Source organism: Roseateles sp. P5_E4, from assembly GCF_054049255.1.
In genome coordinates this window covers 274,548-331,117 of sequence record NZ_JBFUMS010000006.1, presented here as the reverse complement: position 1 = coordinate 331,117, position 56,570 = coordinate 274,548, and the positions used below count along the sequence as shown (strand labels likewise).

Here is a 56,570-nt window from a genome sequence, read left to right as displayed (position 1 = left end):
CGAGCGCGGCGCCGAGGCCATGGCCGAGCCGGCCGCAGAACCCATCGTCGCCGCACTGCCGGCGGAGATGGAGGAGACGCCGCCGCTGGTGCCCGACTTCGTTCTCGAGCTTGGCGCACCGGCCAACGAGGCCCCCATCGAGGCTGACCTCGACCTCGCCCTGCCCGAGGTCACGCTGGATCTCGACCCGACCGAACTACCCGCCGAGCTGGTCAGCGAGTTCGACGCCCACGCACCGACCGAACCCCTGCCGCTGCCACCCACGCCTGATGAAGAGCCGACCTTGGCCAACTTCGGCGTCGTGCTGGATCTGGACGAGCCTGAGCCTGTCATTGCCGCCGAACCCCTGGCCGAGCCCCCGGTCCGGCCGGAGGAGTCCACGCTGGCCCTGCACAAGCTGCTCGAGGAGGACGAGGAGCCGGCCGCGCCGGTTCTCACGCTGGTCAGCCCTGCCGAGCCGGAGCTGGAACCTGAACCCGAGTCGGCCGACCCCGACGAAGGCTTCAAGGTCATCGGCTCGCTGCGCATCAGCATCGCGCTGTTCAACATCTTCCTGAACGAGGCCGACGAGCTGTCGCGCAAGCTGTCCATCGGCCTGGCCGAGTGGGCCGTCGAGCTCAGCCACCCGGTGCCGCAGAGCTGCGAAGTGCAGGCTCACGCCCTGGCCGGCAATGCGGCCACGGTGGGCTACGAGGATCTCTCCATCCTGGCCCGGGAACTCGAGCACACCCTGGGTCGCGCCCATCGCGCCGTGCGCTACGAGCAGGTCGACGCCGAACTGTTCGTGCGCGCCGCCGACGACATCCGCCGCCTGCTGCACCAGTTCGCAGCCGGTTTCCTGAAGCCCAACGATCCCGAGGTCGTCGCGCAGCTGCATGCCTACGAGCCGCAGGAAGAGTCCTTCACGGCATCCGCGCCCCTGGACGCGCTGCCTGTGCCAGCCCTGCACGACACCCTCGCCGGCGACCTGGATGACCAGGTCACCGTGGCTGCTGATCTGCCGGAGTCCGTCGTTGATCTCGCCGATCTTGTCGACCTGGCCGAACCCCTCGTCGAGCCCGTTGCCGAGCCGGCCACAGAGACGGTTGCCGAGGCTGCGCCGCAAACCGAGCCTGCCCCGCTGCTGGCGGCCGACGACGAGCCCGAGCCGGGCCTGCCCGACCACATCGAGCCCGACCTCTATCCCATCTTCGAGGAGGAAGGGCGCGACCTGCTGGAACAACTGCACGGTGCGCTGCGCGACTGGTTGGCCCATCCGGGCGAGCTGGGTCGCTCCGACGCCTGCATGCGTGCCCTGCACACCTTCAAGGGTGGCGCCCGCCTGGCCGGCGCCATGCGCCTGGGTGAGCAGGCCCACAACCTCGAATCCGCCATCGAGAACCTGCTGAGGGCCGGCAGCGCCAACCACGGCCAGGTCCAGGCGCTGCAGCATGAGGGTGATGCCCTCGAGCACGCCTTCGAGGAACTCGGTCGCCGGCTCGCATCTGCCGCCGTGCCAGCCGCGCCGGCCATCGTCGCCCCGCCGCCGCCCGCACCCGCTGCCAAGCCGCCGGTCGTTGTCGAGGCGGCTGCGCCGGCGCCTGAACCTGAGCGCCTGCTGGCCGAGATTGCCCAAGCCGATGTGCGGCCGGTCGCATCCACGTTCGTCGAGAAGCCCGCCGAACCAGCGCGCGAGATCGACTGGAGCCGCTTCACCGACACCGCCGAGGTCGCTGCCGGCAGCGACAACCTCGCCATCGGCCAGGCCTTGGTGCGTGTGCGCGGCAGCCTGCTGGAGCGCATGGCCACGCAGGCCGGCGAGGTCAGCATCCGCCGTGCGCGGATGGAGTCCGAGCTGGTCCAGATGAAGGGCGCACTGCTTGACCTGGACGACAACCTGGAGCGCCTGCGCGCCCAGCTGCGCGAGCTGGATCTGCAGGCCGAGGCCCAGATGCACGCCCAGCAAGAGGCGGCGCAGCAGGGCGGCCGCGAGTTCGACCCGCTGGAGTTCGACCGCTACACGCGCTTCCAGGAACTGACCCGCATGCTGACCGAGTCGGTCGGTGACGTGGCCACGCTGCAGCGCACACTGGGCCGCAACGTCCAGACCGGCGAAGACGAGCTGGCCGCGCAGTCCCGGCTGACGCGCGAGCTGCAGGACGACCTGCTGCGCACCCGCCTCGTCGACTTCGACAGCATCGGCGAGCGCATGCACCGCGTCGTGCGGCAGGCTGCCCGCGATGCCGGCAAGCAGGTCAAGCTGGAGATCACCGGCGGCCAGACCGAGCTGGACCGCTCGGTGCTGGAACGTACCGCTGGGGCCTTCGAGCATCTGCTGCGCAACAGCGTCGCTCACGGCATCGAGTCGCCCGAGGTGCGCGCGGCTTCGGCCAAGGACCCGGTCGGCACGTTGCGCATCGAGGTCAGCCAGCACGGCAACGAAGTGCTGCTGAATTTCTCCGACAACGGCGCCGGCCTCAACCTCGGACGCATCCGCGAGCGCGGCCTGCAGCTCGGGTTGATCTCGCCCGACGCCGAGCCTGACGACGCGCAGCTCAAGCGCCTGATCTTCGCGCCGGGCTTCTCCACGGCCAGCCAGGTGACCGAGTTGAGCGGCCGCGGCATCGGCATGGACGTCGTGCGTGCCGAGGTCGGCACGCTGGGCGGCACCATCGAAACCACGTCGACCACCGGCCAGGGCACCAGCTTCCTGCTGCGCCTGCCGCTCACCACGGCGCTGACGCAGGTCGTGCTGCTGAAGAGCTCCGACCAGGTCATCGCCGTCCCCGCGGCGCTGATGCAGTCAGTGCAGCGCGTGCCCGTCGATGCAGTCGAGGCGGCCTATGCCACCGGCAAGCTGCAGCATGGCGGTGTCGAGATGCCCTTCTACTGGCTGGGCGGCCTGCTCGGCCACGCGGGCCGTGGCCATGTCCATGGCCGCCACACCCATGTGGTGCTGGTGCGCAGCGCCCAGGGCGCGCTGGCCCTGCACGTGGATGAGGTCGTCGGCAACCAGGAAGTTGTCGTCAAGAACCTCGGCGCCCAGCTCAACCGCGTACCGGGCCTGGCGGGGATCAGCCTGCTGGCTTCGGGCGAGGTGGCGCTGATCTACAACGTCGTGGCACTCGCCGACTGGTACGGCCTCGACGCCCAGGCCCGGCTGGCGGCGGCCCATGCCATGTCGCTGGGCGAAACGCCGCAGCAGGCCGCACCGGTCGTCGAGACGGTGACGCAGGCGCCGCTCGTCCTCGTCGTCGACGACTCGCTGACGGTGCGTCGCGTGACCCAGCGCTTCCTGGAGCGCGTCGGCCTGCGCGTCATGCTGGCCAAGGACGGCCTGGATGCGATGGAGAAGCTGTCGGGTGACGAGTTGCCTTCGGTGGTACTGTCCGACATTGAAATGCCCCGTATGGACGGTTTCGACCTGGTGCGCAATATGCGCGCCGACTCGCGGCTGGCTGCTCTGCCCGTCATCATGATCACCTCGCGTATTGCCCAGAAGCACCGCGACTACGCGGCTCAGCTGGGTGTCGACCACTACCTGGGCAAGCCTTACGATGAGGAGTATCTGCTCGGGTTGATCCGGCAGTTCACCCAGCAGGCCGTGCCGGCCTGAGCACCCTTCCATGTCCCAGGTTGTCGACCATCTTGCCGAACTGACCGGTTTTCGTGACCGGGATGTCATGGACGTCACCCTGGTCATGGCGTTGCGTGACCTGCTGGAACCCGAGTCCGTCGCGATCTACCGCAGCGTCGGCGAGCCGGGCGACGAACGTTGGCTGACCCGTGCCCATCTGCGCGCGGGTGATGCGGTCGCGTCGGCCGACCCGCTGTGGGCCAAGCCTGGTGCGCTGCCGAAGGCGACCGACCATCCGCTGCGCCTGGAGGCCATGCGCAGCCGCAGCGTCACCCAGGTGGCCCAGGGCGGCCAGTGGCTCTACCTCTTCCCGATTGCGACCGACCGCGACGTCATCGGCGTCATCGAGATCCTGTCCACGCGGCGCCTGGGCACGGGCGCGCAGCGCATGGTCAGCAGCGTGCTGCGGATCTATCACAACTTCCAGGGCCTGCTCGACTACTCCGAGCGTGACACGCTGACGGGGTTGCTGAACCGCAAGACCTTCGACGAGAGCTTCCTGAAGGTGCTGTCGGACATCCCGACGCGTGCCGACGTGACGCACGAGGCCGAGGACCGCCGCCACGAGACGGCCATCCAACACTATGTGCTCGGCGTGATCGACATTGATCACTTCAAGACCGTCAATGACCGCTTCGGGCACCTGATCGGCGACGAAGTGCTGTTGTTGCTGTCGCGCCTGATGCGCGGCTCTTTCCGCTTTCACGACATGCTCTATCGCTTCGGCGGCGAGGAGTTCGTCGTGCTGATGCGCTGCGATGAAGAGATCCACGCGGGCGAGGCCTTCGAGCGCCTGCGCCTGAACACCGAACGCTACGCCTTCCCGCAGGTGGGCCGCATCACCGTCAGCATCGGCTTCACCGAGGTGCGCCCTGGCGACGGGCCGGCCGATGCGTTCGAGCGCGCCGACAAGGCGGTCTATCACGCCAAGGGCCATGGTCGCAACCAGGTCCACAACTACGCGGCCCTGGTGGCCAGCGGCGTGATCCAGGAATCGGCACAGCTCAGCGACGTCGAGCTGTTCTGAAGCCGCCGCGCTGAAGCATTCGTCACCCGCGCAAGACCGCAGGTTGACCTTTTCGCTCCCCGTTCATCGCCTGACGACGGCGTAGCGAGCCAGCGTGCGCTCCCGTGCGATGGCGTGGTCGACGATGGGGCGCGGGTAGACGCTGCCCTGCATCTGCAGCGGCGCGCGCGCCCAGGGCTCGTGGATGGTCTTGGCCGGCAGCTCCGCCAGTTCGGGGCAGTAGCGGCGGATGAAGCGGCCCTGCGCGTCGAACTTCTCGCTCTGGCTCACCGGGTTGAAGATGCGGAAATAGGGCTGGGCGTCGCAGCCGCTGCTGCTGGCCCACTGCCAGCCGCCGTTGTTGGCGGCGAGGTCGAAGTCCAGCAGTTGCTGCGCGAAATATGCCTCGCCGCGTTGCCAGGCGATGCCGAGATCCTTGGTCAAGAAGCTGGCCGTCACCATGCGCAGGCGGTTGTGCATATAGCCCGTCTGGTTGAGCTGGCGCATGGCGGCGTCCACCAGCGGGTAGCCGGTGCGGCCCTCGCACCAGGCGGCGAACACCGCGTCGGCTTCCGCGCCGGTCTCCCAGCGGATGGCGTCGTACTCGGGCTTGAAGGCCGTCGTCATCGCACGCGGGTGGTGGTGCATGACCTGGTGATAGAAGTCGCGCCAGATCAGCTCCGACAGCCAGATCTCGGCGCCGTGGTCGCCGCCTTGCATCAACTGGTGGGCGATGCGCGCGAGGCGCCGGATCGACACGGTGCCGAAGCGCAGATGCACGCTGAGATAGCTTGGGCCCTTGACCGCCGGGAAGTCGCGCTTGCTGTCGTACTGGTCGACGCGGTCCAGGAAGTCGTCCAGCAGCGCCTCGGCACCGCGGCTGCCCTGGCCGACATGCCCGGTCAGCCCGGCGAGTTTGAAGCCGATGTCTTCGAGCGTGGGAACGCCCTTGGCGAACTCGGTTCTCGCCAGTGCCCGCGCATGGCGCTCGACCGGATAGCTGCTCAGGTAGAACTCGTCCACCTTGCGCAGCCAGGCGTTCTTGTAGGGCGTGAACACGCTGTAGGGCCCGCCAGCGGCCGTCATCACCTCGCCGCGCTCGAAGATGACATGGTCCTTGAAGGTGCGCAGCTCGGTATTGAAGGGTTTCAGCAGGTCGGCCACCAGCGCGTCGCGCATCAGCGCCTGCGGTTCGTCGTCGTGGTTGGTGAACACGGCCTGCGCGCCCAGCTCGGCCACCAGGCGCGGGATCTGGTCCGCCGCAAAGCCATGCCGCACGATCAGCGCCCCGCCGAGCTTGCGCAGGTCCTCGTCCAGCACCTGCAGCGCGCCCAGGATGAACTCGACGCGTCGGTCTGCGCGTGGCAGGGCGTCGAGGATGTCGCGGTCCAGGACGAAAGCGCAGAAGACCTGTTTCGCGCTGCGCAGCGCGTGATACAGCGCGGCCTGGTCGTCCGCGCGCAGGTCGCGGCGAAACCAGACAAGAGCGCGGTCAAGGTGAGCAGGCATGGGCGCAGATTAAGGTCTTTGCACGCCTGCCCAGGCTGGGCGACCTCGGCAAGCACCAGCCTCCCGGCGATAAAGCGCTGAAGCGCAAAGCGGCCAGAATAAAATGCCGCCATGCCCGCCGACCGGATCGTCCTGACCAACCAATTCCTCATCGCCATGCCCGGCATGGCCGACGAGGCCTTCGCAGGCACCGTGGTCTACCTCTGCGAGCACAACGACAACGGCGCCCTGGGCCTCGTCATCAACAAACCCATCTCTCTGACGCTGGGCAATCTGTTCGAGAAGGTCGAGCTCAGCCCACCGGCCGAACCGCTGGCCGACAGCCCCGTCTTCTATGGCGGCCCGGTGCAGACCGACCGCGGTTTCGTGCTGCACGAGCCGCTGGACGAAGAGGGCGGCCACTACAACGCGACGCTGGCCGTGCCTGGCGGCCTGGAGATGACGACCAGCCGCGACGTGCTTGAAGCGCTATCCAACGGCGCCGGCCCCAGGAAGATCTTTGTCACGCTCGGCTACAGCGGTTGGGCCGCGGGCCAGCTCGAAGAGGAAATCGGCCGCAACGGCTGGCTGACGGTGGACGCGGCGCCCGAGATCATCTTCGACACGCCGGTGGAGCAGCGCTACGAGCGCGCACTGGCCCTGCTGGGCGTGGACCCGCGCATGCTCAGCTCGGACGCGGGGCACGCATGATGGCGGCCTTGGCGCCGTCGCATCAGATCTTTCTTGCTTTTGACTTTGGCACCCGACGCATCGGCGTCGCCTCGGGCACGCGCTTGCTCGGTTCGGCCGAGCCGCGTGCCACGGTCAGGAGTGGCGATTTCGACGCGATTGCCGCCCTCGTCAAGACGTGGCAGCCCGACGCCCTCGTCATCGGCGTGCCGCGCCACCCCGACGGCGCGCCCCACGAGATGACGGCCAAGGCACAGAATTTCGGTCGCCGGCTGGCCGGGCGCCATCACCTGCCGGTCTTCGAAGTGGACGAGCGCTACACCAGCGTCGAAGCCGAGGCTGAAGGCGCGCACGACGTGGACGCCGCAGCGGCCGCCCTCATCCTTGAACAATTTTTCCGGGAACATCCATGAGTGACCTCAAGCTGGACGCTGAAGGCCTTTACCTCGAGCTCAGGCGCGGCGTGCAGCGACTGCTGACCGCCGACACCGCCCTCGTGGGCATCTGGAGCGGCGGCGCCTGGCTGGCCGAGCGCCTGGCCGTCGACCTGGGCCTGGCCGACGCCGGCACCATCTCCAGCGTGCTGCACCGCGACGACTTCGGCTCGCGGGGCCTGGCCAAGGCCGACCACACCTCGCTGCCCTTCGACGTCAACGGCCGCGACATCCTGCTCATCGACGACGTGCTCTACACCGGCCGCACGACGCGGGCCGTGCTCAACGAGCTGTTCGACTTCGGCCGCCCGGCGAGCGTGCAGCTGGCGGTGCTGGTGGACCGCGGCGGGCGGCAGCTGCCGATCGAGCCGGCGTTCTCTGCGGCCCGCGTCACGCTCGCCGCAGACCAGAGCCTGCGCCTCGCGCGCGCCGACGGGGGGCGATTTGCCTTTGAGGTGAAGTGATGCTTTCCAAACGCAACCCCCAGCTCAACAAGCACGGCGAGCTGATCCACCTGCTGTCCACCGAAGGCCTGCCGCGTGCGGTCATGGAGCAGATCCTGGACACCGCGGGCAGCTTCCTCTCGGTCAACGACCGTGAGGTCAAGAAGGTGCCGCTGCTGCGCGGCAAGTCGGTGTTCAACCTGTTCTTCGAGAACAGCACCCGCACCCGCACCACCTTCGAGATCGCCGCCAAGCGCCTGTCGGCCGACGTCATCAACCTGGACATCGCGCGCAGCTCCACGGCCAAGGGCGAGACGCTGCTGGACACGGTGGCCAACCTCAGCGCCATGCACGCCGACATGTTCGTCGTGCGCCACAGCGAGAGCGGCGCGCCCCACCTGATCGCCCAGCATTGCGCGCCGCACGTGCACGTTGTCAACGCCGGCGACGGCCGCCACGCCCACCCGACTCAAGGGCTGCTGGACATGTACACGATCCGGCACTTCAAGAAAGACTTCCGCAACCTGACCGTATCCATAGTCGGCGACATCGTTCACTCGCGCGTCGCTCGCAGCGACATCCACGCGCTCAACATCCTGGGCGTGCCGGAGATCCGCGCGGTGGGCCCCAAGACCCTGGTCCCCGGCGACCTGCGCGACATGGGCGTGCGCGTCTGCTACGACATGGCCGAAGGCGTGAAGGACGCCGACGTCATCATCATGCTGCGCCTGCAGAACGAGCGCATGAACGGCGGCATGCTGCCCAGCAGCGGCGAGTTCTTCAAGCACTTCGGCCTGACGCCCGACAAGTTGCGCCTGGCCAAGCCCGACGCCATCGTCATGCACCCGGGGCCCATCAACCGGGGTGTCGAGATCGCGTCCGAAGTGGCCGACGGCAAGAGCAGCGTCATCCTGCCGCAGGTCACATTCGGCATCGCGGTGCGCATGGCGGTGATGGCCATCCTGGCTGGGAACGAAGCATGAAGATTTTGATCAAAGGCGGCCGGCTGATCGACCCGGCATCCAGTCTCGACCGCATCGGCGACGTCGCCATCGCCAATGGCCGTATCGTGCACCTGGGGGATGTGGGCGACTTCGTTGCCGACCGCACCGTGGACGCGAGCGGCCTCATCGTCGCGCCCGGCCTCGTCGACCTGTGCGCCCGGCTGCGCGAGCCCGGGCACGAGCATGAAGGCCTGCTCGAAAGCGAACTCGCCGCAGCGGCCGCTGGTGGCGTGACCAGCCTTGTCTGCCCGCCCGACACCGACCCGGTGCTCGACGAGCCCGGTCTCGTCGAGATGCTGAAGTTCCGCGCCCGCAAGCTGAGCCGCTGCCGCCTGTTCCCGCTCGGCGCGCTGACGCGCCAGTTGAACGGCACGGCACTCACCGAGATGGCCGAACTGACCGAAGCCGGTTGCATCGGCTTCTCGCAGGCCGAGGTGCCGATCAAGGACACGCTGGTGCTGAGCCGGGCGCTTCAATACGCCGCCACCTATGGCTACACGGTCTGGCTGCGCCCGCAGGACGCGTATCTCGGCGGTGGCGTCGCGGCCAGCGGTTCGGTCGCGACGCGGCTGGGGCTGTCCGGCGTGCCCGTCAGCGCCGAGACAGTGGCGCTGCACACCACTTTTGAATTGGTACGCGCCACGGGCGCCCGGGTGCATGTGTGCCGCCTGTCCAGCGCCGCCGGCGTCGAGCTGGTGCGCGCGGCCAAGCGCGAGGGCCTGCCCGTCACGGCGGACGTGTCCATCAATTCGCTGCACCTCAGTGACGTCGACATCGGCTACTTCGATTCGGCCATGCGCCTGACGCCGCCGCTGCGCCAGGGCCGTGATCGCGATGCGCTGCGCGCGGGCCTCGCCGATGGAACTATTGACGCGCTGGTGTCCGACCACATGCCCGTGACGACCGACGAGAAGGCTGTGCCCTTTGCCGAGGCCACGCCGGGCGCGACGGGCCTGGAGCTGCTGCTGAGCCTGGCGCTGCGCTGGGCCCAGGATTCCAAGCTGCCGCTGCAGCGCGCGCTGGCCGTCGTGACGGCCGAACCGGTGCGGGTGCTGGGCAGCGCCCTCGGCTCTTTGTCCGCCAGCGCCGGTCGCCTGGTGGAAGGTGGCGTCGCCGATGTCTGCGTGTTCGACGCGGCGGCGAGCTGGTCCGTCACGCCCGACGCCCTGGCCAGCCAGGGCAAGCACACGCCGTTTGCCTTCGCCTCCAGCGGTTTCGAGCTGCCCGCGCGCGTGCGTTGCACCCTTGTCGCCGGCCACGTCGCCTACGAAGGATGACGGCCCCCACGCGCGCTTCGCACGCTGCCCCCCGAGGGGGTGCAGCCTCCCTGGGGGCGGCCCGGCGGGAGGCTGAATGAGATCCCTGATCGCCACCTGGCGCCTCACGCGCCTTGTGCCGCATGTGCTGCACGGCCTGTGGATCGTCAAGCGCCGCTTCGAGCTGCTGACGGCGTCCGAGCGGCATGGGCTGATCCAGTGGTGGTCGCTCAAGACGCTGCGCATCCTCGGCATCGCGCTGAAGTCTCAGGGCCAGGCCTTGCCGACGGGTCATCTCATGGTGGCCAACCACATCTCCTGGCTGGACATCGCCGGCGTCCACGCGGTGCTGCCGCAGGCGCGCTTCGTGTCCAAGGCGGACGTGAGGCACTGGCCGGTGGTCGGCGCCCTCGTCGAAGGCGCCGGCACGCTCTTCATCGAGCGCGCCAGCAAGCGCGATGCGCTGCGTGTCGTGCACCAGACGGCCGCAGCCCTGCAGGCGGGCGACTGTATCGCCGTCTTCCCGGAAGGCACCACGGGCGCCGGGCCCGAGATGCTGCCCTTCCACGCCAACCTGCTGCAGGCGGCGGTGTCGGTCGATGCACCGGTGCTGCCCGTCGTGCTGCGGTGGCACGAGCCCGGCGAGCGCTTCAGCTCGTCGGCGCGCTTCATCGGCGACACGACGTTGGTTGAGAGCCTGTGGCGCATTGCTTCGGCCAAGGGGCTGGGCATTGATGTGCAGATCCTGCCCAGCGTGATGGCGACCGGCCAGGACCGTCGCGCCCTGGGCGCGATGCTGCGCGGCGTGATCAGCGCGAAGCTGGGCTGAGCCAGGCCAGGCCGGCCGACGTATTGCCACGGGGCCGGTATTCCAGGCCGACAACGCCTTGCCAGCCACGCGCGTCCAGCAGGGCCAGCTCCGCCGCGAATTCACTGGCCTCGGGCTCATGCCGCCCGGCAACGCCGGCGACCTGCACATGGCCCAGCACGCCGAGGTCCAGCGCGCGCGCCAGATGCGTCAGTGATTCACCTTCAGCGACGCGGCAATGGTAGAGGTCGAGTTGCAGTTGCACGCGTGGCGTGTCCAGCGCAGCCAGCAGCTCCAGCGCCTGGGCCTGGCGATGCAGGAAATAGCCGGGCATGTCACGGCGGTTGATGGGCTCGACGACCAGGGGCAGGGGGGACTGCTCGGCGGCCCAGCCGAGGTTGGCCAGCCAGGTCGAGCGGTGCTCGGGCGTGTCCTCGGCCAAGCCTGACAGCAGATGCACGCGGGCCGCGCCAAGGCGGTCGGCCAAGTCCAGGCCGCGCAGCGTCGCGTCGCGAAACTCGGCCTCGCGGCCGGGCAGGGCGGTGAAGCCGCGCTCGCCGACGGCCCAGTCGCCGGCAGGGGCGTTGATGAGGACGACCTTCAGCCCCGCCAGCGCGGCCGTCAGCGGTGGGCGGTCATGCAGATGCGGCTGCTGCAGCTCAACGGCGGCAAAGCCGTCGGCCCGTGCCACCGCCGGCCGGTCGAGATAGGCGTGCTCGGTATAGAGCCAATCGAGATTGGCTGCGAAGCGTGGCGGGATCACTGCGACTCCGCTACCAGGGCGGCGTCATGGATGGCGATCACTTTGGCTGAGGAGGGCAGGGTGATCTCGGGCATGGAGAACGGGCCTGCGCAGGGAGAATCCCGCGTCACTTGTAAAGAATTGCTGATGATAGAAGCCCGACCGTTGATCGTCCGTCTGCGCAACTTCGTTGGCGACACGGTTTTGAGCATTCCGGCGCTGCGGCTGCTGCAAAGCCACGGCTATCGCCTTGAACTGGTCGGCAAGAGCTGGGCACGCGGGTTGTTGGAGACGGAAGGCTGGCGCGTCCATGTGCGGCCCGAGAGGCTCGGCGAGCGCGTGGCGCAGTTGCGCGCGCTGCGGCGGCAGCTGCGTGCGCAAGACCCCGGATTCGACCGGCGCTCCAATACGCTGCTCTTTCCCTACGCGTTTTCAGCGGCGCTGGACGCGCGACTGGCCGGCCTGCGCGCCGAGGGCCATGCGGTGGAGGGACGCACTTGGCTGATGCGCCGTGGTCACCCGCGGCGCCCGGGGCGGCACACGCTGGTCGAATACTGGGAACTGGCCTGCGACTTCCTCGGCATCGACGAGCCGCCGCCGCCGGCCATCGGCCTGCAGGTCAGCGAGCCCCAGCGGGAGCGGGCCGCGGCTCTGCTGGCGGCGCAAGGCATCGCGCCGGGGCGCTACGTGATGATCTGCCCGTTCGCCAACGGGAAAACCGAGTTCCTGGACCGCACCTGGCCGGCCTTCCCGGAATTCGTGCGCCGCCTGGATGCGGCGGGGCGCCGCATCGTGATGGTGCCGGGACCGACCGAACTGGAGGGGGCCCGCCAGCTCTACCCCGACGTGGTGCGGTTCGAAGGCGTGGGCCTGGGCATCTACGCCGCGTTGCTGCAGATGGCCGGCATCGTCGTCTCCAACGACACCGGGCCGGGCCACATCGCCGCCGGCGTCGGCGCACGGCTGCTCACCCCCTGGGGGCCGGCCGATCCCGCGGTCTGGGCGCCGTGGGGGCCGACGGTCAAACTGCTTCAGTACTGGCCCGGCTGGGCCAGCGTGGAGGAGGTGCTGACCGAGGTGGATCAGGCCTTGCCCTGATTGGCCACGGCGGCAGCCGCCTTGGCGGCGGCTTCGGCGTCGCCCAGGTAGTAGCTCTTGATCGGCTTCAGGTTCTCGTCCAGCTCATAGACCAGCGGGATGCCGTTGGGGATGTTGACGCCAACGATGGCGTCGTCGGCGATGTTGTCGAGGTACTTCACCAACGCGCGGATGCTGTTGCCATGGGCGGCGATGAGCACGCGCTGGCCGCCCTTGATGGCGGGCGCGACGGTCTCGTTCCAGAACGGCAGCACGCGGGCGACCGTGTCCTTCAGGCATTCCGTCAGCGGAATGTCCTCGGCGTCCAGGCCGCGGTAGCGAGGGTCGCTGCGTTCGCTGCGTGGGTCGGTCGCTTCCAGCGCCGGCGGCGGTGTGTCGTAGCTGCGGCGCCAGATCAGCACCTGCTCGTCGCCGTACTGCTTGGCCATGTCGGCCTTGTTCAGGCCCTGCAGGCCACCGTAATGGCGCTCGTTGAGGCGCCAGGCGTGGCGCACCGGCAGCCAGGTGCGGTCCATCTGGTCCAGGGCGTGCCACAGCGTCCACACGGCGCGTTTGAGCACCGAGGTGTAGGCGATGTCGAAGTCATAGCCCGCTTCCTTCAGCAGCCGGCCGGCCGTCTTGGCCTGCTCGACACCGGTGGGCGTCAGGTCCACGTCGGTCCAGCCGGTGAAGCGGTTTTCCAGGTTCCAGGTCGATTCGCCGTGGCGGATGAGGACGAGCTTGTACATGGGGCAAGGCGCGCTGAGGTGGTGGGAGGCGGCGGATTATCGGACCCAGCGATAATCGCCGGCTTCGTTGAATTACACGGGATGCTTGCTTGAACTTCCTGATCGAGAACTGGTTTCTGCTCGTCGCCGCACTTGTGTCCGGTGGCCTGTTGCTCTGGCCCATGCTGATGTCGGGTGCACAGGGCGGCGGCCTCGCCCCCGCCCAGGCGGTGCAACTGATCAACCGCGAGAAGGGCGTGCTGATCGATGTCAGCGAGCCCGAAGAGTTTGCCAAGGGCCATGCCGTCGGCGCGCGCAACATCCCCTTTGGCCAGATTGAGGGCCACAAGTCCTTGCCGTCCAACAAGGCCCTGCCGCTGGTGTTGGTGTGCCCGACCGGCGCGCGCGCCGGCCGCGCCGCGGGCATGCTGCGCAAGCTGGGCTATGACAAGGCCCAGGTGCTGGCGGGTGGCCTCAAGGCCTGGCGGGAGGCGAATTTGCCGGTGGAAAAAAGCGCGTGAGCGGTTTTTCGCCCAACCGACTTTTTCTGCCTTTCATTGGGCAGAAATCTGCGTAGGCAGATTTGCGGCTGAAGGAGATTGAGATGGCTGCCGTCAAGATGTACACCACCCTGGTCTGTCCGTTCTGCGTGCGCGCCAAGATGCTGCTCAAGCAACGCGGCGTCGAGCAGATCGACGAGATCCGCGTCGACCTCAACCCGGGCGAACGCCAGGAGATGATGGCCAGGACGGGCCGCCGCACCGTGCCGCAGATCTTCATCGGCGACACCCATGTCGGGGGGTGCGATGACCTCATCGCCCTCGACCAGAAGGGCGGCTTGCTGCCCTTGCTCCAAGCGGCCTGAAGGGTCGCTTTGGGCGTTCTTGCCTGATTTCAACACCGGGCAAGCCCGATCGGCTTGTCACGAGGCATCGCCCATAATCCAGTGACTGCCCGCAGCACGCCGCCTGCGGGCTTTTGTTTGACGCTTCGCTAGAAAGAATCCCATGGCCGACGAGATCCAAGCCGCCCCCGAAGGCACCCCCGTGTTCCAGATCCAGCGCATGTACCTGAAGGATCTGTCGCTGGAGCAGCCCAACGCGCCGCACATCCTGCTGGAGCAGCAGCAGCCCCAGGTCGACATCAACCTGACGCTGTCGGCCGAGAACGTCACCGACGGTATCTTCGAGGTCTGCGTGACGGCCACGGTCAACACCAAGGTCGGCGACAAGACGCTGTTCCTGGTCGAAGCCAAGCAGGCCGGCATCTTCGAGATCCGCAATGTGCCGCAGGACCAGCTCGAAGGCATTCTGGGCATCGTCTGCCCGCAGATGGTCTACCCCTATCTGCGCGCCATCGTGTCCGACGTCTGCACCCGCGCCGGCTTCCCGCCGGTGCTGCTGACGGAAGTGAACTTCCAGGCCATGTTCGAGGCCCAGCAGGCGCAGCGCGAAGCCCAGGGCGGCCAGGCCGTCAACTGAGCATCGAGGCTCGCCTCGTGATGACGCCCCGCTCCGTGCGGGGCGTTTTACTTGGGTGACACTTCTGCGCATGACGACGATGAAGATCAGCGTTCTCGGCGCCGGTGCCTGGGGCACGGCCCTGGCCATCCAGGCGGCCAACGCCGGCCATGACGTGAGCCTGTGGGGCCGTGACGCCACTGCCATCGGGCAAATGCGGGCCAGCCGCCGCAACGCTGCCTATCTGCCCGACGGCGAACTGCCCGCCGCGCTCGGCCTGACCGGCGACCGTGCCGCAGCCATTGCGCACGCCGCCGACGGGCTGACCATCGTCGCGACGCCGATGTCCGGCCTGCGCGAAACCCTCGCCGCCCTGCCGCCAACGCAGCGCGTGCTGTGGTTGTGCAAGGGTTTCGAGGCAGTCACCGGGCGGCTCGGCCACGAGATCGCACGCGAGTTGCAGCCGGCCATGCGCGTCGGTATGTTGTCCGGCCCCAGCTTTGCGCAGGAAGTGGCCGCTGGCCGGCCCACGGCCCTGGTCGCGGCGAGCGAGGACGCGGCGCTCGCACAGGCCGCCGTCGATGCTTTTCATGGTGACAGGCTGCGCGTCTACACGTCCAACGATCCGGTTGGCGTCGAAGTCGGCGGCGCAGTCAAGAACGTCATGGCCATAGCGGTGGGCGTCTGCGATGGCCTCTCCGGCGCCGCACCTGATGCGCCGGGGTTGAACGCCCGCGCCGCCGTCATCACGCGCGGCTTGGCCGAGATGCTGCGCCTGGGCCTGGCCCTGGGCGCCAAGGCCGAGACCTTCATGGGTCTGTCGGGTCTGGGCGACCTGGTGCTGACGGCGACGGGCGACCTGTCGCGCAATCGCCGCGTCGGCCTGATGCTGGCGCAGGGGCTCGCGTTGCGGGACATCCTGGCCAAACTCGGCCATGTGGCCGAAGGCGTCTACAGCGCGCCGACGGTGCTGGCGCGTGCGCGCGAGGCCGGCGTCGAGATGCCGATCACCGAGGCCATGGTGGCCTTGCTGGACGGGCGGCTGCGTGTCGGCGAGGCGGTCGAGCACCTGATGGGCCGCGAGGCCCGCGCCGAATAATTCAGGCGCCGCCTGCGTAGCCGTTCTGCCGCCAGGCTTCGAACACGGCGACCGCGACGCTGTTGCTCAGGTTGAGGCTGCGCTGGCCCTCGCGCATCGGCAGGCGCACACGCTGATCGAGCGGGAAGCTCTCACGCAGTTCGGGCGCCAGGCCGGCCGTCTCGCTGCCAAACACGAAGTAGTCGCCCGGCTGCCAGGCCACCTCGCCAAAGGACCGGCTGCCGCGCGTGGTGAAGGCGAACATGCGTGCGGCGTCGGGCGACTGGGCCGCCAGGAAGGCCGCCCAATCGGCATGGCGCTGCACGCGGGCGTACTCGTGATAGTCCAGGCCGGCGCGTTGTAGCAGCTTGTCTTCCATCGAGAAGCCCAAGGGCTCGATCAGGTGCAGGCTGCAGCCGGTGTTGGCTGCGAGCCGGATCACATTGCCCGTGTTGGGCGGAATCTCCGGCTGGACAAGGACGATATGGAACATGGACGCGAGTATCTTCGCCGGATCGCGGCGATCAACGTGTTGCATTCGGGCCGAGCGCCGGGCCGCTCCCAAGCCGGCCCGTCATGGCGATGTGCTTGCCGGTCGATCCGGCAAGCATCGCCGCCCCCTCGGGGGGCCGGCCAGGCTTGCCGGCGTCCAGCGAGGCAGGACTGGACGAGGGGCGTCATTCGCCCGGCTCCGGCGTGCGCGCAATGACCCAGGCCTGCACGCTCATCGCGCCGGCCTGCAGCAGCACATGGGCCAGCTCGAACAGCGTCGCGCCGCTGGTCATCACGTCGTCGAGCAGCGCGACGCAGGTGCCGCGCAACTGCGCCGCGCGCAGCGGCTCGACGGCGAAGACGCCGCGCACATTGGCTGCGCGCGCCTCCAGCTTCAGGCTGGCTTGGGCAGCGTTGTGGCGTACCCGCAGCAGCATCTCCGGCTCGCAGCGCAGGCCGCGCCGGCGCGCCAGCGCCTTGGCCAGCTCGTGTGCCTGGTTGTAGCCGCGCTCGCGCAGGCGGTCGTTCGACAGCGGCACGGGCAGCAGCCAGTCTGGCGCGTCGACCTCGGCCGCGGTCAGCGCCGTGTTCAGGCGCTCCAGCAGGCTCTCGCGCAGTTCCAGGGCCTGGTGGTATTTGAAGTGCTGCAGCAAGCCGTCCCAGGGGAAGCGGTAGTCCAGCGCAGCCACGGCGCGGTCCAGCGGTGGTGCCGCGTGCAGGCAGCGCCCGCATTGGGGGCGGGGCCTGCCGGTCAATTCGATGGGCAGCCTGGCCGCGCAGGTCCAGCAGCGCGGCTGCGGGCGTGCGTAGAGGGCCAGGCAGGCTTCGCAGATGGTCTGGTGGCTCCAGGCGCGGCAGACGGCGCACTGGCCGGCGCAGCGCAGCAGGACTTTCTCGATCAGAGCAGGCTTCGTTGCCGACAGGGAGCGCTCGGGCATCGGCTCAATATACTGACCGCTCCATGAGTGAACCGGCTTCGACCCCTACTTCAAACAAGGGGCCGCGGCCCCAGGACCTCGACGCCGCCGCCGTTCGCCACCAGGCGCGCCGCCTCGCGGCCGCTGCGCAGCCGCCGTGGTTGCACGACGAGGTCGCCGGGCGCATGGCCGAACGCCTGACCTATATCAAGCTGCAGCCGAACCGCGTGCTGGACGCATCGCCGGCCCTGGGCGCCAGTGGCGAGCTGCTGCGCCTGGCTTACCCGAGCGCGGAGTTGCTGTGGCATGAAGCCGACACGGCGCTGGCGGCTCGCGCGGCCGAGAAGCGCCAGCGCAACTGGTGGCAGAAGCTGCGTGGCGCCTCCTCCGGTCATGTCGATTCGCTGCCAGCGTTGCCCCAGGTCGACCTGCTGTGGTCCAACATGGCCCTGCATGCCTGCGCCGACCTGCCGGAGCTGCTCGACACCTGGCAGGCCAGCGTCGCGGTCGGCGGCTTTGTGATGTTTTCCTGCCTGGGCCCGGACAGCTTCGTCGAACTGCGGCCGTTGTATGCGCGCGCCGGCTGGGGCCGGCCGGCGCCTGACTGGTGGGACATGCATGACATCGGCGACCTGGTGCTCAAGGCCGGCTTTGCCGACCCCGTCATGGACCAGCAGCGGCTGCGCCTGACCTGGGCCACGCCCGAAAGCCTGCTGGCCGACCTGCGGGCGCTGGGCGGCAACCTGGCGCCCGCGCGCTTCGCCGGCTTGCGCGGTCGCAAGTGGAAGGCGGCACTGCTGGCGCAGCTGGAAACGCTGCGCGACGGCGAGGGCCGGCTTGCGCTGACGGTAGAGCTCGTCTTCGGCCACGCCTTCAAGGCGGCGCCGCGGCTGACGATGGCGGCCGAGACCCATGTGTCCGTCGACGCCATGCGCGCAACGCTGCGCAAGGGCCGTGAAACCGGGTGAAGGGGGATGAAGGGGGTGAATCCCCGGGGGCGGCATGGGCCGTCCCTCTCGGAGCCTGGGCTAAAATCCCGCGCCGCATAGAGGGCTTTGGGGCAACACCCGGCTCAACCCACGGAACTTGCCTCCCAAATCCAGCTGTCGGGCTGGACAAGCAAGCCCCGCTCTTCAAAGAACCAAGTGACAACCATGACGATGATGAACGCACGAGTGCATAGCGCCTCACGCGCTTGGGGCCGTTGGGCCACGGCGGCGATGGCGGCCCTGGCGGCCGGCCCAGCCCTGGCGGTCAACGACCTGAAGGGCGGCCCCGGCGTCAATCAGCTCAATCTGCACGAGCCGGTCACGCGCATCGCGGCCGACCAGATGTGGCTGCACAACTTCGTGATGATCGTCTGCCTGGTCATCTTCTTCGCGGTGTTCGGGGTGATGTTCTATTCCATCTTCAAGCACCGCAAGTCCAAGGGCGCGGTGTCGGCCAACTTCCACGAGAGCGTGGCCGTCGAGATCGCCTGGACGGTGGTGCCCTTCCTCATCGTCATCGGCATGGCCCTGCCGGCGACCAAGGTCGTCGTCGCGATGAAGGACACCACCAACGCCGACGTGACCATCAAGGCCACCGGCTACCAGTGGAAATGGGGCTATGACTACCTGAAGGGTGAAGGCGAAGGCATCGGCTTCCTGGCCACGTTGGACACCGCTCAACGCGAGTCATCCAACACCGGCAAGCCCGAGCCGGTCGACAACTACCTGCTCAAGGTGGACAACCCGCTGGTCGTGCCGGTGGACAAGAAGGTCCGCATCATCACGACGGCCAACGACGTCATCCACGCCTGGATGGTGCCGGCATTCGGCGTCAAGCAGGACGCCATCCCCGGGTTCGTGCGCGACACCTGGTTCAAGGCCGAGAAGATCGGTGACTACTACGGCCAATGCGCCGAGCTGTGCGGCAAGGAACACGCCTACATGCCCATCCACGTGAAGGTCGTGTCCGCCGAGGACTACACCAAGTGGGTGGATGGCAAGAAGAAGGAAATCGCCGCCAAGGCCGATGACCCGAACAAGGTCTGGGAGCAAGTCGCCCTGGTCGCCCGCGGCGAGAAGGTCTATGGCGCCAACTGCGCCGTCTGCCACAAGGCCGACGGCTCGGGCGCCGGCCCGATCAAGCCGCTGGACAAGTCGCCGGTCGTGCTCGCCGAAGACAAACTGCAGCAGGTTCAGGTCGTGCTGAACGGCCGCATGGACAAGGGCATGCCCGCCTGGAAGCAGCTCAGCGATACCGACATCGCCGCCGTGATCACGTACACGAAGAACAGCTGGTCCAACAAGACGGGCCAGACGGTGCAACCGGCCGAAGTGCTGGCCGCCCGCAAGTAATCGACCGAACGCCGAATCAGAGGAAATCACATGAGTGCAGTGCTCCCCCCCCACGGCGCGGTCGGTGGCCATGACGGCCACGCCCACGATCACGATCACGACCACCACGATGATCACCACGCACCCCACGGCTGGCGCCGCTGGGTGTTCGCGACCAACCACAAGGACATCGGCACCCTCTACCTGCTGTTCTCCTTCACGATGCTGATGGTCGGCGGCATCCTGGCCCTGTGCATCCGCGCCGAGCTGTTCCAGCCGGGCCTGCAGTTCTTCAACCCCGAACTCTTCAACCAGTTCACGACCATGCACGGTCTGATCATGGTGTTCGGCGCCATCATGCCGGCCTTCGTCGGCTTCGCGAACTGGATGATCCCGCTGCAGATCGGCGCGGCCGACATGGCCTTCGCGCGGATGAACAACTTCAGCTTCTGGCTGTTGATCCCGGCGGCCATCATGCTGGTGGGCAGCTTCTTCATGCCCGGTGGCGCCCCCGCCGCGGGCTGGACGCTGTACGCGCCCCTGACGCTGCAGATGGGCCCGTCGATGGACGCCGGCATCTTCGCGATGCACATCATGGGCGCCTCGTCCATCATGGGCTCGATCAACATCATCGTCACCATCCTCAACATGCGCGCCCCCGGCATGACGCTGATGAAGATGCCGATGTTCGCCTGGACCTGGCTGATCACGGCCTATCTGCTGATCGCCGTCATGCCCGTGCTGGCCGGCGCCATCACGATGACGCTGACCGACCGCCACTTCGGCACCGCCTTCTTCAACCCGGCCGGCGGCGGCGACCCGGTCATGTACCAGCACATCTTCTGGTTCTTCGGCCACCCCGAGGTCTACATCATGATCTTGCCGGCCTTCGGCATCGTCAGCCAGATCGTGCCGGCCTTCGCCCGCAAGCGCCTGTTCGGCTACGCCTCCATGGTGTACGCGACGGCGTCGATCGCCATCCTGTCCTTCATCGTCTGGGCTCACCACATGTTCGCCACCGGCATGCCGGTGACGGGCCAGCTGTTCTTCATGTACGCGACCATGCTGATCGCCGTGCCCACGGGCGTGAAGATCTTCAACTGGCTGGCGACGATGTGGCGCGGCTCGATGACCTTCGAGACGCCGATGCTGTTCGCCGTCGGCTTCATCTTCGTGTTCACGATGGGCGGCTTCACCGGCCTGATCCTGGCGATGGCACCGGTCGACATCCAGCTGCAGGACACCTACTACGTCGTGGCCCACTTCCACTATGTGCTGGTGGCCGGCTCGCTGTACGGCATGTTCGCCGGCTACTACTACTGGTCGCCGAAGTGGACCGGCGTGATGTATTCGGAGACCCGCGGCAAGATCCACTTCTGGGGTTCGCTGATCTTCTTCAACATCACCTTCTTCCCGATGCACTTCCTGGGTCTGGCCGGCATGCCGCGTCGCTATGCCGACTACCCGATGCAGTTCGCCGACTTCAACGCGATTGCATCCATCGGCGCCTTCGGCTTCGGCCTGATGCAGGTCTACTTCTTCCTGTTCGTCGTCGTGCCGGCCATGCGCGGCAAGGGTGAGAAGGCGGCGCAGAAGCCCTGGGAAGCCGCCGAAGGCCTGGAGTGGGAAGTGCCGTCGCCGGCGCCCTTCCACACCTTCGAAGAGCCGCCCAAGCTGAACGCTTCGGCCACCAAGATCGTCGCCTGATGGCCATGACGCCCGAACAGCGCAAAGCCAACCGACGGCTGGGATTGATCCTGCTGTCGATTGCCTTGATTTTCGGCATCGGCTTCGTCACGAAGATGGTGCTGCTGGCTCACTGACATGATGAAGCCCCCACGCGCACTTCGTTTGCTGCCCCCCGAGGGGGCGCGTCAGCGCCTTCGGGCGGCCGGGCGGCACTGACATGCGCTTCCTGGCCGCTCTGCATCGCGACAACCGGCAGCTCGTCATGAAGCTGGCGGTGGTGGTCGCGTTGATGTTCGGCTTCGGTTACGCGCTGGTGCCGCTGTACAAGGCCATCTGCAATGCGCTGGGCATCAACGTGCTGTCGCTGGCCGAGCGCCAGACGGCGCTTTCGGCCAAAGGCATCGCCGACGGCAACGGCCAGATCGACTTCAGCCGTGAAATCACGGTCGAGTTCGACACCAATGCCCGCGGCCCCTGGGACTTCAAGCCGGCGGTGCGCCATCTGACGGTGCACCCGGGCGAACTGACCCAGGTCATGTACGAGTTCCGAAACGTGCAGGACCGCACCATGGCGGCCCAGGCCATCCCGAGCTATGCGCCGATGCAGGCGAGTGCGCATTTCAACAAGCTGGAATGCTTCTGCTTCAACGAATACACGTTGAAGCCGGGCGAGAGCAAGCAGTGGCCGGTCGTGTTCGTCATCGACCCCAAGCTGCCCAAGGATGTGAAGACCATCACCCTGTCGTACACCTTCTTCGAGGTGGCGGGCAAGGGTGGCGTCAAGCTCGGCCAGGCACCTGGATCGCGTTCCGGTGCGGGAGCCGCGCTGTGAGCGAAGCGGGCAAGGATCTGAAGGACGCCGTGGGCCGCAAGGCCTCGCTGGCCCAGACGATCTCGGCCGTGGCCTGGAGTTTTTTCGGTGTGCGCCGGGGCAAGGATCATGAGAACGACATGGCCAAGCTCAACCCGGTGCATGTATTGATCGCGGGCGTGCTTGGCGCCGCCCTGTTTGTATTGGTGCTGGTGCTGCTTGTCCGTTGGGTCATCAGCAGTGGCGTGGCCGGGGCCTGAGGGCCCGAGCCGCAACAGAGTTCAGAACGAGCGAGTACTAGGAGAACAACATGTCGGCAGCGACTACCCCGGGCAAGACCCCGTACTACTTCGTCCCGGCGCCTTCACGGCATCCGGTGATGGCCGCGATCGGCCTGTTCTTCGTCATCCTCGGCGCGGGCCAGTGGGTCAACGGCCATGGCTGGGGCATGTACTCGCTGTTCGGCGGCCTGGCCTTCTGGGCCTTCGTGCTGCAGCAATGGTTCCGCCAGGCCATCGGCGAGAGCGAGGGCGGCCTGTACAGCGACCGTATCGATGTCTCGTTCCGCTGGAGCATGGGCTGGTTCATCTTCTCGGAGGTGATGTTCTTCGCCGCCTTCTTCGGCGCGCTGTTCTGGTCCCGCCTGTACTCGGTGCCGGTGCTTGGCAGCCTGGAAAACGCCTTGCTGTGGCCCGACTTCAAGGCCATCTGGCCCAGCACGGCGCCCGGCTTTACCGCTGCGCCGGCGGGCACCGTCGAGGCCTTCAGCACCATGGGCCCCTGGCCCATCCCGACGATCAACACGGCACTGCTGCTGACCTCCGGTGTCACGCTGACGATTGCCCATCACGCGCTGATCGCCGGCAACCGCGGCAAGACCATCCTGTGGATGTGGATCACCGTGCTGCTGGGTGCGACCTTCGTCGGCTTCCAGGCCTATGAATACCACCATGCCTACACCGAGCTCAACCTGAAGCTGACCTCCGGCATCTACGGCTCGACCTTCTTCATGCTGACCGGCTTCCACGGCTTTCACGTCTGCGTGGGTGCACTGATGCTGCTGTTCATCACCATCCGCCTGATGAAGGGCCACTTCACGCCGGAGCGCCACTTCGGCTTCGAAGGCGCCGCTTGGTACTGGCACTTCGTGGACGTGGTGTGGCTGGGCCTGTACGTCATCGTCTACTGGATGTGACTTCCCGGTCTCGCAATGAGAAAGCGCCGCAGCAGCGGCGCTTTTTTGTTGTTGAAGCTCAGGATTTCACCGGCAGTCCGGTCGGCTGTATCCAGCCCATCTTCCAGCTCAGCAGGATGACCAGGAACAGCGTCACCGACACGGCGACCCGCACCGCCAGCGCACGGGCCATGTTGGGGCTTTTCTTGTTGCCGCCCTTGCGCAGCATGAAGAAGCCGGCCGCGCCGAGCGCGCCGAGGATGCCGATGAAGGCGATCAGGATCACGAATTTCATGGTGTCGAATTATCCGCTCGGGGTCTTGCATGAGCGGTAGGCGCTGGCTGGTGCTGTTGGCGGGCCTGGTGGGCGCCGCGCTGACGGCGCGGCTCGGCGTCTGGCAGCTTGACCGTGCCGCGCAGAAGATCGCGTTGCAAGCAGCCATCGAGGCCGAAGCCGGCAAGCCGGCGCTCACCCAGACCGAGTTGGGCGGTGAAGGGCAGCTGCACCGCCGCGCCGCGCTGCGCGGCACCTGGGTGGCCGAACGCACGATCTGGCTGGACAACCGGCCCATGGACGGCCGCACGGGCTTCTTCGTCGTCACGCCGCTGCGCTTGGCGGGCCGCGACGACGCCGTCCTGGTACAGCGCGGCTGGGCGCCGCGCAATCAACTCGAGCGCCAGCAATTGCCCCCCTTGCTCACGCCGCCCGGCGAGGTTGCCGTCGAAGGGCGGCTGGCGACGTCGCCCTCCCGGCTTTACGAGCTGGGCGAAGGGTCGGCCGGCCCGATCCGGCAAAATCTCGACCCTGCGGCCTTCGCCGTCGAGTCCGGCCTGAAGCTCTTGCCGCTGACCGTCGTGCAGACCGCCGCGGATACGCCCGACGACACGTTGCTGCGCCATTGGCCAGCGCCCGACCTCGGCTTGCAAAAACACTATGGGTATGCCTTTCAATGGTTTGCGCTCTGCGCGCTGATCGTCGGTCTCTATGTCTGGTTCCAACTCATCCGTCCCCGGCTCCGCCGTCAGCAGTCCTGAACCGCTGAGCTTCGCGGTGCACAGCCTGCCCGATCCCCGCACGACGGGGCAGCAGCGCGTCGGCCGCTGGAAGATGCTGCTGGTGCTGGCCATGTGCGCGGCGCCGGTCGTCGCCTCCTACTTCACCTTCTACGTCGTCAGGCCCAGCGGCTCGGCCTATGGCGAACTGATCGCGCCTGCCGTCGACATGCCTGCCGACCTGTCACTCACCGACCTGCAGGGCAGGGCGGTCGCGCCGGCTTCCTTGCGGGGTCAATGGCTGCTGGCCGTCGTGCACGGTTCCGACTGCCCGGCCGCCTGCGAACAGCAGCTCTTCGTGCAGCGCCAACTGCGCGAGATGCTGGGCAAGGAGCGGGCGCGCGTGGACAAGCTCTGGCTCATTCCCGATACCGGCACGCCGCGCCCTGAAGTGATGGCTGCCGTCAGTCAGAAGGGCGCCGAAGTGACCGTGCTGCGCGTGCCCAGGGACCGGTTGGATGCCTGGCTCAAACCCGCCTCGGGCAAGGCGCTGGCCGACCATTTCTATATCGTCGACCCCATGGGCAACTGGATGGAGCGCGCCCCTGCCGAGCCCGAGCCCAAGAAGCTCAAAGCCGATCTCGACAGGCTGCTGCGCGCCAGCGCCAGCTGGGATACGGCAGGCCGATGAACGACCTGCTGGTCCCTCTTGGCCAGGTCGCCGCCATCGGCGGCGCGGTCGCCATCGGCCCACTGCTCTGGTGGCGCCAGCGCTCGCGAAGCGCGACGCCGGCAGGGCGGCTGCGCGCGCTGACCCTGCTGACGCTGTTCCTGACCTTCGACCTCATCGTCTTCGGCGCCTTCACGCGCCTGACCGATTCGGGCCTGGGCTGCCCGGACTGGCCGGGTTGCTACAGCGCTGCCAGCCCGGCGGGCGCCCACGCACACATCGAGGCCGCCCAGACCGCGATGCCCACCGGCCCGGTCACGCACGGCAAAGCCTGGATCGAGATGGTTCACCGCTATCTGGCCAGCGGCGTGGGCCTGCTCATCCTCGTCATGGCTGCGCTGAGTTGGCGGCTGAAGCGGCGGGGCGCAGAGACCGCACCATCGCCCTGGCTGCCGACGCTGACGCTGGCCTGGGTCTGCGTGCAGGGGGCCTTCGGCGCGCTGACGGTCACGATGAAGCTCTTCCCGGCCATCGTCACGCTGCACCTGCTGCTCGGCATCGGCCTCTTGATGCTGCTGGCCTGGCAGCACGAGGCCTACGAGCCGCGGCCGATCATCGCGCCGTCGGCGTTGCGCCGTGCGGTCGCCGTCGTCCTTGTGCTTGCACTTGTCCAGGTCGCCCTTGGCGGCTGGGTCAGCACGAATTACGCCGTGCTGGCCTGCGACGAATTCCCCACCTGCCACGGCGGCCAGTGGTGGCCGCAACTGGACTTCGCGCAGGGCTTTCAGCTCTGGCGCGCACTGGGCCAGCGCGCCGACGGCGGCTGGCTCGGGTTCGAGGCGCTGGCCGCCATCCACACGGCCCATCGCATCGGCGCGGGCGTCGTCTTTGCGGCCATCCTGGCACTGGCCTGGCGGCTGCGTCGGCATGCGGCGAACTGGTCCAACTGGCTGCTCGCCGCGGCTGGCTGGCAGCTCGCCTCCGGCCTGTCCAATGTCGTGCTCGACTGGCCTATCGTGGCTGCCCTCGCCCACACCGCTGGCGCCGCTCTGCTGCTCGCCCTGCTCACCATCTTGCTCGCGCGCCTGAGGGCGCAAACTTGACCATGGCTTCCACGTCCACCGCCAGCGCCTTCGTGCACAGCCCGCGCTGGCAGCAGTTCTACCAGCTGACCAAGCCGCGCGTCGTCCAGCTCATCGTCTTCTGCGCGGCCATCGGCATGGCCCTGGCCGTGCCCGGCCTGCCGTCGCTGGAACAGGCCCTCACCATGCTTGCCGCCGTCGCAGGCATCTGGCTGGTCGCCGGCGCCGCGGCCGCCTTCAACTGCCTCATTGAGGACGGCATCGACGCGCGCATGAAGCGCACCGCCTGGCGCGCTACGGCCAAGGGCGAGCTCAGCCGCCCGCACACACTGGCCTTCTCGGCCCTGCTGTGTGCAGCCGGCATGGCGCTGCTGGGCTTGTACGTCAACGTGCTGACGATGTGGCTGACCTTCGCCACCTTCATCGGCTATGCCGTCATCTACACCGTCATCCTGAAGCCGATGACGCCGCAGAACATCGTCATCGGCGGCGCCTCGGGCGCCATGCCGCCGGTGCTGGGCTGGGCCGCGCTGCGTGGCGACCTCGGCCCCGAGCCCTGGCTGCTGTGCTTGATCATCTTCCTGTGGACGCCGCCGCACTTCTGGGCGCTGGCCCTGTACCGCGCTGAAGATTACGCGCGCGCCGGCCTGCCCATGCTGCCCGTCACGCACGGCAACGACTACACGCGGCTGCAGATCCTGCTCTACACCTGGGTGCTGTTCGCGGCCACGCTGCTGCCCTTCCTGACCGGCATGAGCGGCTGGTTCTACCTCGCCAGCGCCGTCGCACTCGGCCTGGGCTTCTGCGGCTATGCCTTCCGGCTGTGGCGCTCGTATTCGGAGATGCTGGCGCGGCGGACCTTCTGGTTCTCCATCTGGCATTTGTCGCTGCTCTTTGCGGCGCTGTTGATCGACCACTACATCGCATGAACACCCGTCGTTTCGCGCTGGCCGCGCTGGCCGCACTGTCGTTGGCCGCCTGCCAGAAGGCGAGCCCCGACAAGCCCGCCTTCAAGGGCATCGACCTGACCGGCGCCGAGTACGCCCGCACGCTGAACCTGACCGACCAGGACGGCCGCGCCCGCTCGCTGGCCGACTTCAAGGGCAAGGTGCTGGTGGTCTTCTTCGGCTACACCCAATGCCCCGACGTCTGCCCGACGACGATGGCGGAAGTGGCCGAAGTCAAGCGCAGCCTGGGCGCGGACGGCGACAAGGTGCAGGGCATCTTCGTCACCGTCGACCCGGAGCGCGATACGGCGCAGCTGCTCAAGGCCTATCTGGCCAGCTTCGATCCCAGCTTTGTCGGCCTGCGCGGCAGCGAGGAGCAGACGAAGGCCGCGGCCAAGGAGTTCAAGGTCTTCTACGCCAAGGCGCCGGGCAAGACACCCGAGACCTACACGATGGACCACACGGCGGCGAGCTTCATCTTCGACACCGAAGGCCGCGTGCGCGTTTACGCGCGCTACGGCTCGGGCGCCCAGCCGCTGGCGGACGACATCAAGCTGCTGCTGGCCGAAGCCAAAAAGTAGAAAAGGCCCCGAGGGGCCTTTTACCTGGAGCGGAAGAGGGTCAATCAGGCCGCTTCGGTCAGCGCCTTCTTCATCTTCTTCATCGCCGCCACCTCGATCTGGCGGATGCGCTCGGCCGACACGCCGTATTCGGCAGCCAGCTCGTGCAGCGTCATGCCGCCCGACGAGTCGTCGTTCACCTTCAGCCAACGCTCCTCGACGATGCGGCGGCTGCGCGCGTCCAGCACGTCCAGAGCGCGATGGATGCCGTCGCCGGCCAGTTCGTCGCGCGAACGCGCCTCGATGACGCGGGTCGGCTCATGGCTGTCGTCGGCCAGGTAGGCGATGGGCGCGAAGCTCTCGCCATCGTCGTCGGTCTGCGGCTCCAGCGCCACGTCGCCGCCCGACATGCGGGTCTCCATCTCCAGCACTTCCTCGCGCTTGACGTTCAGCGTGCTGGCGACATGGGCCAGTTCGGCCTCGGTGAGCGTGTTGCGATGCGTCTGGCCGTCGGCCTGGTCGGCCTTCATCTGGTGCTTCATCGAGCGCAGATTGAAGAACAGCTTGCGTTGGGCCTTGGTCGTCGCGACCTTGACCATGCGCCAGTTCTTCAGGATGTACTCGTGGATCTCGGCCTTGATCCAGTGCATGGCATAGCTCACCAGGCGCACACCCTGGTCCGGGTCGAAGCGCTTGACGGCCTTCATCAGGCCGACATTGCCTTCCTGGATCAGGTCGCCCTGGGGCAGGCCATAGCCCATGTACTGGCGGGAGATGGCCACCACCAGGCGCAGATGCGACAGCACCATGCGGCCAGCGGCTTCCAGGTCGCCCTTGTCGCGCAGGCTGCGCGCGGCGGAACCTTCTTCCTCGGCCGTCAGCAGCGGCAGGCGGTTGACGGCGGAGATGTATGCGTCCAGATTGCCCAGCGAAGGCACCATGGCCCAGGGGTCGCGGACGGCAATGGCAGAAGAGGCGGACATCGTCATGAATCCTTGCTAAACCGCGGCGCGGAATGCCGCGGTGAGCAGGATATTAGCACTCTGGTTTGGCGAGTGCTAAGTCAGTTCGTGACGCTGCTGGAATGCAATGTTTCCAACGGTGAAACAGTCAGCRATCGCTAACTTTCCTTCAGTCGACCAGACCGAAATCCGGGCTTTTGATCATGGCCTCGATATCCAGCAGGATCAGCATGCGCTCGCCGAGCTTGCCTAGGCCGGTGATGAAGCGGGCGTCCAGGGCGGCGGCCACTTCCGGGCGCGGCTTGATCTCGTCGGCGCTCAGTTCCAGCACGTCGGACACCGAATCCACGACGACACCGACGACGCGGCCGGCCACATTGAGCACGATGACGACGGTGAAAGCGTTGTATTCACCGGCCTGGCCCAGGCGGATGCGCAGGTCCACGATGGGCACGATGACGCCGCGCAGGTTGACGACGCCCTTGACGAAGGCCGGTGCATTGGCAACGCGGGTGGGCGGCTCGTAAGAGCGGATTTCCTGCACGCGCAGGATGTTGAGGCCGTATTCCTCTGCGCCGATGCGAAAGGTCAGGAACTGGCGGCCATCGGTGCGTGCCAGGGCCTGCACGGCCTGGGCACCGGTGCTGGGAACGAGATCGGTGGAACTCATCGGGCGCTGACGCGTGTTGGGGACTGGGCCCTCATTCTGCCCCCGCTACGACGGAGCCCGGCGCCAACAATTCATCGACCAGGGCGAGCAATTCACGCACGTCCAGCGGCTTGGTCAGATAGTGCTGGGCGCCCGCCACCTCGGCGGCGGCGATCTGCTCGGGCTGGGCATTGGCCGACACGACGACGACCGGGGGAAGCGGCTGGCCCAGCTCGCGCATGCGGCTCAGCAGCGTCAGGCCGTCGCCATCGGGCAGCTGCCAGTCGAGCAGCAGCAGGGCCGGCGGGCGCTCGCGCAAGGCGCGCAGGCCGGCTTCCACGGTCGGCGCCACTTCCAGCTCGATGCCGGGCCGCTGCTCCAGGATGCCGCGCATGACTTCGGCGTTGAGCGGGTTGTCCTCCACGTAGAGCACGCTCCGCTGGGGGCTGGGGCGCGGGCTGGTCGGTTCGTCCGGGGCTGTCTCCTGGGACAGTGCAGCGGCAGCGCCGCTGGCCGGCAGCCTCAGCACGAAGCAGGCGCCGGGGCCGTCCTGCTCTTCGGCGCGCAGGCTGCCGCCCATCATCTCGGCCAGGCGCTGGCTGATGACCAGGCCGATACCCGTGCCCGGCAGGCCGCTGCGCTCGCGGCCCAGGCGGTTGAAAGGTTGGAAGAGGGCGGCGCGCTGCTCTTCGGTAAGGCCCAGCCCGGTGTCGCGCACGGCGATTTCGACCCACCCCAGCTCAGGTCGAGCCACCTCGACGCTGACGCTGCCGCCTGGGCGGTTGTACTTGACCGCGTTGCTGAGCAGGTTGGTCAGGATTTGGGTAACCCGCGTGGGGTCGCCGACGAGGCGCACGGCGGCCGGGTCGATACGCTGGCTGATGGCCAGGCCGCGCTCTGCGGCTTGACCTTGCACCAGCGCCAAGGCCCGGGCCAGCAGCGGCGGCAGCTCCAGCAGCACAGGCTCCAGGCGCAGCGAGCCTGCCTCGATGCGCGACAGGTCCAGCGTGTCGTTGATCATTTCCAGCAGATGCCAGCCGGCCTGGGCGATCTGCTGGGCGCGTGCGCGCTGGCCCGGTGCCAGCGGTTCACCGGCGTCCATCTGCATCAGCTGCGTGAAGCCGAGGATGGCGTTCATCGGTGTGCGCAGCTCATGGCTCATGCGCGACAGGAACTCGCTCTTGGCCTGGTTGGCCGCCTCGGCGGCCTCGCGGGCGCGGTCCAGCTCCTCGATGCGCAGCTGGTCGGTGATGTCCTCGATGATGCCCACCAGCCGGTGCGGCCGGCCGTCCGCGCCGCGCAGCAGGCTGACCAGCACGCGCGCATGGGCGGTGCTGCCGTCGGGACGGATATAGCGCTTCAAGCGGCGGTAGAACGGGATCTCACCGCGCATCAGCCGGCGTGCCAGGCGGATGTCCTCACGACGGTCATCGGCATGGGTCACGTCGATGGAGCGCTTGTTCGCGAGCGCCTCGGCCGTGTAGCCGACCAGATGGCAGAAATGGGCATTGACCTCCTGGAAGCCGCCGTTGAGGTCGGTGAAGGCGATGCCGATGGGCGCAGTCTCGAAGATGCTGTGAAAGCGCTGCTCGCTCTGGCTCAGCGCGCGTTCGCCCTGGGCGCGGTTGGCAACCTCGCGCTCCAGCGCGGCCGTGCGTTCCTGCACCAGCGCCTCGACATGCTGGGTGCGGCCCGACATCAGCAGCAGCAGCGCGCCCACCATGGCCGTGGCCAGCAGGCCGACGAGGGCGAAGGCCCAGCTGCGCCCCGGCGCCTGCACCAAGCCGGGCAGGTCATAGATGCGAATCTCCCATGACCGGCCGCCGAACTCCAGCGGCATCTTGACCAGGGGCAGGTCGGCACCCCCACGTTGCACGGCCTCGCAGCCCAGGCGCCCGCCCAGTCGCGGATAGAGCGCGCCGCGCTCCAGGTCGACGAGACAGGCGCCGAGATGCTCGGGCCAGTTGGCCGCCAGGCGCGACAGCAGCAGGTCGGGCCTCAGCGTGGCGAAGACGACGCCGTCCAGGGCCTGCTCGCTGGGCGCCGCCTGACCCCGGTAGAGGGGCTGGTAGACCACGACGCCGACCGCGGCCTCCTTGTCCTGCGACAGCTGGAAGCCCGCCGACGCCACCGGTTTCCCCAGTGAAGCGGCGCGCTCGATGGCCGCCCGCGCGCCGGGGATGGTGCGCACGTTCACGCCGAGCGCGCCGGCATTGCGCGACAGCGGTTCGATGAGGCGGATGGCCAGCATGTCCTCGTCCGCCGGTGGGCGCAGGTCGCCCGCACGCAGGCGGTCGCGCGCCTGGTAGCCACCGGGAAAGGCATCGGCCGCGGCGGCCGCGTTGAAACGGTCGACGTCGGCGCGCGCAACACGCAGCGTCAGGCCCAGCGCGATCAACGGGCTCTCCTCGGTCAGGAAGCCGCTCGTCGCTTGGGCGAACTCCGCGCGCGTCGGCCTTGGCTTGACCTTGACGAGGCCGTGCACGCCCTCCAGTGCCAGCAGCGGCTCGCGCAGCCGGCCGGCCAGGTCCTGGGCGGCGCTGGTCGCGTCGCGCGTGAAGTCGGCGCGGTTGCGCTGGCGGTCCCATTCCATCGTGACGGCCACGCCCAGGCCCACGAGCAGCGTGGTCAGCAGCATCGGCAGGCCGACGCTGAAGCGCCGCGTTGCCCAGGCCGAACGCGGCTGGCCGATCAGGGCCAGGGTGATCGGCGTGGCGATGAGCACGCCCATCAGGTCGCCGGTCCACCAGATCGTCCAGACCAAGCCCATCTGCGCGGTGGCGATGACGCCGAAGGCCTTCAGCACCAAGCTCGCGCAAGTTGGGCTGACGACGCCCGCCAGCGCCGCCGCGAACAGATAGCCGGCGATCTCGCGCGGCGAGGCCAGCACCAGCGGCCGGCCGCACCAGCGCCGCATCAGCAGCGTGCCGGCCACTGCCTGGGCGGCGGCACCCAGGCCGATGCCCAGGGCCAGCGGCAGCACGCCGCTCAGTTCGTTCATCGTCGTGGCCTGCACGATGAAGGATCCCAAAGCCACCGCCGGCGTGTAGCGCAGGCCCCAGACCAGCAGCACGGCCAGGCCCCAGCCGGCGGCGGGGTAGATGGGCGCGACCTGGTAGGGCGGCAGCACCATCAGCAGGCCCAGCCGCGCCAGCACGTAGTAGACGGCGACGATGGCCGCCGACAGCGCCAGGTAGCGGCCCACGTCGTGGGCGCTCAGCGGCCGCATGGCCTTCATTCGGCCTGGGCCTCCCTCAGCGTCTGCACGACGGGCCGCTGCAGCACGCCGCGCAGGCTCCACCAGCCGGCGCTCCAGGCCAGCAGTGCGCCGCAGGCCGCGCCAACCAGCGGCACCCAGGGCTTGATGTGCCAGTCAAACTCGAAGACGAAGCGCGCCAGCAGGGCCGCCAGCACCAGCGCCACAGTGCCGGCCAGGAAGCCGGCCAGGGCGCCGACACCCAGCAGCTCGGCGCGCTGCACCTGGGCCAGCAGCGACGACGGCGCGCCCAGGGCCCGCATCAGCGCGAACTCACGCGTGCGCGCCTCGCGCGTGCTGCCCACGGCCGCCAGCAGCACGACCAGGCCGGTGGCCAGCGTGAAGCTGAACAGGAACTGCACCGCCTGGATGACCTGGTCCAGCACGCCCTGCACCTGATTGAGCTGGGCCGACACGTCGATGACGGTGAGATTGGGGAACTGGCGCGCCAGCTCGCGGTCCAGCTTGGTGGCCGGCGGGCTGCGGTAGGCGGCGATCTGCGTGGACGGCAGTTCGGGCAGTTCTGCCTTCTCGAACAGCACGAAGAAGTTGACGCGCATGGACGACCAATCGACCTTGCGCAGATTGGTGATGCGACCCTGCACGGGCTGGCCGGCGATGTCGAAGGCCAGCGTGTCGCCGAGCTTCAGGCCGAGCGTCTGGGCCAGGCCTTCTTCGACGCTCAGGCCGGTCTCGTCGGGCTTGGCATCACCCCAGCGGCCGCTGGTGATCTGGTTGTGGGCCGGCTTGTCGGCCGTGTGGCTGAGGTTGAACTCGCGCTCGGCCAGGCGCTGGGCGCGTTCCTCGGCAAAGCGCTTGGCCTGCACCGGCTCGCCGTTGATCGCCGTCAGGCGGCCGCGGATCATCGGGTACCAGTCGTAGTCCTTCACGCCGGCGTCGGTCAGCGTCTTGCGAAAGGCTGTTGCCTGGTCGGGCTGGATGTTGATGACGAAGCGGTCCGGTGCGGCCGCCGGCGTCGCGCGGCGCCAGCTGTCGATCAGGTCGGTGCGCAGCAGCACCAGCAGCGCCAGCGCCAGCAGGCCAACGGCCAACGAGGACACCTGCATGACTGCAAAGCCCGGCCGTGCCGCGACCTGGCGCGTGGCCAGCAGCAGCCAGCGCGGCACACCGGCGCCACTGACATTGACCGGCACCAGGCGACGCAGCAGCCAGACCGCGGCCCAGGCCAGCAGCGCGAACAGCAGCACCGCGGCGGCAAAGCCTGCGGCGGCGATGGCGCCGAGCTTCACGTCGCCTGCCAGCACGACGAGGATGGCCGCGAGGCCCGCCACACCCGCGCCGAGCACCAGCAGTGAGCCGGCCTTGGGCGCGCCGAGGTCGCGGCGGATGACGCGCAGCGGCGGCACGGCGGCGAGCTGCAGCACCGGCGGCAGGCCGAAGCCCAGCAGCAGCGACAAGCCCAGGCCCAGGCCCAGCAGCGCCGGCCAGATGCTGGGCGGTGGCAGGTCGACGTCGATCAGCCCGGCCAGTAGCGACACGAAAACCTGGTGCAGGGCCAGGCCGCCCAGCACGCCGACCGCGCTGGCGCTCAGGCCTGCGAGCAGGAACTCCAGCCCGTACGCCCAGGCGATGCGGCGCTGCGGCTGGCCGAGCACGCGCAGCATGGCGCAGTCGTCCAGATGGCGGGCTGCAAAGTCGCGTGCCGCCAGCGCCACGGCCACGGCTGCGAGCAGGGCTGACAGCATGGCCACCAAGCGCAGGAAGCGGGCCGCGCGGTCCAGCGTCTGGCGCATCTCGGGGCGGCCGGACTCCAACGACTCCAGGCGCACGCCGCGCAGCTTGTCCTTCTCGACGAGTTGCTCGGCGCCGGCCACGAAGCGGCCGACGGCACCCGGTGCTGCGCCCGGGCCGGGCACGACTGCCATGCGGTAGGTGAGGCGGCTGGCGGGCTGCACGAGACGGGTGGCGGCGAGGTCGGCCTCGGCCAGCATGACGCGCGGCGCGAAGCTCATGAACCCAGCGCCGCGGTCCGGCTCGGTCTCGATCAGCGCGGCGAGCTTCAGCTTCGCGTCGCCGAGCAGCAGCGAGTCACCGAGCTTCAGCCCCAGGCCATCGGCTACGGCCGGATCGACCCAGACCTCGCCGGCGGCTGGCGCACCGCTGCGGCCGGGCAGGGCCTCGCGCAGCTTGATGCTGCCGCGCAGCGGATAACCCGCACCAACGGCCTTCACGGCCACCAGCCGGCTCTCGCCGCCATGGGCTTCGTCGCTGCGCGCCATGCTGGGGAAGGTGGCCGTGCGCACGGTGGTCAGGTTCTGGGCGGCGGCCAGGTCGACGAGGGCAGGGGCCGTGGGCTGGTCACTGGCAACGACGGCATCGCCGCCAAGCAGCTTGGCTGCGTCGCGGCGCAGGCCCTGGTCGAGGCGGTCGGACAGGAAGGCCACAGCGCACAGCGCCGCGACGGCCAGGGCCACGGCCAGCATCAGCAAGCGCAACTCGCCGGCCCGCCAGTCCCGCAGCAGCTGGCGCCAGGCGATCAGCAAAGTGGCAGGCGGACGCTGGGCGGGCGAGGCGGAGGACGTCATGCGCGCGACTGTAGCCGTGGGAATCGCATTCAGCCCTGTAAACTCGCGGCCCATTGCGGGTGTAGTTCAATGGTAGAACTTCAGCTTCCCAAGCTGACTACGTGGGTTCGCTCAATGACAGCCAGCGGCTGTCATTGGACGGCGCTCAGCGCCGGGCCGAGTACAAGCGAGGCCGAGGAATCGGTCCAGCCGATTCCGAGCATTCCCATCGCCTCATGGCGTGCTGCTCAACATGACCTCGACCTTCCTGGTCTGAGCCTCTGGGTCACGTAAACTCGCGGCCCATTGCGGGTGTAGTTCAATGGTAGAACTTCAGCTTCCCAAGCTGACTACGTGGGTTCGATTCCCATCACCCGCTCCAAATGCCAACGGCCCCACTCGGGGCCGTTCGCATTTGGACAGGGCCTTGGGATGAGAACCCACCCGGGTTCGCTCAAGGACAGCCAGTGGCTGTTCTTGGACGGCGCCGTGCGCCGGGCCGAGTACCAGCGAGGCCGAGGGATCGGTCCGACCGATCCATCGCATTCCGAGCATTCCTTCCCGCCGCCCGTCACCCCTCCACCCAACTCACCCGCCCCCTCCCCGCCGCCTTCGCCAAATACAGCGCCTTGTCCGCCGCCTCCACCAGCCCCTGGGCCTGCGACCCCGCCGACACCCCCAGGCTGATCGTCACGCAGCCTTCCACCCCCGGATGCGGCAAGGACAAGGCCCTCACCGTGTCCTCCATCAACTGCGCCACCCCGATCGCTCCTGCCAGATCGGTGTCCGGCAGCAGGCAGACGAACTCCTCTCCGCCGTAGCGCGCCAGCAGGTCGGTCGGCCGCCGCAGGCAAGCCCGCAATGCCGCCGCCACGCGCCGCAGGCAGTCGTCCCCCGCCAAGTGCCCCAGCGCATCGTTGTAGCGCTTGAAGTGGTCGACATCGGCGAGCACGATGGCCAGTGGCGAGCGCGAGCGCTGCGCGCGCCGGGCTTCGGCGATGAAGCGCTCGTCGAAATGCCGGCGGTTGTGCACGCCGGTCAGCCCGTCGATGAAGGCGAGCTCGCGCAAAAGGTCCGACTGGGCTTTCAAGGTCAGCTGGGTCCGCACCCGCGCCCGCACGACGGTGGGGTTGAAGGGCTTGGTGATGAAGTCGGCCGCGCCGGCGTCCAGCGCGCGGGTCTCGTCCTCGGGCTGGTCCTGCGCGGTCACGAAGATGACGGCGATGCTGCGCAGCAGCGGGTCGGCCTTCAATTCGGCGCAGAGCTGGTGGCCGTCCATGCCGGGCATCTGCACGTCCAGCAGCACGAGGTCGGGCTGGCGGTCGCGGCACAGCTGCAGGGCGCGGCTGCCGTCGGTGGCCATCAGCACCTGGCAATCGCTCGCGAAGACGCGGTGCAGGGCCTGGATGTTGACCGGCTGGTCGTCGACGATGAGCAGGCGCGGGCGGCGGCCGGCCGGCGCGTGGCCGGGCGTCAGCGGTGCGCGGTCAGGCAGGGAGAGCTGCATCATGTCGGGGCCTCCAGCGTCGTGCGCAGGCGGCGGCACAGCGTCAGCGCGGTGCCGAAGTCGAGGGCTTCCATGGCCGAATCGAGGGCAGTCACCGTGCCTTCATCGCCCTTCTGCCGCAGCCGCTCGCGCAGGCCCTGGTGGAAGTCGAGCGCCGCGAGGTCGGCGCCGTCGAGCAGTTCGGCGAGGGCGTCCACGCGCTGGGCGAGGCTGCCGGGCGCTGCGGGCCGCTGCTGTTCGGCGAGATCGTCGTGCAGGGCCTGGCGGGCGTGCAGGTCGGCGGCGAGCCGGTCCAGCGCGGCGAGGTCGGCCTGGCGGCGCTCGAGAAAACGGCGGCGCCAGTCTTCATCGGGCGCGCCGGCATGTTCACCTTCGGCGGCCAGGGCAGCCAGTTCCCCTGCGCCGAGCATGGCGGCCAGCCCGCGGTAGCCATGCAGGCCGCGCGTGGCGGTACGGCCACCCTCGGCCAGGGCCCGGGCGAGCTTGCGGTCCTGTTCGTGCAGGGCGGCCAGCGTGCGTTCGAACAGCTCAATGCGGCCGGACATGCGCGCGAGCGCCTCGGCCAGCGCGATGCCGGCACGGCCCGCGTCGGCCAGCAGGGTGGGGGGCAGCTCGGCGGCCACGGTCCTGGGCGCCGTGGGCGCAGCGCCGCAGCGCCGGCTGATCACGGCGACCAGTACATCGGGGTCGAAGGGCTTGCCGATGTGCTCGTCCATGCCGGCCTCAAGGCAGGCCTGGCGTTCGGCATCCAGCGCGCCCGCCGTCATCGCAATGATGGGCAGGGTCAGGCCCAGCTGGCGTCGGATCAGCCGCGTGGCTGTCGTTCCATCCATGACGGGCATCTGCACGTCCATCAGCACGGCGTCAAAGCCGCGCCGGCCACGGGTCTGGGCGAGCAGGGTCAGGGCCTGCTGGCCGTCGCCGGCCAGGCTGACCTGGGCACCTTCGAGTTCAAGCAGTTCGCGCGTGACCTGCTGGTTGCCGGGGTTGTCCTCGACGACGAGCAGGTGCAGGCCGGCCAGGCGCTGCGGTGCCGGTTCGGGCGGTTCGCCGTCACTGCAGCGCGCCTGGATGGCCGCGCTGACGGCCTGGCTCAGCAGGGTGGCAGTGATGGGCTTGACGAGGAAGCCGTCGAGCAGGGCCTGCTCGGCCGCGCTGCGCTGGGCCAGGCGTTCGCGGTCGTAGCTGGTGACCATCAGGATCAGCGGCTCGGGGCCGAGGCGCTGGCGCAGGTGCACGGCGGTCTGCCAGCCATCCATGCCGGGCATGACCCAGTCGAGCAGCACGACCTCCGGCGTGCCGCTGGCGATCAGCTCCAGCGCCTCGGCACCGCTGGCCGCCAGGCGTGCCGTCCAGCCCAGGGATTGGGCCAGTGTGCCGATGACCCGGCGTGCCTCGGCATGGTCGTCGATGACGAGGGCCTGCAGGGCCTGGCGCGGCGCCGGCGCGCACTCCTCGGCGGGCAAGGGGAAGCTCAGAGTGAAGCTGAAGCGGCTGCCCTTGCCGGGCGTGCTTTCGATGTGGATGTCGCCGCCCATCAGGCGCACCAGGCGGCGGCTGATGGCCAGGCCCAGGCCGGTGCCGCCGAAGCGCCGGGCCGTTGACGCCTCGGCCTGGGCAAAGCCCGAGAAGATGCGCTGCTGCTGCTCGGGCGCGATGCCGATGCCGGTGTCGCGCACCGAGAAGGCGAGCACGACGCTGCTGGCGTTCTGCGACACGAGCGAGATGCCGAGCACGACCTCGCCGGCCTGCGTGAACTTGATGGCGTTGCCGGCCAGGTTGATGAGCACCTGCTGCAGGCGCAGTGCATCGGCGACCACGACCGGCGGCAGGGCGGGGTCGAGGTCGAACAGCAGCTCGAGCTCGCGCTTGTCGACGTTGGCGGCCAGGATGACGGAGAGGTCGCGCAGCAGCTCGTCCAGGCGTGTCGGGTGCGGGTCCAGGCCGAGGTGGCCGGCTTCGATCTTGGAGAAGTCGAGGATGTCGTTGAGCAGGCCGAGCAGGCCACGCGCGGCGCCTTCGCTCTTGACGGCGTAGTCACGCTGGCGGGCGTCCAGTGGCGTCTTCTGCAGCAGGCGCAGCATGCCCAGCACGGCATTCATCGGCGTGCGGATCTCGTGGCTCATATTGGCCAGGAAGCGCGTCTTGGCTTGTGACGCGCGCTCGGCGGCGAGACGGGCCTGGGCCTGGGGCGTCAGGTCGAGGACTGTCAGCACGAGGCCACCATCGGGAAGGGGCGCCGTGCGGGCCTCGATGAGGCGCTCGCCGGTGCGGTAGGTCTCGAGGCGGTTGGCGCGCTGGTCGCGGCCCAGGGCCAGGGCCGCGTCGACCGCGGCGCGGGCCTGTTCGCCTTCGCCATAGTCGCCGCGGGCGGCGAAGAAGAGGATCAGGTCGTCGAAGCGCAGCGGCGGTTCTTCGAAAAGGGAGGCCGGCACGTTGAGCAGGCGCTCGAACTCGGCGTTGTGCACGAGGAGACGGCGTTCGGCGTCGAAAACGGCCAGGCCGCAGGGCAGGTGGGCGATGACCTCGCGGATCAGGGGGCTGGGCGTGCCGGGCGAGGGGCTCGCGGCTGCAGGACCGGCCTGAGGCTGGGCGTCACCGCCGGCTTGCATGTCCCACGCCATCACGCCCCCGAGCCGCTGCTGCCCGGCCATCAATGCCGGGCGCTTCGAGTCTAGGGCGGCCTCGTCAGGGCGCCGGGCCGGGGTCGCTACAAGAAGTTACAGGTTTGCCCTAGTCGCGCACGATGCGGCCTGGCACCGCCTGGGAAAGCGCCTGTGGGTTGTCGCGCAGCAGCTCGACGAGGGCGTCGATGTCGGTGCCGAGCACGGCGCGGTCACGGCCATGCTTGAAACCCGCCTGGGCGTCGCCGCCTTCGGAGAGGAAGTTGTTGATGACGACGCGGTAGTTGCGAGCCGGATCGATCGGCTCGCCGTTGATGCGCGGGTCGACGAGTTGGGCGACGCCATCGGCCGCGGCGCGCCAGTGGTAGCGCAGCGTCGACGAGGGCTGCAGCATGCGCGGGGCGGCGTCGCCCTTGGGCAGCTGGCGCTGCAGGATGTCCAGCAGCTGCTGGCCGGTCAGCGTCACCGCGACGATGTCGTTGCCGAAGGGCTGGATGGCGAGCAGGTCACTCATCGTCGTGGGCTTGCCGGGCTTCACGGTCAGGTCGGCGCGGATGCCGCCGGGGTTCATGAATGCCACGTCGGCCGGGCCCTGCTTGCGCGCGAAGGCGAGCTGGCTGTCCGCGATGAGGTTGCCCAGCGCGGAGTCGCCATGGGGCTCCTTGGCATTGCGCGAGGCGCCTTGCGTCAAGGTGGTGACCGGCTTGTTGCGGGCTGCTTCGGTCAGCGCGGCGGCCTGGGCGACCAGGGCGGCCAGTGCCGGGTTGGGCGCGTAGGCCGACTGCAGCACCGGGTGGTTGACGGCCTGGGCATCGAGCACGCGGCCGGCAGCGTCGAACTTGAGATGGCTTTCGGTGATCCAGCCGCCATAGCTGCCGGCTTGCACGACGAGGCGGCCATCGATCTTGCAGGTGTAGGCCTGATGGGTGTGGCCGCCGATGATGATGGCGTAGGCGGGGTCCAGGCGCTTGGCGATGTCCTGCACGCGGCCGGTCAACGTCGGGCAGGCGTAGCTCGGATCGTTGGCACTGGCGTCCCTTCCTTGAACGCCACCCTCGTGCATGACGGCCACCAGCACTTGCGCGCCTTCCGCCTTGAGCTGGGGGACGAGCGCATTCAGCGTGTCGGCCTCGTCGGCGAAGCGGATGCCCTTGATCGCCCGGGCGACGATGACATGCGGCGTCTCCAGCGTCGCTACGCCCGCGATGGCGACTTTCAGCGCGCCAGCCTGCTTGATGACATGGCTGGGCAGCAGCGGCTTGCCGGTGTTCGCGTCCAGCACATTGGCGCCGAGATAGGGAAAGCCGGGGCCCTTGTAGCCCGGCCACAGGCAACCGCCTGCGCCGCATTCGCCGCGGGTCTGGCGCAGCAGCTCGGGCAGGCCGGCATCCAGCTCATGGTTGCCCAGGGCGCTGGCGGCGATGCCGAGCTGGGACATGGCGGTCAGCGTCGGTTCGTCGCGCAGCAGGTTGGAGATCAGTGGCGAAGCGCCAATCAGGTCGCCGCCTGCCACAACCAGGGCATCGGGGTTCCTGGCCTTCAGCGCGGCCAGGGCCGTGGCCAGATACGCGGCGCCGCCGGCAGGCTGGGACTTGAGCGCGCCTGTGGCGTCGGGGAGGCGCGGCAGCAGCGGCGTGGGGTCGGCGGGCTGGATGTTGCCGTGGAAGTCGTTGATGGACAGCAGCGTCAGCTCTGTCGTGGCGGGCTGCTGCTGGGTGGCGCAGCCGGCAAACAGGGCGCCCAGCACGAGGCCGGTGGCGAGACGGAAGGAGTGGGTAAAGGCCATGACGGAGCGGCTTGGAGGAGGCTGGGATCTTGGAGGTTGGTTTGTAGCGCGAGTTTGTCGCGGTTTCGCGACATCACGAGGTTCTGCCGCAAGGTTTACATTCCAGTAAAGATTGCACCATATCGGTGCGACAGGCGGCCCGATTCGTGGCTTGGGTCCGTGATTCCCAAGTCAGCGGGCCAAAAACGGGGAGCAATGTCGCCGGCCGGCGATGCACTGTCCCAGTGCTTCACGCCGGGCGCGAGTGTCTGAATCGGGCCACTTCTGACTTACCCGTAAAGTTCTGTCACAGAAAGTCATGACAATTCCGGGGCGCTTTGCGAAGCGTCTTTCTGCCGCGGTCATCGACGAACGGCACCCTACTGAATCTGTTGAAGCCCGCGCGCTTGGCGCACCCACTAGGAGTCTAGGAATGAAGAGCAGACTATTCTGCAAGACCGCCACCGCCCTGGCAGTTTCCGTGCTGGCCACCGGCACGGTGTACGCGCAGCAAGCGCCGGTGGATCAAGCCAAGGAAGAGGCCGCACCGCGCGCCAAGGACGATGCCGTCCGCCTGGGCACGATCACGGTCATTGGTTCCGGTGCCAAGCTGGCCGGTGGCAATATGATCAATGACGACTCCGTCAAGGGCCGCAGCACGATCACCAAGGCCGCGATGGAAAAGGAAATCGCCACCGGAAACGTGCTGCAGAGCATTGCGCAGCTGCCCGGCGTGAACACCTACAACTACGACGCGACCGGCCTAAACGGCGGCGACGTGAGCATCCGCGGCTTCGGCTCCGATCAGATCGGCTTCACGGTGAACGGCGTGCCGGTCAACGATTCGGGCGGCTATGCTTTCTACGCCCAGGAAATGATCGACAAGGAGAACCTCTGTACCGCTTCGGTGGCCCAGGGCTCTCCCGAGCTGGAATCGCCCCACAGCGGCGCCACCGGCGGCAGCGTGAGCATGATCACCTGCGACCCGAATGACACGAGCCGCCTCCGCTTCTCGCAGACGTTCGGTGGCCTGAACCTGTTCCGCTCCTTCCTGCGTGTCGACACGGGTCGTTTCCTGGACAACAAGGCCAAGGTCTTCCTGAGCTATTCGCATGCCGAAGCCGACAAGTGGAAGGGTGTCGGCAAGCTCAAGAAGGACCATGTCGACGCCGGCTTCACGCTCGACCTGAACGAGGACAACCACATCCTGGGCTCGATCCTGTACAACCGTTTGTACAACCAGAACATCTTCTCGGTCAGCCTGTGCCAAGCTCAGCTCGTTCCGCTCTCCAGCTGCGCCGCCTCCTTTGCCTCTGGCTCTGATGCCAATGGCACGCCCTATGGCTACAACTATGACTACGGCGCGAACTTCAAGGCGCTGAAGACACCGGTGGGCGGCACGGCCCAGACCGACGTCACCCAGTCGCCGGTCTACTACGGCATGGCGCTGAACCCGTTCAAGAACGTGATTGCGTCGGTGTCGGGTTCCTTCAAGGTCGCCCAGGACACTTATTTGAAGGTCCAGCCCTACATGTGGTACGGCTTTGGCAACGGCGGCTGGTCGCAAGTCATCCTTGACGAAACCGGTACCGCTGCCAAGACCGGTAGCTCGGGGACTAGCCTGATTGGCGGCGCCATTGACATCAATGGCGATGGCGACAAGCTGGACAAGGTTGCCGTGGGCCGCGCCAGCGTGACCAAGACCATGCGTCCCGGCATCACCGGCGAACTCAGCACCACGCTGGACAGCCACTACCTGAAGCTGGGCCTGTGGTATGAGCGTGCCCAGCACCGCCAGACCCAGCCGGGCGTCCGCATCAATGCCGACGGCACGCCGGCGGACCCCTGGCTGCAGGACGGCTGCATCCAGCGCACTGACGGCACCTGCTACGAAGGTCGCGACAGCAAGACGATCAGCACCGCCTACCAGATCTACCTGAACGACCAGATCACGCTGTTGAACGACCGCGCCTTCATTTCGCTGGGCCTGCGCCTGCCGCATGTGACGCGTGACGTGACCAACTACGCTAGCGAGACCCCGGTCCCGACCTACACGCTGGTCAATGGCGTCTATACCAAGGGCGCCAACGTCTACCAAGACTTCAACATTACGCGTTCGTTCCGCAAGGCGCTGCCGCAAATCGGTGCCCGCTTCAACCTGGACAGCAAACAGCATGTCTTCCTGAATGCCGCGAAGAACTTCCGCGCACCACCGAACTATGCCTATCAGGTCAGCTCCAGCGGCGTCTATGTAGCTTCCGTCAACGGCGGCCCGGTCCAGCCCTTTGTAGAGGTCAAGCCGGAAACGTCGACGATGATCGACGGCGGCTACCGCTTCCAGTCGAAGGACATCTCGTTCACGGCTACGCTGTTCAGCTCAGACTTCAAGAACCGCCAGGTCTCGGCGACGGACCCGAATACCCTGGTCACCACCTATGTAAATGCCGGCGGCGTGAAGAACCGTGGCCTGGAGATGGAAGTCGGCAGCGGCGTCTTCGGCGGCTTCTCGGCCTATGGCTCGCTGACGCTGCAGAAGAGCAAGATCACGGACGATCTGCAGCTGACCGCTACCGGCTTCCTGCCGATCAAGGACAAGGAGTTCGGCAAGACGCCCAAGAAGATGGCCGCCCTGTCCGTGCAATACGAACAAGGCCCGGTCTATGTGCGCCTGAAGGGCAAGTACACCGGCTCGCAGTACGTGGACCTGATGAACCAGGAAGCCGCCCCCGCCTACACCACGGGTGACCTGGACGCCGGCTTCAAGTTCGGCAACTTCGGCTCGCAGCTGAAGAACGCCCAACTGCGCCTGAACGTCAGCAACATCGGCAATGCGAAGTACCGCAGCGCGTCTTCGATCCTGACCAACACGCAGGCAACGCCGCTGCGGACGACGAATGGCTCGACCGCATCGCAATCTGCCAGCACCGAGTTCTACTACCTCGGTGCCCCGCGCTTCACCTCGCTGACCTTCAGCGTGGATTTCGAGTAAGTAGCTTGACTGCCGGGTGCACAAGGCCCGGTCAGTCGGTTCGGCAACCGCGAGTGCAGCCAGAAGCTGCCTCGCGGTTTTTTTGTTGCCGGGGCCTGGTTTTCAGCGGTGGATGTCGCCCAGGCAGAGGTACTTCACCTCGACATAGTCCTCGATGCCCTGGCGCCCGCCCTCGCGGCCCAGGCCCGATTGCTTCACACCGCCGAACGGCACCTCGGCGGTCGAGATCAACCCGGTGTTGACGCCCACCATGCCGTACTCCAGCGCCTCGCCGACGCGGAAGATGCGGCCGATGTCGCGGCTGTAGAAATAGCTGGCCAGGCCGAACTCGGTGGAGTTGGCCAACCGGATCGCGTCCTCTTCGGTCTGGAACTTGAAGATGGGCGCCACCGGGCCGAAGGTCTCCTCGCGCGAGCACAGCATCTGCGGCGTCGCATCGGCCAGCAGCGTCGGCTCGAAGAAGTTGCCGCCGGCGGTCTCGATGCGCTTGCCGCCCGCCAGCAGTTTGGCACCCAAGGCGATGGCGTCGGCGACATGGGTCTCGACCTTTTCCAGCGCTGCAGCGTCGATCAGCGGCCCGACATTGATGCCGGCATCAAACCCATTACCTGTCTTCAGCGCCGCGACCTTGGCCGCGAATTTCTCCAGGAAGGCGTCGTAGATACCCGCCTGCACATAGATGCGGTTGGCGCAGACGCAGGTCTGGCCGGCGTTGCGGTATTTGCTGGCGATGGCGCCTTCCACGGCGGAGTCGAGGTCGGCGTCGTCAAAGACGATGAAGGGCGCATTGCCGCCCAGCTCCAGGCTGAGCTTCTTGATCGACGGCGCGCACTGCTTCATCAGGATGCGGCCGACCTCCGTGCTGCCGGTGAAGGACAGATGGCGCACGACATCGCTCTCGCACAGCACCTGGCCGATCTCGATGGACTGCTGGGAGTCCGCCGTCAGCACGTTCAGCACGCCGGCCGGCATGCCGGCCTGCTGGGCCAGTTCGGCAGCAGCCAGGGCCGTCAGCGGCGTCGCCTCGGCCGGCTTGATGATGACGGTGCAGCCGGCGGCCAGGGCCGGGGCGACCTTGCGCGTGATCATCGCCAACGGGAAGTTCCACGGCGTGATGGCCGCGCAGACGCCGACGGCCTGCTTGATGACCAGGTAGCGCTTGGTTGGGTCGGTCGTCGGGATGGTCTCGCCGTAGACGCGCTTGCCCTCCTCGGCGAACCAGTCGAGGAAGCTGGCGCCATAGATGACTTCGCCGCGCGCTTCGGCCAGCGGCTTGCCCTGCTCGGCCGTCATCAGCCGGGCTAGGTCGTCGGCGTGCTTGACCAGCAGTTGCTGCCAGCGCACCAGCACCGCGGCGCGCTCCTTGGCCGGCTTGGAGCGCCAGGCGTTCAGCGCATTGGCGGCGGCGGCGATGGCTGAATCGGCGTCGGCGCGGCCGAGGTTGGGCACCTGGGCCAGTTCGCGGCCGGTAGCCGGATCGTTGACCGCAAACGTGGCGGAGCCGCCGACCCATTCGCCATTGATCAGGGCCTGCGTGCGCAGCAGACCGGGATTCTCGAGCGCCTCCAGCGGCGAATTCGCGTCCATCAAGGTTCTCCAATCGAATTGAGAGGCACTCTACCCGGGCGATGTAAAGCCCCCTCTCTACAATCGCCGCTCCTTGTCACAGACCTTTTCCAGGAAACCCCGGATGAAAGCCGCCGAGATCCGCCAGACCTTTCTGAAGTTCTTCGAGTCGAAAGGCCACCAGATCGTCGCGTCCAGCCCCGTCGTGCCGGGTGACGACCCGACGCTGCTGTTCACGAACGCCGGCATGAACCAGTTCAAGGACGTGTTCCTGGGCTTTGACAAGCGCGCCTACTCACGCGCCACCACCAGCCAGAAGTGCATCCGCGCCGGCGGCAAGCACAACGACCTGGACAACGTCGGCTACACGGCGCGCCATCACACCTTTTTCGAGATGCTGGGCAACTTCAGCTTCGGCGACTATTTCAAGAAGGACGCGATCAGCTATGCCTGGGAGCTGCTAACGGTCAACTTCAAGTTGCCGGCCGACAAGCTCTGGGTCACCGTCTACGAGGAAGACGACGAGGCCTACGACATCTGGAACAAGACCGTGGGCGTGCCCGCCGAGCGCATCGTGCGCATCGGCGACAACAAGGGCGCGCGCTACATGTCCGACAACTTCTGGATGATGGGCGACACGGGCCCCTGCGGCCCCTGCACCGAGATCTTCTACGACCACGGCCCCGACGTCGCTGGCGGCCCCCCGGGCTCGGCCGAGCAGGACGGCGACCGCTACATCGAGATCTGGAACAACGTCTTCATGCAGTTCAACCGGACTGAAGACGGCGTGATGCACCCGCTGCCCAAGCCCAGCGTGGACACGGGCATGGGCCTGGAGCGCCTGGCTGCGGTTCTGCAGCATGTGCATTCCAACTATGAGATCGACACCTTCGTGACGCTGCTGGCTGCGGCCAAGAAGGCTGTGGACGCGGCCGGTGGTGGCGACTGTGACGCCACCAGCCCGTCGCTGAAGGTCATCGCCGACCACATCCGCGCCTGCTCGTTCACCATCGTCGACGGTGTCATTCCCGGCAACGCCGGCCGCGGCTATGTGCTGCGCCGCATCGCCCGCCGCGCCATCCGCCACGGCTACAAGCTAGGTGCACGCACGCCGTTCTTCCACAAGCTGGTCGCGGCGCTGAGTGCCGAGATGGGCGAGGCCTACCCCGAGCTGCGCCAGGCGCAGGCCCGCGTCACCGATGTGCTGAAGCAGGAGGAGGAGCGCTTCTTCCAGACCATCGCCACCGGCATGGAAATCCTCGAAGCAGCCCTCGCCAAGGGCGGCAACGTCGATGGCGACACGGCCTTCAAGCTGCACGACACCTACGGCTTCCCGGTCGACCTGACCGCCGACGTCTGCCGCGAGCGCGGCGTGACGGTGGACGAGACGCGCTTCAACGAACTGCTGGACGAGCAGAAGAACCGCGCCCGCGCCGCCGGCAAGTTCAAGATGGCGCAAGGCCTGGCCTACAGCGGCGCGCCGACCGAGTTCCACGGCTACGAGCACCTCGTCTGCGAGCACAGCAAGGTGACGGCCATCTACGTCGATGGCGCTCAGGTCAACGAGGCGCAGGCCGGCGACGATGCCGTCATCGTGCTCGACCACACGCCCTTCTACGCCGAGAGCGGCGGCCAGGTCGGCGACGCCGGCGAGCTGCGCAACGGCACGACGCGCGTCGTCGTCGCGGACACGGTCAAGATCCAGGCCGATGTGTTCGGCCACCATGGCCAGGTCGTGGAAGGCTCGGTCAAGGTGGGCGATGTGTTCGTTGCCCGCGTTGACGCCGAGCGCCGCGCCAAGACCGTGCGCAACCACAGCGCCACCCACCTGATGCACAAGGCCCTGCGCGAGGTGCTGGGTGCCCACGTGCAGCAGAAGGGCTCGCTGGTGAACGCCGAGCGCACGCGCTTCGACTTCGCGCACAACGCGCCGATGACGGCCGAGGAGATCCGCGAGGTCGAGTCGCTCGTGAATGCCGAGATCCTGGGCAATGCCGGCGCCAAAGCGCAGGTCATGGCGCTGGACGACGCGCAGAAGTCGGGCGCCATGATGCTGTTCGGCGAGAAGTACGGCGAGACCGTGCGGGTGCTGTCCATCGGCTCCTCCAAGGAGCTCTGCGGCGGCACCCACGTGAAGGCCACGGGCGACATCGGCCTGTTCAAGATCGTGGCCGAGTCAGGCGTGGCAGCGGGCATCCGCCGCGTCGAAGCCGTCACCGGCGACAACGCGCTGGCCTATCTGCAGTCGCTGGAAACCACGGTGCAGGGCGCGGCCATGACGCTCAAGACCTCGCCGCACGAGCTGGGCGCTCGCCTGCACGCGGTGCTGGACCAGATCAAGTCGCTGGAGAAGGAACTCACCGCTGCCAAGAGCAAGCTGGCATCGGCCCAGGGCGATGAGCTGCTGGCCCAGGCCGTGGACGTGGGTGGCATCAAGGTGCTGGCCGCCAAGCTGGAAGGCGCCGACGCCAAGACGCTGCGCGAGACCATGGACAAGCTCAAGGACAAGCTGAAGACGGCGGCCATCGTGCTGGCCGCGGTCGACGGCGACAAGGTCCAGCTGGCGGCCGGCGTGACCGCCGACAGCGTGGGCAAGGTCAAGGCCGGCGAGCTCGTCAACTTCGTCGCCCAGCAGGTGGGCGGCAAGGGCGGCGGCAAGCCCGACCTTGCCATGGCCGGCGGCACGCAGCCGGCCGGCGTGGCCGCGGCGCTGCAGAGCGTGGCGGGCTGGGTGGCTGAGCGCGTGTAGTCAACACCTGGCCCTCGCCCTGAACAGGCCCGCTGATCGCGGGCCTTTTTCTTTGATGGATACGGCCTGGGGCAGCAAGCTGCCGACCATGCCGACGATCGTGCGTTTCGTCGGCAAGTGCTGGCCCGCGAGGAGGGCGCCGACAACACTGCGCCGGCCCTCCAACCCTCCCCATGCCGCATGGCGGGCGGTCCTGCCTCGCCGTGTCGAGCCGCGGGATCGGTGTGTCCAGAACAGAAGAAACCCCGTGATGAACCACAGAATCTGCGCGATCGCCCTGGCCGCATGCGCCGCCTCGTTCACAGTCCTTGCAGCCGATGCGCCGCAGGCGCCCGCGTCTGCGGTCAAGGCGGCGCCCACCCTCGGTCTGCAGGCTCGCCTCGAAACCAGCGTGGGCGGCAAGGTGCCCGCCATGGGCGCCGTGGTGATACGCGGTGGCCAGGTGACGGAGCTTGTGGTGGCCGGCCTGCGCGCCAAGGGCGACGCCGAACCGGTCCGGCCGGGCGATGTCTGGCACCTCGGCTCCAACGGCAAGGCCATGACGGCCACGATGGTCGCGCGGCTGGTGGAACGGGGCGTGTTGTCCTGGGACGCCCCGCTGAGTCAGTTGCTACCCGAGCTGGCCGTGGACATGCAGGCCGCCTATCGTGACGTCACCCTGCGTGACCTGCTCGCACACCAGGCCGGCCTGCAAGCGGACATTGATGAATCCTGGATGGCGGTGTTCTACAAAGACAAGCGCCCTTTGCACGAACAGCGCCTGGCCTTCGCCCGCATCGCGTTGGCGCAGCCTCCCGCCTTTGCACGCGGTGCCGGCGACGGCTACTCGAACTCGGGTGTGCTGATCGCCGGCCTGGCCGCCGAGCGCGCCGCTGGCTTGCCCTACGAGACCCTGTTGCAACGCGAGCTGTTCGAGCCGCTGGGCCTGCGCAGCGCGGGGTTTGGTGCCACCCACCGCGGCCAGCCCTTGGGGCACAAGGCTGGCGAACCCGTCGAAGGCGTGGAGGCGGACAACCCCGCCGTCATTGCGCCGGCCGGGGGCATCACCATGTCGCTGGAAGACTGGTCCAAGTTCGCGGTCGACCAGATGGCCGGCGAGCACGGACGCGGCAAGCTGCTGAAGGCGCAGACCTACCACCTGTTGCACCAACCGGCGCGTGAAGGCGGCAAGTTTGCGCTTGGTTGGCGGGCGCAGAACAGCATGGCCGGCGTGAACGCCCGCCACCTCGCCCACACCGGCAGCAATCAGGCCTGGTTCGCCCTCATCGTGCTGAAGCCGGACACCGAAGATGCCGTGCTGGTGACCAGCAACGCCAGCGAGGACGTCGAGGCCGACAAAGCCGTCCGCGCGGTGGCAGTTGCCACGCTCAAGGCCATGGCGCCCTAGGCGGGCATCAACAAGGAGCGCCCAGGGCTCAGAAGGTTTCCCAGTCGCCTTCGGCGGCCGCCGGTGCCGGTGCCGGGGCAGGGCGGGGCGCGACGACGGAGGCGGGCTTCGCGGCAGCGGGCTTGGGTGCTGCCGCCTTGAAAGGTGCCTTGGGTGCTGCGGCCTTTGGAGCGGGTGCGTGCGCCTTCGTCGGTGCCGGGACGCTGGCCCTGCGCTGCGGCTCGCTGCCGGCCACGCGGAACACGGCGACGGCCTCGACAAGGCGCTGGGCTTGCTCCTTCAGGCTCTCGGCCGCGGCGGCGGACTCTTCCACCAGGGCGGCGTTCTGCTGCGTCATCTGGTCGAGTTGCACGACCGAGGTGTTGACCGAATTGATGCCCTCGCTCTGCTCGGTGGCGGCCGAGCTGATCTCGCCAATGATGTCCTGCACGCGCTGCACGCTGGAGACGATCTCGCCCATCGTCGTGCCGGCCGTCTGCACCAGGCGGGCGCCGTTCTCGACGCGCTCGACGCTGTTGCCGATCAGCGCCTTGATCTGCTTGGCCGCCTCCGCGCTGCGGCCGGCCAGGGAACGCACCTCGCCGGCCACGACCGCGAAGCCGCGGCCCTGCTCGCCGGCGCGCGCCGCTTCCACGGCGGCGTTCAGCGCCAGGATGTTGGTCTGGAAGGCGATGCCGTCGATGGTGCCGATGATGTCGGAGATCTTCTTGCTGGCGACATTGATCTCGTCCATGGTCGTGACGACCTGGCCGACGACCTCGCCACCGCGTGTCGCGGCCGCCACGGCGGACTGCACGAGCTGATTGGCGGTGCGGGCCGAGTCAGCGGTCTGCCGCACGGTGCCGGTCAGCTCGCTCATGGACGAAGCAGCGTTCTGCAGGTTGCTGGCTGTCTGCTCGGTGCGTTGGCTCAAATCCAGGTTGCCGGTCGCGATCTCGGTGCTGGCCGTGCCGATGCTGTCGACCGAGTTGCGCACCGTGCCGATGGTGGTGGCCAGGCGCTGGCGCATGCCCTCGGTGTCCTGGATCAGTGAGCCGATCTCGTCGTTGCGACTGCTGCTGACCGACTGGGTCAGGTCGCCCTCGGCAATCGCGCCGACGGCCTTCTGCAGCGAGGCCAGCGGCTGTGCGACCCAACGGCGCATCATCCACATCAACCCGAAGCCCAGGCCCACGGCAGTCAGTGCGAGGGCGCCCCAGAAGAACCACAGCGTCGTGCGGCCGGCGGCCTGAGCCTCGCCGCGTGAGACCTGGGCGACGACCCAGTAGCCGGTCTTCTCGCTCTTGCGCGCCACGGCGAAGTTGTCGGTCTTGCCGTTGCCCAGCACATCGGGCACGTCGTCCAGCACGACGGCGCTGGCGGTCTGTTCGGCCAGCGTCTTCTCGAAGCCGGGTGCGACGCTGGACAGCAGCTTGCCCTTGGCCGACGGGTGGGCGGCGAGCAGGGCCTTGGTCGGGTCCTTGGGCACGGCCACGATATAGGTGCCGCCGTGCTCGAAGAACTTGGCGCTGCCGGCCATGCGGTCCATGGCGAGCTCGAAGGCGTCGAGGTCGAAGCCGACGAAGAGGATGCCGATAACCTTGCCGGCGTCGCTCTTGATCGGCTCGTAATGCGTCATGTAGGCGCGGCCGAACAGCAGCGCCCGGCCGGTGTAGGGCTTGCCGGCGGAAACCGTGGCATGGGCAGGGTGCTGCTTGCCCAGCAGCGTGCCCATGGCACGCTCGCCCTTCTCGTTCTTCAGCGAGGTCGTGATGCGTTCGAAGTCGTCGCCCTTGGCCGCGAAGACGGTGGCCACGCCGCCGTTGACGGCCGCGAACTTGTCGACCTGGGTGAAGTTGCCATTGAGCTTGGGGCCCCAGTCGCGCAGGTCGCCGGTGGCTTCGTCCAGCGTGAAGCTGGGGCCGAAATCCTGGCGGAAGGAGCCGAAGCTGCGCTGGATCTGCTTGGCGGCGACGTCGTCCATCGCCTGCATCGCGTCGATCAGCGACTCGGCCTTGTCGCCCACCCAGGTCTGCACCTGGTCATTGGCGGACCGCTTCAGCAGTGTGCCGACGATAAGGCTGACACCCAGCAGCACCACTGCAACGGCGACTGCGCCGGTCAGAGACACCTGGCGGGCAATGGAGTTGTTGGGCTGACTCATGCGAATCTCCAGGGGCCAAAGCAAGCAAGGCTCCGCACACCCCGCCTCGTTGCGGGGGCACGTGAACAGGAATCAGGGCAGGGCGGTCAAGCGGCGATGGCCGCTTCCATCAGGCCCATCTCGGCACTGCTCATCAGGCCTTCGATGTCCATCAGGATCAACATGCGGTCGCCGACGGACCCGATGCCGGTGATGAAGCTGGTATCCACCGACGCCGAGCTCAACTCGGGGGCCGGCTTGATCGCGTCGCGGCTCAGCTCCAGCACGTCCGAGACCGAATCCACGACGGCGCCGACGACGCGGTTCTTCACGTTCAGCACGATGACGACCGTGAAGCTGTTGTACTCGGCGCTCGGGCAGTTCAGCTTCAGGCGCAGGTCGACGATGGGCACGATGACGCCGCGCAGGTTGACGACACCCTTGATGAAGTCCGGCGCATTGGCGATGCGCGTGGGCTGCTCGTAGGAACGGATCTCCTGCACCTTCAGGATGTCAATGCCGTATTCCTCGGAGCCCAGGCGGAAGGTCAGGTACTCGCCGCTCTTGGGGCCATGGGCCTTGGCGCTGAGGGCACCGGGTTGGCGCAGGGCAGGGACGTTGCTGGCTTCCATGCAGACCTCCTAGTTATGTGTGTGATGGTTCAATGGCGCGAACGACGCACAAGGCTGCCGACGTCCAGGATCAAGGCCACGCGGCCGTCGCCCATGATGGTGGCGCCGGACACGTCATTGACCTTGCGGTAGTTGGCTTCGAGGTTCTTGACGACGACCTGCTGCTGGCCGAGCAGTTCGTCCACCAGCAGCGCGACGCGGCCGCCTTCGGCCTCGACGACGACCATGATGGAGCTGACATGCTCGAAGTCGAAGCGCGGCACGTCGAACACCTTCTCAAGCTCGATGACGGGCATGTACTCGTCACGCACCTCGACGACGCGGCCGGAGCCGGCGACGGTCTTGATGGTGTCGGACTGCACCTGGAAGGATTCGACGACGGAGGACAGCGGCAGGATGTAGCACTCGTCGCCAACGCCCACGCTCATGCCGTCCATGATGGCGAGTGTGAGCGGCAGGCGCACGGACACCTTCATGCCGTAGCCTTCCGCCGAGTCGATCTCGACCGTGCCGCCCAGCGACGTGATGTTCTTCTTTACAACGTCCATGCCGACACCGCGGCCGGACACGTCGGTGACCACATCGGCGGTGGAAAAGCCGGGCGCGAAGATCAGGCTCCAGCACTCGGCGTCGGTCATCGTGTCCGGCGCGTCGATGCCCTTCTCACGCGCCTTCTTGATGAGCTTGTCGCGGTTCAGGCCGCGGCCGTCGTCGCGAACCTCGATGACGATGCTGCCGCCCTGGTGGGAAGCGACCAGCGTGATCGTGCCTTGCTCGGGCTTGCCGCGGGCGGTGCGGTCTTCCGGCATCTCGATGCCGTGGTCGCAGCTGTTGCGCACCAGGTGGGTCAGCGGGTCGGTGATCTTCTCGACCAGGCTCTTGTCCAGTTCGGTGGCTTCACCCTGGGTGACCAGTTCGACCTTCTTGCCCAACTTGGCCGCCAGGTCGCGCAGCATGCGCGGGAAGCGGTTGAAGACCGTCGACATCGGAATCATCCGGATCGACATGACCGATTCCTGCAGGTCGCGCGTGTTGCGCTCCAGGTCGGCCAGGCCCGAGGTCAGCTGCTGGTACATCGCCGGGTCGAGTTCGCGGCTGTTCTGGGCCAGCATGGCCTGGGTGATGACGAGTTCACCGACGAGGTTGATGAGCTGGTCGACCTTCTCGATCGACACGCGCAGCGTCGTCTGGTCCATGGCCGCGGGCTTGGCCTCGGCCTTGGCGACCGGCGTGGCGGGGCGGGTCGGCACGATGGCGGCCGTGGGCGCGGCCTCCGCGGCGGGCGCTGCCGCAGCGACACTTTCGGGCACGCCGGGGGCGTCATCGAAGAAGCCGTAGCCGGGGTCGGCGGACGGTGCCTCGGCCGGTGGTGCGCCGGGCGCACCGTCGTAGAAGCCGAAGCCGGGGCCGAGCGGGATCAGCTTGACCTGCTCGCGGGCGACGTGGAAGGTGAAGAGGTCCAGCAGGTCGTTGTCGGTCGAGCTGGTCAGCACCTTGAAGCGGCGCATGCCGTCGGAACTCTGGCCGGCGTCCAGCGGCTCGATGTTGCCGAGGTCGGTGATTTCCTTGAACAGCTCGACCAGGTTGTCGGCCAGGCTGAGGTCGGTCAGCGGGCCGACCTGCAGCTCCAGCAGGCGCGCGCCGGACTTGAGCGGTACGGCGGGCGCGGCGGCAGCGGGCGCGGCTGCCGCCTTGGGTGCCGGAGCGGCTGCCGCAGGTGCGGGCGCGCCGCCGCCTTCGACGAAGCTCTTGATGCTGACCAGCAGGTCGGTCGTGTCGAATACGTCGCCGCCCGAGCCCTGATGGCGGGCGAGCTGGGTGCGCAGCGCGTCGCCGGACTGCAGCAGCACGTCCACCATGGCGGCATTGGGCTGCAGCTCGTGGCGGCGCAGCTTGTCCAGCAGCGTCTCCATCTGGTGGGTCAGCTCGGCGACATCGCTGAAGCCGAAGGTTGCCGCGCCACCCTTGATGGAGTGGGCGCAGCGGAAGATGGCGTTCAACTCCTCGTCGTCGGCCGCCTCGACGTTCACATTGAGCAGCAGCCGCTCCATGTTGTCGAGGTTCTCGCCGGCTTCCTCGAAGAAGACCTGGTAGAACTGGCTGAGGTCGATGCCAGCACTGATGCTGGCGCCTTCTGTGGTCATGTCGCCCATGGCTGTTGCTCCGGTGGACCGAACTTCAGCGAATGACCTTGCCGATCACTTCGATCAGCTTGGCCGGGTCAAAGGGCTTGACCAGCCAGCCGGTGGCGCCGGCAGCCCGGCCCGCCTGCTTCATCGCATCGCTGGACTCGGTGGTCAGGATCAGGATGGGCGTGGTCTTGAACTTGGGGTTCTCGCGCAGCTTCTTGGTCAGGCTGATGCCATCCATGCGCGGCATGTTCTGGTCGGTCAGCACCAGGTCGAAATCACGCTGGCCCGATTTCTCCCAGGCGTCCTGCCCATCCACAGCTTCCACCACGTTGAAGCCGGCGTTCTTGAGCGTGAAGGCCACCATCTGGCGCATCGAGGCCGAATCGTCGACAGCGAGGATTGAGTGCATTTGAGTTTTCTCCGAGAGAACGTTGCCTGGGGGCTGAATTTAGCTTGGGGGGATTCAGAAAAGTTCGATGGAGCCGGCGTCCATCTCATCCTGCGTGACCGGGTTGGGCCGCAGCGGTGCGATCTCGACGACGGCCGCGCCGTCCTCATCATCCGCACCGAAGGCGTCGCGGGCCAATTGGTCGGCGCAGTTGCGCAGGCGCTGGCTGGTGTGAGCGATGAGCTGGGTCGCCATGTCCTGGAACTGCAGCGCGGTGATGGCGCCGGCAATGTCCTGCATGATCTGCTTGAGGCCTTCGGAGGCCGGCGTGCCGTCGCTGCTGCTGAGCAGGGACATGACCTCGCCGGACGCGCTGTAGAAATGCGTGGACAGGGCTTCACCGGCATCGTCGAGAAGGCGCTGCAGGCGCTCAAGGTCGTTCGTCACCGTCATCAGGTGATCCTGCAGTTCCGCGGCCGCCAGCAGCGGCATGGCGGCCACGGCTCCATCGAATTCGGCGGCGGTGGAAGGTTCTGTCTGCATCGTGTCTCCGCGAGGGGATGCTGCTTCTTGTCCCAGCCCTGTGGATACCCTCAGGGCGAATGCATCATGGCATGTTCACTCCTTTTTCGGCCCCTGTCGACCTGGAGATGTCACGAGAACGAGCCGTATTACCGCTCTGACCCGCGTCGAGTGTGGCGCCGGGCCACCTGCCGCGAGCGGCGGCATACTGCGCCCCCATGACGATTTCTGCTGTGGAGCAGGCGCCCCGGGTCCTGCGTGTGCTGCATGTCGAGGACTCCGAACTCGACCATCAACTCATCCTTGCCCAGCTCGGCCGTGCGGGGCTCAAGGTCGAGATGCAGAGGCTGGACGCCTTGCCCGCCGTGCTGGCCGCGCTGGAGCGCCCCTGGGACGCCATCATCTCGGACTACAACCTGCCTGGCTACTCGGGCCTGGATGTGCTGGAGGCGGTGAAGGCACGCCATTTGCTGACGCCCTTCATCCTCGTTTCCGGCGAGATCGGCGAGGACACCGCCGTTGGCGCGATGCGCAATGGCGCCTCCGACTACCTGCTGAAGAACAACCTGAACCGGCTGGCACCGGCCCTGCTGCATGCCATCGACGCCGCCGAGAACGAAAAGGCCCGTGTGGCCGCCGATCACGAACTGGTCAAGTCCAAGCAGCGCCTGCACCAGCTGGCCGGCCACCTGCAGACCAGCGTCGAACTGGAGCGGGCCGCCATCGCGCGGGAGATCCATGACGACGTCGGCGGGTCGTTGACCGCCGTCAAGTTCGACCTCGCCTGGATCGACCGCCATGCCCAGGAGCCTGAGGTGCGCCAGCGCGTTGCCGCGGCATTGGAGACCGTGAATGCCGCCATCGAGGCCAGCCAGCGCATCATGCACAACCTGCGTCCGGCTATCCTGGAGCAGGGCCTGGTTGCCGCCCTGCAGTGGATGACGGCCCGTTTCGAACGCCGCACCGGCATCGAGGCTGGCCTGCGCATCGGCGAAGAGCGGCTGGCGCTGCCCTCCGGCGTGCCGCTGGTGGCTTACCGCACGGCGCAGGAGGCGCTGACCAATGTATCCAAGCATGCGCTGGCGACCCGGGTCGACATCGAACTCAGCCAGGACTCCGGCGTGCTGACGCTGGAGATCCGCGACAACGGGCGCGGCATGGGGCGGGGCGACCTCGCCAAGGAGCGGTCCTTCGGCATCCGTGGCCTGCACGAGCGCGCCGCGACGGTGGGCGGCTGGGTCGACTTGTCCAGCCCGCCGGGCGGCGGCACCAGCCTGATCCTGACCGTGCCGCTGGCCCAGGACGCCAT

48 protein-coding genes and 1 tRNA gene (2 of these 49 cut by a window edge) are annotated in these 56,570 nt (G+C 67.9%); 30 read left to right on the top strand and 19 right to left on the bottom strand.

Features of this window, described 5'->3' with window-relative positions; translation table 11 throughout:
* Positions 1-3,595 carry the 3' portion of an Hpt domain-containing protein gene (locus tag ACXJLH_RS14470; RefSeq protein WP_457444806.1) on the top strand. 2,483 nt of this gene lie to the left of the window's left edge, so only the last 3,595 of its 6,078 coding nucleotides appear in the window; the start codon falls outside the window, past its left edge; it ends in the stop codon at positions 3,593-3,595.
* Positions 3,596-3,605: 10 nt separating this feature from the next.
* A complete protein-coding gene (locus ACXJLH_RS14465; RefSeq protein ID WP_056199460.1) occupies positions 3,606-4,643 on the top strand; it encodes a GGDEF domain-containing protein in 1,038 nt (345 codons plus the stop codon).
* A gap of 63 nt (positions 4,644-4,706) precedes the next feature.
* Here the strand turns inward: ACXJLH_RS14465 and ACXJLH_RS14460 are convergent, their stop codons facing one another.
* On the bottom strand, positions 4,707-6,131 hold the full coding sequence (locus ACXJLH_RS14460) for a cryptochrome/photolyase family protein (RefSeq protein WP_457444804.1): 1,425 nt from the start codon (positions 6,129-6,131) through the stop codon (positions 4,707-4,709).
* Between the two features lie 111 nt (positions 6,132-6,242).
* Between ACXJLH_RS14460 and ACXJLH_RS14455 the strand changes: the two genes are divergently transcribed.
* The 6 genes from ACXJLH_RS14455 to ACXJLH_RS14430 all read left to right on the top strand — a co-directional run bounded on the left by ACXJLH_RS14455 (position 6,243) and on the right by ACXJLH_RS14430 (position 10,766).
* A complete protein-coding gene (locus tag ACXJLH_RS14455) occupies positions 6,243-6,821 on the top strand; it encodes a YqgE/AlgH family protein (RefSeq protein WP_056199455.1) in 579 nt (192 codons plus the stop codon).
* Positions 6,818-7,213 carry a Holliday junction resolvase RuvX gene (ruvX, locus tag ACXJLH_RS14450; RefSeq protein WP_457354310.1) on the top strand — a complete coding sequence of 132 codons (396 nt, stop codon included), beginning with the start codon at positions 6,818-6,820 and terminating at the stop codon, positions 7,211-7,213. Before ACXJLH_RS14455 ends, ruvX begins: the two co-directional genes overlap by 4 nt.
* Positions 7,210-7,698, top strand: coding sequence for a bifunctional pyr operon transcriptional regulator/uracil phosphoribosyltransferase PyrR (pyrR, locus tag ACXJLH_RS14445; protein ID WP_056199449.1), 489 nt, complete (start codon positions 7,210-7,212; stop codon positions 7,696-7,698). The genes ruvX and pyrR overlap by 4 nt, the downstream gene beginning before the upstream one ends.
* Positions 7,698-8,660, top strand: a complete 963-nt coding sequence (locus ACXJLH_RS14440; protein ID WP_457444802.1) for an aspartate carbamoyltransferase catalytic subunit — start codon at positions 7,698-7,700, stop codon at positions 8,658-8,660. Before pyrR ends, ACXJLH_RS14440 begins: the two co-directional genes overlap by 1 nt.
* Complete coding sequence (locus ACXJLH_RS14435; protein WP_457444800.1) at positions 8,657-9,958, top strand: dihydroorotase; 1,302 nt, start codon at positions 8,657-8,659, stop codon at positions 9,956-9,958. The genes ACXJLH_RS14440 and ACXJLH_RS14435 overlap by 4 nt, the downstream gene beginning before the upstream one ends.
* 76 nt (positions 9,959-10,034) lie before the next feature.
* Positions 10,035-10,766 (top strand): lysophospholipid acyltransferase family protein, encoded by a 732-nt coding sequence (locus tag ACXJLH_RS14430; protein ID WP_457444798.1) that lies wholly within the window; start codon positions 10,035-10,037, stop codon positions 10,764-10,766.
* On the opposite strand, the gene ACXJLH_RS14425 is transcribed toward ACXJLH_RS14430, so the two are convergent.
* On the bottom strand, positions 10,747-11,508 hold the full coding sequence (locus tag ACXJLH_RS14425; RefSeq protein WP_457444797.1) for a hydroxypyruvate isomerase family protein: 762 nt from the start codon (positions 11,506-11,508) through the stop codon (positions 10,747-10,749). The genes ACXJLH_RS14430 and ACXJLH_RS14425 overlap by 20 nt on opposite strands.
* Positions 11,509-11,538: 30 nt before the next feature.
* Here ACXJLH_RS14425 and ACXJLH_RS14420 point away from each other — a divergent pair, with 30 nt between their 5' ends.
* On the top strand, positions 11,539-12,585 hold the full coding sequence (locus ACXJLH_RS14420) for a glycosyltransferase family 9 protein (protein ID WP_457444795.1): 1,047 nt from the start codon (positions 11,539-11,541) through the stop codon (positions 12,583-12,585).
* On the opposite strand, the gene gpmA is transcribed toward ACXJLH_RS14420, so the two are convergent.
* Complete coding sequence (gene gpmA, locus ACXJLH_RS14415) at positions 12,570-13,313, bottom strand: 2,3-diphosphoglycerate-dependent phosphoglycerate mutase (protein ID WP_457326075.1); 744 nt, start codon at positions 13,311-13,313, stop codon at positions 12,570-12,572. The genes ACXJLH_RS14420 and gpmA overlap by 16 nt on opposite strands.
* An 89-nt stretch (positions 13,314-13,402) precedes the next feature.
* Here gpmA and ACXJLH_RS14410 point away from each other — a divergent pair, with 89 nt between their 5' ends.
* The 4 genes from ACXJLH_RS14410 (at position 13,403) to ACXJLH_RS14395 (ending at position 15,851) form a co-directional block, all read left to right on the top strand.
* Positions 13,403-13,813 (top strand): rhodanese-like domain-containing protein, encoded by a 411-nt coding sequence (locus tag ACXJLH_RS14410; protein WP_056199428.1) that lies wholly within the window; start codon positions 13,403-13,405, stop codon positions 13,811-13,813.
* An 83-nt stretch (positions 13,814-13,896) separates the two neighbouring features.
* Complete coding sequence (grxC, locus tag ACXJLH_RS14405) at positions 13,897-14,157, top strand: glutaredoxin 3 (RefSeq protein ID WP_457444793.1); 261 nt, start codon at positions 13,897-13,899, stop codon at positions 14,155-14,157.
* A gap of 142 nt (positions 14,158-14,299) precedes the next feature.
* Positions 14,300-14,773, top strand: a complete 474-nt coding sequence (secB, locus tag ACXJLH_RS14400) for a protein-export chaperone SecB (protein WP_056199425.1) — start codon at positions 14,300-14,302, stop codon at positions 14,771-14,773.
* A gap of 79 nt (positions 14,774-14,852) precedes the next feature.
* Entirely contained in the window at positions 14,853-15,851 is a 999-nt protein-coding gene (locus tag ACXJLH_RS14395) for an NAD(P)H-dependent glycerol-3-phosphate dehydrogenase (protein ID WP_457444791.1), read from the top strand.
* A gap of 1 nt (position 15,852) precedes the next feature.
* On the opposite strand, the gene trmL is transcribed toward ACXJLH_RS14395, so the two are convergent.
* A complete protein-coding gene (trmL, locus tag ACXJLH_RS14390) occupies positions 15,853-16,323 on the bottom strand; it encodes a tRNA (uridine(34)/cytosine(34)/5-carboxymethylaminomethyluridine(34)-2'-O)-methyltransferase TrmL (protein WP_457391331.1) in 471 nt (156 codons plus the stop codon).
* Between the two features lie 184 nt (positions 16,324-16,507).
* Entirely contained in the window at positions 16,508-17,260 is a 753-nt protein-coding gene (locus tag ACXJLH_RS14385; RefSeq protein WP_057295803.1) for a ComF family protein, read from the bottom strand.
* Positions 17,261-17,283: 23 nt separating this feature from the next.
* Here ACXJLH_RS14385 and ACXJLH_RS14380 point away from each other — a divergent pair, with 23 nt between their 5' ends.
* The 7 genes from ACXJLH_RS14380 to ACXJLH_RS14350 all read left to right on the top strand — a co-directional run bounded on the left by ACXJLH_RS14380 (position 17,284) and on the right by ACXJLH_RS14350 (position 23,255).
* A complete protein-coding gene (locus ACXJLH_RS14380) occupies positions 17,284-18,207 on the top strand; it encodes a biotin synthase (protein WP_457444789.1) in 924 nt (307 codons plus the stop codon).
* 195 nt (positions 18,208-18,402) lie between these two features.
* Positions 18,403-19,581, top strand: coding sequence for a cytochrome c oxidase subunit II (gene coxB / locus ACXJLH_RS14375; protein ID WP_457444829.1), 1,179 nt, complete (start codon positions 18,403-18,405; stop codon positions 19,579-19,581).
* Between the two features lie 30 nt (positions 19,582-19,611).
* Positions 19,612-21,267, top strand: a complete 1,656-nt coding sequence (ctaD, locus tag ACXJLH_RS14370) for a cytochrome c oxidase subunit I (protein WP_056199408.1) — start codon at positions 19,612-19,614, stop codon at positions 21,265-21,267.
* A complete protein-coding gene (locus tag ACXJLH_RS14365) occupies positions 21,267-21,383 on the top strand; it encodes a cytochrome oxidase small assembly protein (RefSeq protein ID WP_394326330.1) in 117 nt (38 codons plus the stop codon). Before ctaD ends, ACXJLH_RS14365 begins: the two co-directional genes overlap by 1 nt.
* An 83-nt stretch (positions 21,384-21,466) precedes the next feature.
* The gene (locus ACXJLH_RS14360; protein WP_457444787.1) at positions 21,467-22,081 is read left to right on the top strand and encodes a cytochrome c oxidase assembly protein; all 615 of its coding nucleotides are present in this window, start codon (positions 21,467-21,469) and stop codon (positions 22,079-22,081) included.
* Positions 22,078-22,320, top strand: coding sequence for a DUF2970 domain-containing protein (locus ACXJLH_RS14355; RefSeq protein WP_457326213.1), 243 nt, complete (start codon positions 22,078-22,080; stop codon positions 22,318-22,320). Before ACXJLH_RS14360 ends, ACXJLH_RS14355 begins: the two co-directional genes overlap by 4 nt.
* Before the next feature lie 50 nt (positions 22,321-22,370).
* The gene (locus ACXJLH_RS14350) at positions 22,371-23,255 is read left to right on the top strand and encodes a cytochrome c oxidase subunit 3 (protein ID WP_056199399.1); all 885 of its coding nucleotides are present in this window, start codon (positions 22,371-22,373) and stop codon (positions 23,253-23,255) included.
* A 58-nt stretch (positions 23,256-23,313) separates the two neighbouring features.
* Here ACXJLH_RS14350 and ACXJLH_RS14345 read toward each other — a convergent pair whose 3' ends face one another.
* Entirely contained in the window at positions 23,314-23,529 is a 216-nt protein-coding gene (locus tag ACXJLH_RS14345; RefSeq protein WP_457391322.1) for a DUF2909 domain-containing protein, read from the bottom strand.
* A gap of 68 nt (positions 23,530-23,597) precedes the next feature.
* Between ACXJLH_RS14345 and ACXJLH_RS14340 the strand changes: the two genes are divergently transcribed.
* Genes ACXJLH_RS14340 through ACXJLH_RS14320 form a run of 5 tightly spaced genes read left to right on the top strand, consistent with a single transcriptional unit; the run spans position 23,598 to position 27,507 of the window.
* Positions 23,598-24,269, top strand: coding sequence for an SURF1 family protein (locus tag ACXJLH_RS14340; protein ID WP_457444785.1), 672 nt, complete (start codon positions 23,598-23,600; stop codon positions 24,267-24,269).
* Positions 24,270-24,285: 16 nt separating this feature from the next.
* Positions 24,286-24,918, top strand: a complete 633-nt coding sequence (locus tag ACXJLH_RS14335) for an SCO family protein (protein ID WP_457444783.1) — start codon at positions 24,286-24,288, stop codon at positions 24,916-24,918.
* Positions 24,915-26,000 (top strand): COX15/CtaA family protein, encoded by a 1,086-nt coding sequence (locus ACXJLH_RS14330; protein ID WP_457444781.1) that lies wholly within the window; start codon positions 24,915-24,917, stop codon positions 25,998-26,000. Before ACXJLH_RS14335 ends, ACXJLH_RS14330 begins: the two co-directional genes overlap by 4 nt.
* Positions 26,001-26,002: 2 nt before the next feature.
* Positions 26,003-26,908 (top strand): heme o synthase, encoded by a 906-nt coding sequence (gene cyoE, locus ACXJLH_RS14325; RefSeq protein ID WP_457444779.1) that lies wholly within the window; start codon positions 26,003-26,005, stop codon positions 26,906-26,908.
* Positions 26,905-27,507: an SCO family protein gene (locus tag ACXJLH_RS14320; RefSeq protein WP_457444777.1), complete on the top strand. Its 603-nt coding sequence runs from the start codon at positions 26,905-26,907 to the stop codon at positions 27,505-27,507. The genes cyoE and ACXJLH_RS14320 overlap by 4 nt, the downstream gene beginning before the upstream one ends.
* Positions 27,508-27,551: 44 nt before the next feature.
* On the opposite strand, the gene rpoH is transcribed toward ACXJLH_RS14320, so the two are convergent.
* The 4 genes from rpoH to ACXJLH_RS14300 all read right to left on the bottom strand — a co-directional run bounded on the left by rpoH (position 27,552) and on the right by ACXJLH_RS14300 (position 34,899).
* The gene (rpoH, locus tag ACXJLH_RS14315; RefSeq protein WP_394326329.1) at positions 27,552-28,469 is read right to left on the bottom strand and encodes an RNA polymerase sigma factor RpoH; all 918 of its coding nucleotides are present in this window, start codon (positions 28,467-28,469) and stop codon (positions 27,552-27,554) included.
* A 148-nt stretch (positions 28,470-28,617) separates the two neighbouring features.
* Complete coding sequence (locus tag ACXJLH_RS14310; RefSeq protein ID WP_056199375.1) at positions 28,618-29,118, bottom strand: chemotaxis protein CheW; 501 nt, start codon at positions 29,116-29,118, stop codon at positions 28,618-28,620.
* Between the two features lie 31 nt (positions 29,119-29,149).
* Positions 29,150-32,326 (bottom strand): CHASE domain-containing protein, encoded by a 3,177-nt coding sequence (locus ACXJLH_RS14305; RefSeq protein ID WP_457444775.1) that lies wholly within the window; start codon positions 32,324-32,326, stop codon positions 29,150-29,152.
* A gap of 5 nt (positions 32,327-32,331) precedes the next feature.
* A complete protein-coding gene (locus tag ACXJLH_RS14300) occupies positions 32,332-34,899 on the bottom strand; it encodes an ABC transporter permease (RefSeq protein ID WP_457444773.1) in 2,568 nt (855 codons plus the stop codon).
* Between the two features lie 287 nt (positions 34,900-35,186).
* Here ACXJLH_RS14300 and ACXJLH_RS14295 point away from each other — a divergent pair.
* Positions 35,187-35,260, top strand: a tRNA-Gly gene (locus tag ACXJLH_RS14295).
* Between the two features lie 189 nt (positions 35,261-35,449).
* Here the strand turns inward: ACXJLH_RS14295 and ACXJLH_RS14290 are convergent.
* The 3 genes from ACXJLH_RS14290 to ACXJLH_RS14280 form a co-directional block, all read right to left on the bottom strand.
* Positions 35,450-36,388 carry a diguanylate cyclase gene (locus ACXJLH_RS14290; RefSeq protein WP_457324618.1) on the bottom strand — a complete coding sequence of 313 codons (939 nt, stop codon included), beginning with the start codon at positions 36,386-36,388 and terminating at the stop codon, positions 35,450-35,452.
* Entirely contained in the window at positions 36,385-38,997 is a 2,613-nt protein-coding gene (locus ACXJLH_RS14285; RefSeq protein ID WP_457444771.1) for a response regulator, read from the bottom strand. Before ACXJLH_RS14285 ends, ACXJLH_RS14290 begins: the two co-directional genes overlap by 4 nt.
* 121 nt (positions 38,998-39,118) lie before the next feature.
* Positions 39,119-40,795: a bifunctional metallophosphatase/5'-nucleotidase gene (locus ACXJLH_RS14280; RefSeq protein WP_457444770.1), complete on the bottom strand. Its 1,677-nt coding sequence runs from the start codon at positions 40,793-40,795 to the stop codon at positions 39,119-39,121.
* Between the two features lie 412 nt (positions 40,796-41,207).
* Between ACXJLH_RS14280 and ACXJLH_RS14275 the strand changes: the two genes are divergently transcribed.
* Positions 41,208-43,763 (top strand): TonB-dependent receptor, encoded by a 2,556-nt coding sequence (locus tag ACXJLH_RS14275; protein WP_457444768.1) that lies wholly within the window; start codon positions 41,208-41,210, stop codon positions 43,761-43,763.
* 102 nt (positions 43,764-43,865) lie between these two features.
* On the opposite strand, the gene ACXJLH_RS14270 is transcribed toward ACXJLH_RS14275, so the two are convergent.
* Positions 43,866-45,350 (bottom strand): NAD-dependent succinate-semialdehyde dehydrogenase, encoded by a 1,485-nt coding sequence (locus tag ACXJLH_RS14270; RefSeq protein ID WP_457444766.1) that lies wholly within the window; start codon positions 45,348-45,350, stop codon positions 43,866-43,868.
* A 103-nt stretch (positions 45,351-45,453) separates the two neighbouring features.
* Between ACXJLH_RS14270 and alaS the strand changes: the two genes are divergently transcribed.
* Entirely contained in the window at positions 45,454-48,078 is a 2,625-nt protein-coding gene (alaS, locus tag ACXJLH_RS14265; protein WP_457444764.1) for an alanine--tRNA ligase, read from the top strand.
* Between the two features lie 250 nt (positions 48,079-48,328).
* Entirely contained in the window at positions 48,329-49,465 is a 1,137-nt protein-coding gene (locus tag ACXJLH_RS14260; protein ID WP_056199347.1) for a serine hydrolase domain-containing protein, read from the top strand.
* A 28-nt stretch (positions 49,466-49,493) separates the two neighbouring features.
* On the opposite strand, the gene ACXJLH_RS14255 is transcribed toward ACXJLH_RS14260, so the two are convergent.
* The 5 genes from ACXJLH_RS14255 to ACXJLH_RS14235 form a co-directional block, all read right to left on the bottom strand.
* Positions 49,494-51,608 (bottom strand): methyl-accepting chemotaxis protein, encoded by a 2,115-nt coding sequence (locus ACXJLH_RS14255; protein ID WP_457444762.1) that lies wholly within the window; start codon positions 51,606-51,608, stop codon positions 49,494-49,496.
* 86 nt (positions 51,609-51,694) lie between these two features.
* Positions 51,695-52,219, bottom strand: coding sequence for a chemotaxis protein CheW (locus ACXJLH_RS14250; protein WP_056199343.1), 525 nt, complete (start codon positions 52,217-52,219; stop codon positions 51,695-51,697).
* 29 nt (positions 52,220-52,248) lie between these two features.
* A complete protein-coding gene (locus ACXJLH_RS14245) occupies positions 52,249-54,372 on the bottom strand; it encodes a chemotaxis protein CheA (RefSeq protein WP_457444760.1) in 2,124 nt (707 codons plus the stop codon).
* Between the two features lie 25 nt (positions 54,373-54,397).
* On the bottom strand, positions 54,398-54,760 hold the full coding sequence (locus tag ACXJLH_RS14240) for a response regulator (RefSeq protein ID WP_056199337.1): 363 nt from the start codon (positions 54,758-54,760) through the stop codon (positions 54,398-54,400).
* Positions 54,761-54,814: 54 nt separating this feature from the next.
* Complete coding sequence (locus ACXJLH_RS14235; protein ID WP_056199334.1) at positions 54,815-55,282, bottom strand: hypothetical protein; 468 nt, start codon at positions 55,280-55,282, stop codon at positions 54,815-54,817.
* A 197-nt stretch (positions 55,283-55,479) separates the two neighbouring features.
* Between ACXJLH_RS14235 and ACXJLH_RS14230 the strand changes: the two genes are divergently transcribed.
* On the top strand, positions 55,480-56,570 hold the 5' portion of the coding sequence (locus ACXJLH_RS14230) for a response regulator (protein ID WP_457444758.1). Its footprint extends 67 nt past the window's final position; the window shows 1,091 of its 1,158 coding nt (coding positions 1-1,091); the start codon lies at positions 55,480-55,482; its stop codon lies beyond the right edge, outside the window.

What these genes read in the sequence shown, in the direction of transcription:
- ACXJLH_RS14465 (WP_056199460.1), top strand. Translation starts at nt 3,606, where the DNA reads ATGTCCCAGGTTGTCGACCATCTTGCCGAACTGACCGGTTTTCGTGAC.
- ACXJLH_RS14460 (WP_457444804.1), bottom strand. Translation starts at nt 6,131, where the DNA reads ATGCCTGCTCACCTTGACCGCGCTCTTGTCTGGTTTCGCCGCGACCTG.
- ACXJLH_RS14455 (WP_056199455.1), top strand. Translation starts at nt 6,243, where the DNA reads ATGCCCGCCGACCGGATCGTCCTGACCAACCAATTCCTCATCGCCATG.
- ruvX (WP_457354310.1), top strand. Translation starts at nt 6,818, where the DNA reads ATGATGGCGGCCTTGGCGCCGTCGCATCAGATCTTTCTTGCTTTTGAC.
- pyrR (WP_056199449.1), top strand. Translation starts at nt 7,210, where the DNA reads ATGAGTGACCTCAAGCTGGACGCTGAAGGCCTTTACCTCGAGCTCAGG.
- ACXJLH_RS14440 (WP_457444802.1), top strand. Translation starts at nt 7,698, where the DNA reads ATGCTTTCCAAACGCAACCCCCAGCTCAACAAGCACGGCGAGCTGATC.
- ACXJLH_RS14435 (WP_457444800.1), top strand. Translation starts at nt 8,657, where the DNA reads ATGAAGATTTTGATCAAAGGCGGCCGGCTGATCGACCCGGCATCCAGT.
- ACXJLH_RS14430 (WP_457444798.1), top strand. Translation starts at nt 10,035, where the DNA reads ATGAGATCCCTGATCGCCACCTGGCGCCTCACGCGCCTTGTGCCGCAT.
- ACXJLH_RS14420 (WP_457444795.1), top strand. Translation starts at nt 11,539, where the DNA reads ATGGCGATCACTTTGGCTGAGGAGGGCAGGGTGATCTCGGGCATGGAG.
- gpmA (WP_457326075.1), bottom strand. Translation starts at nt 13,313, where the DNA reads ATGTACAAGCTCGTCCTCATCCGCCACGGCGAATCGACCTGGAACCTG.
- grxC (WP_457444793.1), top strand. Translation starts at nt 13,897, where the DNA reads ATGGCTGCCGTCAAGATGTACACCACCCTGGTCTGTCCGTTCTGCGTG.
- secB (WP_056199425.1), top strand. Translation starts at nt 14,300, where the DNA reads ATGGCCGACGAGATCCAAGCCGCCCCCGAAGGCACCCCCGTGTTCCAG.
- ACXJLH_RS14395 (WP_457444791.1), top strand. Translation starts at nt 14,853, where the DNA reads ATGAAGATCAGCGTTCTCGGCGCCGGTGCCTGGGGCACGGCCCTGGCC.
- trmL (WP_457391331.1), bottom strand. Translation starts at nt 16,323, where the DNA reads ATGTTCCATATCGTCCTTGTCCAGCCGGAGATTCCGCCCAACACGGGC.
- ACXJLH_RS14385 (WP_057295803.1), bottom strand. Translation starts at nt 17,260, where the DNA reads ATGCCCGAGCGCTCCCTGTCGGCAACGAAGCCTGCTCTGATCGAGAAA.
- ACXJLH_RS14380 (WP_457444789.1), top strand. Translation starts at nt 17,284, where the DNA reads ATGAGTGAACCGGCTTCGACCCCTACTTCAAACAAGGGGCCGCGGCCC.
- coxB (WP_457444829.1), top strand. Translation starts at nt 18,403, where the DNA reads ATGAACGCACGAGTGCATAGCGCCTCACGCGCTTGGGGCCGTTGGGCC.
- ctaD (WP_056199408.1), top strand. Translation starts at nt 19,612, where the DNA reads ATGAGTGCAGTGCTCCCCCCCCACGGCGCGGTCGGTGGCCATGACGGC.
- ACXJLH_RS14365 (WP_394326330.1), top strand. Translation starts at nt 21,267, where the DNA reads ATGGCCATGACGCCCGAACAGCGCAAAGCCAACCGACGGCTGGGATTG.
- ACXJLH_RS14360 (WP_457444787.1), top strand. Translation starts at nt 21,467, where the DNA reads ATGCGCTTCCTGGCCGCTCTGCATCGCGACAACCGGCAGCTCGTCATG.
- ACXJLH_RS14350 (WP_056199399.1), top strand. Translation starts at nt 22,371, where the DNA reads ATGTCGGCAGCGACTACCCCGGGCAAGACCCCGTACTACTTCGTCCCG.
- ACXJLH_RS14345 (WP_457391322.1), bottom strand. Translation starts at nt 23,529, where the DNA reads ATGAAATTCGTGATCCTGATCGCCTTCATCGGCATCCTCGGCGCGCTC.
- ACXJLH_RS14330 (WP_457444781.1), top strand. Translation starts at nt 24,915, where the DNA reads ATGAACGACCTGCTGGTCCCTCTTGGCCAGGTCGCCGCCATCGGCGGC.
- cyoE (WP_457444779.1), top strand. Translation starts at nt 26,003, where the DNA reads ATGGCTTCCACGTCCACCGCCAGCGCCTTCGTGCACAGCCCGCGCTGG.
- ACXJLH_RS14320 (WP_457444777.1), top strand. Translation starts at nt 26,905, where the DNA reads ATGAACACCCGTCGTTTCGCGCTGGCCGCGCTGGCCGCACTGTCGTTG.
- rpoH (WP_394326329.1), bottom strand. Translation starts at nt 28,469, where the DNA reads ATGTCCGCCTCTTCTGCCATTGCCGTCCGCGACCCCTGGGCCATGGTG.
- ACXJLH_RS14310 (WP_056199375.1), bottom strand. Translation starts at nt 29,118, where the DNA reads ATGAGTTCCACCGATCTCGTTCCCAGCACCGGTGCCCAGGCCGTGCAG.
- ACXJLH_RS14305 (WP_457444775.1), bottom strand. Translation starts at nt 32,326, where the DNA reads ATGCGGCCGCTGAGCGCCCACGACGTGGGCCGCTACCTGGCGCTGTCG.
- ACXJLH_RS14300 (WP_457444773.1), bottom strand. Translation starts at nt 34,899, where the DNA reads ATGACGTCCTCCGCCTCGCCCGCCCAGCGTCCGCCTGCCACTTTGCTG.
- ACXJLH_RS14290 (WP_457324618.1), bottom strand. Translation starts at nt 36,388, where the DNA reads ATGATGCAGCTCTCCCTGCCTGACCGCGCACCGCTGACGCCCGGCCAC.
- ACXJLH_RS14285 (WP_457444771.1), bottom strand. Translation starts at nt 38,997, where the DNA reads ATGCAAGCCGGCGGTGACGCCCAGCCTCAGGCCGGTCCTGCAGCCGCG.
- ACXJLH_RS14280 (WP_457444770.1), bottom strand. Translation starts at nt 40,795, where the DNA reads ATGGCCTTTACCCACTCCTTCCGTCTCGCCACCGGCCTCGTGCTGGGC.
- ACXJLH_RS14275 (WP_457444768.1), top strand. Translation starts at nt 41,208, where the DNA reads ATGAAGAGCAGACTATTCTGCAAGACCGCCACCGCCCTGGCAGTTTCC.
- ACXJLH_RS14270 (WP_457444766.1), bottom strand. Translation starts at nt 45,350, where the DNA reads ATGGACGCGAATTCGCCGCTGGAGGCGCTCGAGAATCCCGGTCTGCTG.
- alaS (WP_457444764.1), top strand. Translation starts at nt 45,454, where the DNA reads ATGAAAGCCGCCGAGATCCGCCAGACCTTTCTGAAGTTCTTCGAGTCG.
- ACXJLH_RS14260 (WP_056199347.1), top strand. Translation starts at nt 48,329, where the DNA reads ATGAACCACAGAATCTGCGCGATCGCCCTGGCCGCATGCGCCGCCTCG.
- ACXJLH_RS14255 (WP_457444762.1), bottom strand. Translation starts at nt 51,608, where the DNA reads ATGAGTCAGCCCAACAACTCCATTGCCCGCCAGGTGTCTCTGACCGGC.
- ACXJLH_RS14250 (WP_056199343.1), bottom strand. Translation starts at nt 52,219, where the DNA reads ATGGAAGCCAGCAACGTCCCTGCCCTGCGCCAACCCGGTGCCCTCAGC.
- ACXJLH_RS14245 (WP_457444760.1), bottom strand. Translation starts at nt 54,372, where the DNA reads ATGGGCGACATGACCACAGAAGGCGCCAGCATCAGTGCTGGCATCGAC.
- ACXJLH_RS14240 (WP_056199337.1), bottom strand. Translation starts at nt 54,760, where the DNA reads ATGCACTCAATCCTCGCTGTCGACGATTCGGCCTCGATGCGCCAGATG.
- ACXJLH_RS14235 (WP_056199334.1), bottom strand. Translation starts at nt 55,282, where the DNA reads ATGCAGACAGAACCTTCCACCGCCGCCGAATTCGATGGAGCCGTGGCC.